55 protein-coding genes and 1 tRNA gene (1 of these 56 cut by a window edge) are annotated in these 57,365 nt (G+C 74.4%); 31 read left to right on the top strand and 25 right to left on the bottom strand.

Going from position 1 to position 57,365, the window contains the following annotated elements:
• Positions 1-11 carry the 3' end of a hypothetical protein gene (locus BMZ50_RS24175; RefSeq protein WP_177212741.1) on the top strand. Its footprint begins 151 nt before the window's first position, so the window shows 11 of its 162 coding nt (coding positions 152-162); its start codon lies beyond the left edge, outside the window; its stop codon occupies positions 9-11.
• 37 nt (positions 12-48) lie between these two features.
• Here BMZ50_RS24175 and BMZ50_RS10370 read toward each other — a convergent pair whose 3' ends face one another.
• Positions 49-1,200, bottom strand: coding sequence for a cation:proton antiporter (locus BMZ50_RS10370; protein WP_091323926.1), 1,152 nt, complete (start codon positions 1,198-1,200; stop codon positions 49-51).
• 9 nt (positions 1,201-1,209) lie between these two features.
• Positions 1,210-1,695, bottom strand: coding sequence for a cation:proton antiporter regulatory subunit (locus BMZ50_RS10365; RefSeq protein ID WP_091323923.1), 486 nt, complete (start codon positions 1,693-1,695; stop codon positions 1,210-1,212).
• A 400-nt stretch (positions 1,696-2,095) separates the two neighbouring features.
• Between BMZ50_RS10365 and BMZ50_RS10360 the strand changes: the two genes are divergently transcribed.
• A complete protein-coding gene (locus BMZ50_RS10360) occupies positions 2,096-2,614 on the top strand; it encodes a hypothetical protein (RefSeq protein WP_091323921.1) in 519 nt (172 codons plus the stop codon).
• A 93-nt stretch (positions 2,615-2,707) separates the two neighbouring features.
• Here BMZ50_RS10360 and helR read toward each other — a convergent pair whose 3' ends face one another.
• The 5 genes from helR to BMZ50_RS10335 all read right to left on the bottom strand — a co-directional run bounded on the left by helR (position 2,708) and on the right by BMZ50_RS10335 (position 8,437).
• Entirely contained in the window at positions 2,708-4,864 is a 2,157-nt protein-coding gene (helR, locus tag BMZ50_RS10355; RefSeq protein ID WP_091323918.1) for an RNA polymerase recycling motor ATPase HelR, read from the bottom strand.
• Position 4,865: 1 nt separating this feature from the next.
• A complete protein-coding gene (locus tag BMZ50_RS10350; RefSeq protein WP_177212730.1) occupies positions 4,866-5,033 on the bottom strand; it encodes a hypothetical protein in 168 nt (55 codons plus the stop codon).
• Positions 5,034-5,505: 472 nt separating this feature from the next.
• Positions 5,506-5,733, bottom strand: coding sequence for a toxin-antitoxin system YwqK family antitoxin (locus tag BMZ50_RS10345; protein WP_218146195.1), 228 nt, complete (start codon positions 5,731-5,733; stop codon positions 5,506-5,508).
• A gap of 17 nt (positions 5,734-5,750) precedes the next feature.
• Positions 5,751-6,725, bottom strand: coding sequence for a sigma-70 family RNA polymerase sigma factor (locus tag BMZ50_RS10340; protein WP_091323915.1), 975 nt, complete (start codon positions 6,723-6,725; stop codon positions 5,751-5,753).
• Between the two features lie 71 nt (positions 6,726-6,796).
• Positions 6,797-8,437, bottom strand: a complete 1,641-nt coding sequence (locus tag BMZ50_RS10335; RefSeq protein ID WP_091323913.1) for a hypothetical protein — start codon at positions 8,435-8,437, stop codon at positions 6,797-6,799.
• Positions 8,438-8,679: 242 nt separating this feature from the next.
• Between BMZ50_RS10335 and BMZ50_RS10330 the strand changes: the two genes are divergently transcribed.
• Positions 8,680-9,921, top strand: a complete 1,242-nt coding sequence (locus tag BMZ50_RS10330) for a GNAT family N-acetyltransferase (protein ID WP_091323911.1) — start codon at positions 8,680-8,682, stop codon at positions 9,919-9,921.
• Positions 9,922-10,007: 86 nt separating this feature from the next.
• Here BMZ50_RS10330 and BMZ50_RS10325 read toward each other — a convergent pair whose 3' ends face one another.
• Complete coding sequence (locus tag BMZ50_RS10325) at positions 10,008-10,499, bottom strand: ribose-5-phosphate isomerase (RefSeq protein WP_091323909.1); 492 nt, start codon at positions 10,497-10,499, stop codon at positions 10,008-10,010.
• Between the two features lie 26 nt (positions 10,500-10,525).
• Between BMZ50_RS10325 and BMZ50_RS10320 the strand changes: the two genes are divergently transcribed.
• Positions 10,526-11,203 carry a DUF429 domain-containing protein gene (locus tag BMZ50_RS10320; RefSeq protein WP_091323908.1) on the top strand — a complete coding sequence of 226 codons (678 nt, stop codon included), beginning with the start codon at positions 10,526-10,528 and terminating at the stop codon, positions 11,201-11,203.
• Entirely contained in the window at positions 11,200-11,964 is a 765-nt protein-coding gene (locus BMZ50_RS10315; protein WP_245753537.1) for an MBL fold metallo-hydrolase, read from the top strand. The genes BMZ50_RS10320 and BMZ50_RS10315 overlap by 4 nt, the downstream gene beginning before the upstream one ends.
• An 89-nt stretch (positions 11,965-12,053) precedes the next feature.
• Here the strand turns inward: BMZ50_RS10315 and BMZ50_RS10310 are convergent, their stop codons facing one another.
• Together BMZ50_RS10310 and BMZ50_RS10305 are read right to left on the bottom strand one after the other, a co-directional pair.
• The gene (locus BMZ50_RS10310) at positions 12,054-12,809 is read right to left on the bottom strand and encodes an SDR family oxidoreductase (protein ID WP_091323907.1); all 756 of its coding nucleotides are present in this window, start codon (positions 12,807-12,809) and stop codon (positions 12,054-12,056) included.
• A 99-nt stretch (positions 12,810-12,908) separates the two neighbouring features.
• Positions 12,909-13,574 carry a mycothiol-dependent nitroreductase Rv2466c family protein gene (locus BMZ50_RS10305; RefSeq protein ID WP_091323905.1) on the bottom strand — a complete coding sequence of 222 codons (666 nt, stop codon included), beginning with the start codon at positions 13,572-13,574 and terminating at the stop codon, positions 12,909-12,911.
• 145 nt (positions 13,575-13,719) lie between these two features.
• Between BMZ50_RS10305 and pepN the strand changes: the two genes are divergently transcribed.
• On the top strand, positions 13,720-16,272 hold the full coding sequence (pepN, locus tag BMZ50_RS10300) for an aminopeptidase N (RefSeq protein WP_091323903.1): 2,553 nt from the start codon (positions 13,720-13,722) through the stop codon (positions 16,270-16,272).
• A gap of 78 nt (positions 16,273-16,350) precedes the next feature.
• On the opposite strand, the gene BMZ50_RS10295 is transcribed toward pepN, so the two are convergent.
• The 3 genes from BMZ50_RS10295 to BMZ50_RS10285 are packed head-to-tail and all read right to left on the bottom strand — an operon-like array spanning position 16,351 to position 18,587.
• Complete coding sequence (locus tag BMZ50_RS10295; RefSeq protein ID WP_091323901.1) at positions 16,351-16,809, bottom strand: DUF5130 family protein; 459 nt, start codon at positions 16,807-16,809, stop codon at positions 16,351-16,353.
• A gap of 45 nt (positions 16,810-16,854) precedes the next feature.
• Positions 16,855-17,115, bottom strand: coding sequence for an aa3-type cytochrome oxidase subunit CtaJ (gene ctaJ / locus BMZ50_RS10290; RefSeq protein ID WP_091323899.1), 261 nt, complete (start codon positions 17,113-17,115; stop codon positions 16,855-16,857).
• A gap of 38 nt (positions 17,116-17,153) precedes the next feature.
• On the bottom strand, positions 17,154-18,587 hold the full coding sequence (locus BMZ50_RS10285) for an amidase (RefSeq protein WP_091323897.1): 1,434 nt from the start codon (positions 18,585-18,587) through the stop codon (positions 17,154-17,156).
• Between the two features lie 44 nt (positions 18,588-18,631).
• Here BMZ50_RS10285 and kynU point away from each other — a divergent pair, with 44 nt between their 5' ends.
• On the top strand, positions 18,632-19,888 hold the full coding sequence (gene kynU / locus BMZ50_RS10280) for a kynureninase (protein WP_091323895.1): 1,257 nt from the start codon (positions 18,632-18,634) through the stop codon (positions 19,886-19,888).
• Here kynU and BMZ50_RS10275 read toward each other — a convergent pair.
• Positions 19,881-20,066: a helix-turn-helix domain-containing protein gene (locus BMZ50_RS10275; protein ID WP_091323893.1), complete on the bottom strand. Its 186-nt coding sequence runs from the start codon at positions 20,064-20,066 to the stop codon at positions 19,881-19,883. The two genes, kynU and BMZ50_RS10275, sit on opposite strands and share 8 nt — an antisense overlap.
• The gene (locus BMZ50_RS10270; RefSeq protein WP_091323891.1) at positions 20,063-20,599 is read right to left on the bottom strand and encodes an HNH endonuclease; all 537 of its coding nucleotides are present in this window, start codon (positions 20,597-20,599) and stop codon (positions 20,063-20,065) included. Before BMZ50_RS10270 ends, BMZ50_RS10275 begins: the two co-directional genes overlap by 4 nt.
• A gap of 217 nt (positions 20,600-20,816) precedes the next feature.
• Between BMZ50_RS10270 and BMZ50_RS10265 the strand changes: the two genes are divergently transcribed.
• Entirely contained in the window at positions 20,817-22,898 is a 2,082-nt protein-coding gene (locus tag BMZ50_RS10265) for a prolyl oligopeptidase family serine peptidase (RefSeq protein WP_091323889.1), read from the top strand.
• A 108-nt stretch (positions 22,899-23,006) separates the two neighbouring features.
• Here the strand turns inward: BMZ50_RS10265 and BMZ50_RS10260 are convergent, their stop codons facing one another.
• On the bottom strand, positions 23,007-23,948 hold the full coding sequence (locus BMZ50_RS10260) for an ABC transporter substrate-binding protein (protein WP_218146194.1): 942 nt from the start codon (positions 23,946-23,948) through the stop codon (positions 23,007-23,009).
• Positions 23,949-24,188: 240 nt separating this feature from the next.
• Between BMZ50_RS10260 and BMZ50_RS10255 the strand changes: the two genes are divergently transcribed.
• From BMZ50_RS10255 to BMZ50_RS10225, 7 genes are all read left to right on the top strand, one after another.
• Complete coding sequence (locus tag BMZ50_RS10255) at positions 24,189-25,199, top strand: mechanosensitive ion channel family protein (RefSeq protein WP_091324194.1); 1,011 nt, start codon at positions 24,189-24,191, stop codon at positions 25,197-25,199.
• 110 nt (positions 25,200-25,309) lie between these two features.
• Complete coding sequence (locus BMZ50_RS10250; RefSeq protein ID WP_245753535.1) at positions 25,310-26,512, top strand: MFS transporter; 1,203 nt, start codon at positions 25,310-25,312, stop codon at positions 26,510-26,512.
• Positions 26,513-26,576: 64 nt separating this feature from the next.
• Positions 26,577-27,011: a globin gene (locus BMZ50_RS10245; protein ID WP_091323885.1), complete on the top strand. Its 435-nt coding sequence runs from the start codon at positions 26,577-26,579 to the stop codon at positions 27,009-27,011.
• Between the two features lie 88 nt (positions 27,012-27,099).
• Positions 27,100-28,692 (top strand): glycoside hydrolase family 13 protein, encoded by a 1,593-nt coding sequence (locus tag BMZ50_RS10240; RefSeq protein ID WP_091323883.1) that lies wholly within the window; start codon positions 27,100-27,102, stop codon positions 28,690-28,692.
• A gap of 105 nt (positions 28,693-28,797) precedes the next feature.
• Entirely contained in the window at positions 28,798-29,394 is a 597-nt protein-coding gene (locus tag BMZ50_RS10235; protein WP_091323881.1) for a biotin transporter BioY, read from the top strand.
• A gap of 76 nt (positions 29,395-29,470) precedes the next feature.
• Positions 29,471-30,019, top strand: coding sequence for an MOSC domain-containing protein (locus BMZ50_RS10230; protein WP_091323880.1), 549 nt, complete (start codon positions 29,471-29,473; stop codon positions 30,017-30,019).
• Positions 30,020-30,086: 67 nt separating this feature from the next.
• A complete protein-coding gene (locus tag BMZ50_RS10225; protein ID WP_245753533.1) occupies positions 30,087-30,527 on the top strand; it encodes a YccF domain-containing protein in 441 nt (146 codons plus the stop codon).
• Positions 30,528-30,532: 5 nt separating this feature from the next.
• Here BMZ50_RS10225 and BMZ50_RS10220 read toward each other — a convergent pair whose 3' ends face one another.
• The gene (locus tag BMZ50_RS10220) at positions 30,533-30,949 is read right to left on the bottom strand and encodes an acyl-CoA thioesterase (protein WP_177212739.1); all 417 of its coding nucleotides are present in this window, start codon (positions 30,947-30,949) and stop codon (positions 30,533-30,535) included.
• Positions 30,950-31,131: 182 nt separating this feature from the next.
• Here BMZ50_RS10220 and BMZ50_RS10215 point away from each other — a divergent pair, with 182 nt between their 5' ends.
• Positions 31,132-31,890, top strand: a complete 759-nt coding sequence (locus tag BMZ50_RS10215) for an oxygen-binding di-iron domain-containing protein (RefSeq protein WP_091323878.1) — start codon at positions 31,132-31,134, stop codon at positions 31,888-31,890.
• A 73-nt stretch (positions 31,891-31,963) separates the two neighbouring features.
• Here the strand turns inward: BMZ50_RS10215 and ettA are convergent, their stop codons facing one another.
• Complete coding sequence (gene ettA, locus BMZ50_RS10210) at positions 31,964-33,634, bottom strand: energy-dependent translational throttle protein EttA (RefSeq protein ID WP_091323876.1); 1,671 nt, start codon at positions 33,632-33,634, stop codon at positions 31,964-31,966.
• Between the two features lie 102 nt (positions 33,635-33,736).
• Entirely contained in the window at positions 33,737-34,264 is a 528-nt protein-coding gene (locus tag BMZ50_RS10205) for a single-stranded DNA-binding protein (RefSeq protein WP_091323874.1), read from the bottom strand.
• 190 nt (positions 34,265-34,454) lie between these two features.
• Between BMZ50_RS10205 and BMZ50_RS10200 the strand changes: the two genes are divergently transcribed.
• Positions 34,455-34,527, top strand: a tRNA-Arg gene (locus tag BMZ50_RS10200).
• A gap of 27 nt (positions 34,528-34,554) precedes the next feature.
• Here the strand turns inward: BMZ50_RS10200 and BMZ50_RS10195 are convergent.
• On the bottom strand, positions 34,555-35,598 hold the full coding sequence (locus BMZ50_RS10195; RefSeq protein ID WP_091323872.1) for an LLM class flavin-dependent oxidoreductase: 1,044 nt from the start codon (positions 35,596-35,598) through the stop codon (positions 34,555-34,557).
• A gap of 179 nt (positions 35,599-35,777) precedes the next feature.
• Between BMZ50_RS10195 and BMZ50_RS10190 the strand changes: the two genes are divergently transcribed.
• On the top strand, positions 35,778-37,745 hold the full coding sequence (locus tag BMZ50_RS10190) for a putative bifunctional diguanylate cyclase/phosphodiesterase (RefSeq protein ID WP_245753531.1): 1,968 nt from the start codon (positions 35,778-35,780) through the stop codon (positions 37,743-37,745).
• A 7-nt stretch (positions 37,746-37,752) separates the two neighbouring features.
• Here the strand turns inward: BMZ50_RS10190 and BMZ50_RS10185 are convergent, their stop codons facing one another.
• Positions 37,753-38,547 (bottom strand): SGNH/GDSL hydrolase family protein, encoded by a 795-nt coding sequence (locus tag BMZ50_RS10185; protein ID WP_091323869.1) that lies wholly within the window; start codon positions 38,545-38,547, stop codon positions 37,753-37,755.
• A gap of 112 nt (positions 38,548-38,659) precedes the next feature.
• Between BMZ50_RS10185 and BMZ50_RS10180 the strand changes: the two genes are divergently transcribed.
• Entirely contained in the window at positions 38,660-39,205 is a 546-nt protein-coding gene (locus BMZ50_RS10180) for an NUDIX domain-containing protein (RefSeq protein WP_091323866.1), read from the top strand.
• Here BMZ50_RS10180 and BMZ50_RS10175 read toward each other — a convergent pair.
• A complete protein-coding gene (locus tag BMZ50_RS10175) occupies positions 39,157-39,312 on the bottom strand; it encodes a hypothetical protein (RefSeq protein WP_177212729.1) in 156 nt (51 codons plus the stop codon). The genes BMZ50_RS10180 and BMZ50_RS10175 overlap by 49 nt on opposite strands.
• 34 nt (positions 39,313-39,346) lie before the next feature.
• On the opposite strand from BMZ50_RS10175, the gene BMZ50_RS10170 reads away from it, so the two are divergent.
• From BMZ50_RS10170 to BMZ50_RS10125, 10 genes are all read left to right on the top strand, one after another.
• Positions 39,347-39,859, top strand: a complete 513-nt coding sequence (locus tag BMZ50_RS10170) for a flavin reductase family protein (RefSeq protein ID WP_091323861.1) — start codon at positions 39,347-39,349, stop codon at positions 39,857-39,859.
• A 183-nt stretch (positions 39,860-40,042) separates the two neighbouring features.
• Positions 40,043-40,564, top strand: coding sequence for a sigma-70 family RNA polymerase sigma factor (locus BMZ50_RS10165; protein WP_245753529.1), 522 nt, complete (start codon positions 40,043-40,045; stop codon positions 40,562-40,564).
• Positions 40,548-41,627, top strand: a complete 1,080-nt coding sequence (locus BMZ50_RS10160; protein WP_091323856.1) for a hypothetical protein — start codon at positions 40,548-40,550, stop codon at positions 41,625-41,627. The genes BMZ50_RS10165 and BMZ50_RS10160 overlap by 17 nt, the downstream gene beginning before the upstream one ends.
• Before the next feature lie 2 nt (positions 41,628-41,629).
• The gene (locus BMZ50_RS10155) at positions 41,630-42,625 is read left to right on the top strand and encodes an ABC transporter ATP-binding protein (RefSeq protein ID WP_218146193.1); all 996 of its coding nucleotides are present in this window, start codon (positions 41,630-41,632) and stop codon (positions 42,623-42,625) included.
• Positions 42,622-43,479, top strand: a complete 858-nt coding sequence (locus BMZ50_RS10150) for an ABC transporter permease subunit (RefSeq protein ID WP_091323853.1) — start codon at positions 42,622-42,624, stop codon at positions 43,477-43,479. The genes BMZ50_RS10155 and BMZ50_RS10150 overlap by 4 nt, the downstream gene beginning before the upstream one ends.
• Positions 43,480-43,564: 85 nt before the next feature.
• Positions 43,565-46,168: a bifunctional FO biosynthesis protein CofGH gene (locus BMZ50_RS10145; RefSeq protein ID WP_091323852.1), complete on the top strand. Its 2,604-nt coding sequence runs from the start codon at positions 43,565-43,567 to the stop codon at positions 46,166-46,168.
• A 151-nt stretch (positions 46,169-46,319) separates the two neighbouring features.
• Complete coding sequence (locus BMZ50_RS10140; protein ID WP_091323849.1) at positions 46,320-48,308, top strand: primary-amine oxidase; 1,989 nt, start codon at positions 46,320-46,322, stop codon at positions 48,306-48,308.
• Positions 48,305-49,849 (top strand): APC family permease, encoded by a 1,545-nt coding sequence (locus BMZ50_RS10135; RefSeq protein WP_245753528.1) that lies wholly within the window; start codon positions 48,305-48,307, stop codon positions 49,847-49,849. The genes BMZ50_RS10140 and BMZ50_RS10135 overlap by 4 nt, the downstream gene beginning before the upstream one ends.
• Entirely contained in the window at positions 49,846-50,307 is a 462-nt protein-coding gene (locus BMZ50_RS10130) for a hypothetical protein (RefSeq protein WP_091323846.1), read from the top strand. The genes BMZ50_RS10135 and BMZ50_RS10130 overlap by 4 nt, the downstream gene beginning before the upstream one ends.
• Before the next feature lie 170 nt (positions 50,308-50,477).
• Positions 50,478-51,419 (top strand): helix-turn-helix domain-containing protein, encoded by a 942-nt coding sequence (locus tag BMZ50_RS10125; protein WP_143087145.1) that lies wholly within the window; start codon positions 50,478-50,480, stop codon positions 51,417-51,419.
• Positions 51,420-51,467: 48 nt separating this feature from the next.
• Here BMZ50_RS10125 and BMZ50_RS10120 read toward each other — a convergent pair whose 3' ends face one another.
• Together BMZ50_RS10120 and BMZ50_RS10115 are read right to left on the bottom strand one after the other, a co-directional pair.
• Positions 51,468-52,523 carry a carbon-nitrogen hydrolase family protein gene (locus tag BMZ50_RS10120; protein ID WP_091323840.1) on the bottom strand — a complete coding sequence of 352 codons (1,056 nt, stop codon included), beginning with the start codon at positions 52,521-52,523 and terminating at the stop codon, positions 51,468-51,470.
• 9 nt (positions 52,524-52,532) lie between these two features.
• Positions 52,533-54,431: a putative bifunctional diguanylate cyclase/phosphodiesterase gene (locus BMZ50_RS10115; RefSeq protein WP_091323838.1), complete on the bottom strand. Its 1,899-nt coding sequence runs from the start codon at positions 54,429-54,431 to the stop codon at positions 52,533-52,535.
• 225 nt (positions 54,432-54,656) lie between these two features.
• Between BMZ50_RS10115 and BMZ50_RS10110 the strand changes: the two genes are divergently transcribed.
• Together BMZ50_RS10110 and BMZ50_RS25250 are read left to right on the top strand one after the other, a co-directional pair.
• Positions 54,657-55,670: an NADPH:quinone reductase gene (locus BMZ50_RS10110; RefSeq protein ID WP_091323835.1), complete on the top strand. Its 1,014-nt coding sequence runs from the start codon at positions 54,657-54,659 to the stop codon at positions 55,668-55,670.
• A 202-nt stretch (positions 55,671-55,872) separates the two neighbouring features.
• Positions 55,873-56,232 carry a transposase gene (locus BMZ50_RS25250; protein ID WP_143087153.1) on the top strand — a complete coding sequence of 120 codons (360 nt, stop codon included), beginning with the start codon at positions 55,873-55,875 and terminating at the stop codon, positions 56,230-56,232.
• 20 nt (positions 56,233-56,252) lie between these two features.
• On the opposite strand, the gene BMZ50_RS10100 is transcribed toward BMZ50_RS25250, so the two are convergent.
• Positions 56,253-56,831 carry an Lrp/AsnC family transcriptional regulator gene (locus BMZ50_RS10100; RefSeq protein ID WP_177212738.1) on the bottom strand — a complete coding sequence of 193 codons (579 nt, stop codon included), beginning with the start codon at positions 56,829-56,831 and terminating at the stop codon, positions 56,253-56,255.
• Between the last annotated feature and the right edge of the window lie 534 nt (positions 56,832-57,365).

The raw sequence follows: 57,365 nt of genomic DNA, 5'->3' as shown, positions 1-57,365 counted from the left end.
GCCGCCGGTAGGCGTGTGGCTTCGAGCGGGCCGGCTCCCGGCGCCTGGTCACGCGGCTGCCCGGAGCGCGCGCGGCTCGGCGAAGCGGGTGATCACCGGGCCGGCTACGGCCAGAACGAGGACGTACCCGGCCGCCAGCGGGCCGAGGGACGTGATTCCGGCCGCGACGGCGAGACCGGCGATGACGATGGAGAACTCACCGCGGGCGATCAGCGCCGTCCCGGCGCGTAGCCGGCCGGGGACGGCGATCCCGTCCCGTCGCGCGGCGTACCAGCCGGTCGCCACCTTGGTAGCAGCGGTGGCCAACGCCAGGAGCAGCACCGCGGGCAGCACCGGCAGCACCGCGGCCGGGTCGATGGAGAGGCCGAAGGCGACGAAGAACGTGGCGGCGAACAGGTCGCGCAGCGGGGCGAGGATGGCGCGCGCCCGGTCGGCGAACGACGCCGGCAGCGCCAGCCCGACGAGGAACGCTCCCACCGCCGCGGAGGCGCCGAGCGCCTGGGCCAGGCCGGCCACGAGCAGGGTGAAGCCGACCAGCCGGAGCAGCACCTGCTCGTCGTCGGGGTGGGCCATCAGCCGGCCGAGCCGGTGGCCGTGCCGCTGAGCGGCCAGCAGCACCAGCACGACCGCGCCCACGGCGAGCCCGATGCCGGCGGCCGCCGACGCCGGGCCGCCACCGGCGATCGCCACCACCAGCAGTGGCAGGAACAGTGCCATCGCGAGGTCCTCGAGCACCAGCACGGAGAGCACCGCCGGGGTCTCCCGGTTGGCCAGTCGCCCGAGGTCACCCAGCAACCGCGCGACGATGCCGGACGACGAGACGTAGGTGACCCCGGCCAGGGCGAGGGCGCCCTGCCACGGGAGGCCGAACAGCAGGCCGGCGACGAACCCCGGTGGCGCGTTGAGCAGCAGGTCCACCATCCCGGAGGGGCCGTGCCGGCGCAGCGAGCCGAAGAGTTCGTCGGGGGAGAACTCCAGCCCGAGGGTGAGCAGCAGCAGCACGACGCCGATCTCCGCGGCCGCCTCGAGGAATGGCTGGGCGGTGGCCAGCGGGACCACGCCGCCTTCCCCGAGGGCCAGCGCGGCCAGAAGCACGAACGGGATCGGGGAGAGGCCCATCCGCCGGGCCAGCAGGCCGAGCAGGGACAGACCGAGGAACAGTACGCCCAGCTCGATCAGGAGTGCCGCGACGTGCTCCACGGAGGCGCCCTACGCCGCCCCGGCCAGGTGCCGCTCCAACTGCTCCAGCCCGGCCGCCGACCCGATCGCGACGAGCACATCATCGGCGTGCAGCAGGTCCGCCGGGCCGGGGGAGGTCACGACGTCGGTGTTGCGCACGATGGCGACGATCGAGCAGCCGGTGAGCGTGCGGGCCCGGGTGTCGCCGAGGGGCCGTCCCGCGAACGGTGAGTCTTTCGCGACGGGGATCCGCGCCGACTCCAGCCCGGGCACCTCGCGGGAGAGGTCAGCGAAGCGCTGGGTCAACCGGGGTGCGCCGAGGACCTCAGCCACGGCGTCGACCTCCTCGGGGTCGAGCCGGACGACGCCGAGCGCCCGGTCGGGGTCGCGCGGGTCGTAGACCGCTCCTTCGGCTCCGCCGTCCCGCTGGACGACGATCGCCAGCACCTGGCCCGCCCGGGTGCGCATCTCGTATCGGACACCGACGCCCGGCAGCATGGTCTCCTCGAGGTCCACGGCCGCATGGTGACAGACCGGTGCTCCCACCGACCGCCGGAGGAGGTGTGGCCGTGGCTGGTCCAGGTCGGCTGCCGGCGCGCCGGCTGGCATGCCGACGACCTGCCGGAAACCTCGCCCATCCCAGCGTCCGCACCGTCGTCCCGGAGCTGCAGGACCGCGAGGTCGGCCGGTGGCTGCCGATGGCCCCGCCCCGCGGTGGACGGCGCTGGTCCTCGCGCTCGGCTGCGCGGGCGTTCCGGTGATCGGCCTGGCGCGGAGCAACCTCACGAGCCGGCTGCGGCGACCGCCCAGTGACCGCTGGCCGGGCTGGCAACTGACAGTTCGCGGACCGGTGCCGCGGCCCGCCTGGGGTGTGCCACGCTGGCCGCGACCGCCCCGGACGACGCTGGAGGCACCCGTGGATGCTGCTCGCTCTGCCGACGCTCCGGACGGGCACCGATTCCAGGGGGCGGTCGCGTTCGCGCCCCCCTACGAGCGGGACGGCGCCAGCGTGATCACCGCGACCGCGGTCCGCACGCACACCGCCACCCGGGGCGACGGTGCGGCAGCGAAGCGGTCCGGGTTCGACGCCGGGATGTCCGGCAGCCGCCCGATGGGCGCGTTCGTCGTCCGGGACGGGCGTGTGCGCTGGCACCCGGCGGTCGACTGGACCCGGGTGATCACCACCGCGGAAGTCATGGTCGGTGGGGTGCTGATCGCCCGCCGCCTGGCCGCCCGTCCGAGCGCGACGAAGGCCAAGGTCACGATGGGCCCCGGCGGGTGGGTGAGCGTGAGGGGCGGATTGATGGCCGTGCGCCCGGCCGAGCGCGGCTGGCGCCGGCGGCGCGCTCCCGCACCGGCCACCGTGCCACGGACCCGCCGGCCGTGGTGGGCCCGTCTGCTGGCCGCGACCGCCCTGGAGTCCCTGCTCGGGTAGGCGTGGACCGACGACACCGCCCGGCCGGCCCTTGAACAGGTCACGTCGGGGAGACCCGTACGGCTGGTCACGGCCCTGTCCGGCGACGCTCGGTCAGGAGCTCGTGAGGATGACGAGTTGCTGGGTCGCTCGGGTCATCGCGACATAGCGGTCGACCGCTCCTTCGATGCCGGTGCCGAACACCTCGGGGTCGACGAGGACGACCAGGTCGAACTCGAGCCCCTTCGCAAGCTCCGGGGTCAGCGACCGGACGCGGGACGTCGCCCGGAACGTGGGATCGCCGATGACGCAGGCGATCCCCTCCCCCTCGGCGTGCTCGACGAGCCAGGTGTCGAGGATCGAGCCCAGCTCCGACGCAGGACCGTGGACCACGGGGACACCGCTGCTGCGGATGGAGGTCGGCACGTTGGCGTCCGGGAGCACGGCCCGAATGACCGGCTCGGCTTCGGCCATGACCTCTTCCGGCGTCCGGTAGTTGATGGTCAGGGACGCCAGGGTGATCCCGTCGAGGCCGATCCGCTGGAGCCGTTCCTGCCACGTCTCGGTGAACCCGTGCCTGGCCTGGGCGCGGTCCCCGACGATGGTGAAGCTCCGGGACGGGCAGCGGAGCAGCAGCATCTGCCACTCCGCGTCGGTCAGCTCCTGGGCCTCGTCCACGACGATGTGCGCGAACGGGCCGGCGAGCAGGTCCGGGTCTGCGGTGGGCAGCGCGGCCTCGTCGACCAGGGCGTCCCGGAGGTCCTGGTGGCGCAGGGTCGTCATCAGCAGCAGCTCGGAGTCGTCGGCCTCGATCAGCCGGTCGATCACGTCGGCCATCCGCTCGCGTTCGAGGGCGGCAGCGGCCTCCTGGCGGCGCCGGCGCCGGGACGTCTCGGGGTCGCCGAGTCGCTGCCGTGCGGCGTCCAGGAGTGGCAGGTCGGACACCGTCCAGGCCTGGGCGTGCTCGCGCTGCAGCTTCCGGACGTCGTCGGCGCCGAGCCAGGGTGCGCACTTCCGCAGGTACGCCGGCACCGACCACAGGTCTCCGACGAGGTCCGTCGCCTCGAGCAGCGGCCACGCCCGGTTGAAGGTCGCCAGCAGGTCGCGGTTCTGCTGCAGCGACTTCCGGAGCAGGTCGTCGTCCTCGCCGCCGTCGCACTTGTCCATCAGGATCGCGAGCAGCTCGTCCCAGATCTGGTCCCGGGCCTCGTTGTGCGGGGTACCGGGGTCCGGCGCCTCGAACGCCTCGGCCCAGTCGTCGGCGCTCAGCCGGATGTCGGCCGTGTCGGTCTCGACCGTCATGCCCGTGGTGGGCGGCTCCTCGTAGAACCGGACGGCCGCCTCGATCGCGGCCACCAGGTCCGCGGACGCCTTCAGGCGGGCCACGTCCGGGTCCGCCTCGATCCCTGCCGCGGCTCCCTGGGGGACCAGGTCCCGCAGGGTGCAGGTCTGCACGCCCTCCTCGCCGAGGCTGGGGAGGACGTCGGCGACGTAGGCCAGGTAGGGCTGGTGCGGGCCGACGAACAGGACCCCACCCCGATGGTGACCGATGCGCGAGTCGGCGTAGAGCAGGTACGCGGTGCGGTGCAGGGCGACGACCGTCTTCCCCGTACCCGGACCGCCGTCGACGACGAGAGGGCCGCCGGATCCCGCCCGGATGATGGCGTCCTGGTCGGCCTGGATCGTGCCCAGCACGTCCCGCATCCGGGCCGACCGGTTGCTGCCCAGGCTCGCGATGAAGGCCGACTGGTCGTCGAGCGCGGCAGCGTGCCCGTCGAACCCGTCCGAGGTGAACACCTCGTCCCAGTAGTCGCTGATCCGGCCGCGGGTCCAGCGATACCTGCGGCGGCTCGCCAGGCCCATCGGGTTGGCGTGGGTCGCTCCGAAGAACGGCTCGGCCGTGGGAGAGCGCCAGTCGAGCAGCAGCCGGCGCCCCGCGCTGTCGGTGAGGCCGAGCCGTCCGACGTACACCGGCTCGGGGTCGTCCGCCCTGACGATGTGCCCCAGGCACAGGTCCAGACCGAAGCGACGCAGGGTGCGCAGCCGAGCGGTCAGCCGGTGGATCTCCAGGTCCCGGTCCAGCGCCTCCTGGCCGATGCCGCCGGGCGCCCTGCGCTCGGCATCGAGACGGTCGGACAGGTCGGCGATCGACTGCTCGAGGCTCTCCGCAATGGCCGCGAAGTGCCGCTCGTCGCCGGCGATCAGCATCGGGGCGGCCTTGGGGGCGAGGTGGTCGGGAAGGTCGAACGCGCTGGTGGTCAGGGGGTTCATGTCACGGCCTTTCTCGGCTGACCGCGCCGATGCCCGGGTCGGCCACCCGCCCGAAGAGTGCCTGCTGGTCGACCTCGGCGACGGCGAGGCAGTCGGCCCGGTCGTCGGTCAGGGCCAGGTCGGCCCAGCCGGAGGAGACGAGTGCGCGCAGCCGCACCGCGAGTCCCACCAGCGGTTCGACGCATCCGCGCGAGTCGTAGGCCGGCAACACCACGCGCACTTCGCGACCCCCGATTCCGCAGATTTCGGCCTCGGCCGGCGATTCTGCGGCCCGCCCCGGGTCTTGCCGCAAGCCCCCCGGTGCGCTATACGTTGGAAGTGGAAGGGAGTGGGCTCCCTTCCCTTTTTTCGTCCGCGTAGACGGACAAGCCGTGGACGAAGCGGCGGCGCGCACGGCGGTACCGCCGGCCCACGAGGCATCTCCCGTGGGCCCATGGATGCACCCGCGGAACGAGAAGCTCTTCACCCTTCATCAGTAGGGGCCGGCTCGATGTCGTCGAGCGCACCGCCATCTCATGGAGTTCGTCGCCGAGCCGCACGAGCGCTGGGCGGAACTCGCCGCGGATCAGCCGGCGGGCGCGCCTGCCGGTGCGCCGGGACCGGGCACGGCCGTCACGTCACGCGGCCCGAGCGGCGCGCCCTCACCCTCGGTTGGTGACCTTGTAGGGCGTTCCCGACCTGTCGTAGGTCGTCCACTCCCCGACGTCGTGCCCCTGGTCGAACCGGCCCGACCGCAGCTTCGTGCCGTCGAGGCGGAACCACTCCCAGTAGCCGTGGGGCTTTCCGTCGACGACGGGGCCGCGGGCGCGCAGCGAGCCGTCGCGGTGCAGCTCCTCGTGGATGCCTTCGGAGAAGTCGGTGTTCGGCACCGACCTTCCTCGGGCTCTCAGGCCGGCTGGACGGGCAGGCCGAGCCGGCGGAACAGGCTCGTACCGAGGTCGAGGAAGCTCGAGATGTGGGCGATCCGCCCGGCCTCCACCTCGAGCACGTGCAGAGCCCACGGCTCGTGACCACCCCCGGCGCGGGGCCGGTACTGCGCGAACGCCGGTGACCCGTTGGCCCGCGTCGGCACCACCCGGGAGCCCCGGCAGCCGGCCCCGGGCCCGCGCATCCAGGCGCCGATGTCGGCCGGGCCGCGCAGCCACATCTCGAACGGCGGCATGTGCTGGGTGGCGTCCTCGTGCAGGAGCGCGACGAAGGCGTCGATGTCGTAGCGCTCGAACGCGTCGACGTAGCGGCGCAGCAGGTCGGCCTCGCCGGGCTCCAGCGGCCGCGGATCGATCTCGGCGCCCACGCCGGCCAGCGTGGCGCGGGCGCGCTGCAGCGCGCTGTTCACCGAGGCCACCGTGGTGTCGAGCAGCTGCGCCACCTCGTCGGCCTTCCAGCGCAGCACCTCGCGCAGCAGCAGCACGGCGCGCTGCCGCGGGGGCAGGTGCTGGAGCGCGGCCACGAACGCCAGCCGGATCGACTCGCGGGCCACCGCCTGCTCCGCGGGGTCGCCGTCCTCAGGGACGACCTGGCGGTCGAGCACCGGCTCCACCCACGCGGTGGCCGGCCGCTGCGCCGCCAGCGACGCCTCGACCGGTTGCCAGGGCGATCCGGAGAGGTCCATCGGCAGCGCGCGGCGCTTGCGGCCCGACAGCTGGTCGAGGCAGACGTTGGTCGCGATCCGGTACAGCCACGAGCGCAGCGCCGAGCGGCCCTCGAAGTCGGCCAGCCCCCGCCAGGCGCGCACCATCGTCTCCTGCACCGCGTCGTCGGCGTCGAAGGACGACCCCAGCATGCGGTAGCAGTAGCCGGTCAGCTCCCGCCGGTGCTCGAGCAGCCGAGGGTCCAGCTCTCGGCTCACCACGCTGGTCACGGGTCCTCCTGGGGGTTGCGGGCCGCGCCAGCTCACCACAGGGCACCGACACAACGGGAGGGGTCGGGGTGCTACTGGTAGCTGATCAGATCCGGTCGGGGGACGACCTGCGCCACCGTCTGCTCGGGGGTGAGCATCGGGGCGTCCTCGTCGTAGAAGTTCTTCCAGCCCCAGTGCACGGCGTCCGGATCGGTCTGCCGCAGCGCCTGCCAGGTGGCCTGCTTGTCCCCCTGGGCGCCCTGCCCGTCCGCGTGCACCATGATCGCCAGCTCGTCGCGGGAGGTGTCCAGCCGCTCCCGCTCGGGGATCATCCGCACCTGGAACTGGTGCAGCACCAGCAGCTTCTGCGGCAGCGCGCGGCTGCGGGTGAGGTCGGCCAGCCACGCGACCACCCGGTTGACCTCGTCGATGCCCACCGAGCCGATCTGGGTCAGGTGCACCTGCTCCGGCGCGAGCCGCCACTCCGGGTCCAGCGCGAGCCCGACGTGCGGCAGCGCGAGCAGGGACTCGTACCGCTGCGCCTGGGTGAGGAAGTCGGTGCGGCCGGGCTGCAGGTCCAGGACGACGTACATGCCCGCCTCCCCCGCCGCCTCGACCCACGGCCGCAGCGCCTCCGGATCGGCCTCCGCCGAGTAGTTGCCGTCGTCCCCGGGGCCGGCCGAGGCGATCGTGGCGATGATCTCGAAGGTCGGGACGACGGTGGCCCCGGGCACCAGCGGCTCGTACGGGGCGGCGTGCGCCCGGGCCCGCTCGATCGCGGCCGGCAGCCCCTGCTCCCCCAGCACCCCGAGCGCGCCGGTGCCCGGATGCCCGTACAGGGCGACGAGGAAGGACGCCGGGAACAGCAGCTGCCCGCCCGCCGGCAGCTCGACACCGGTGGCCGCCGTCTCCAGCTTCCAGTCCAGCCCGTCCTCGGCGGCGAACCCGGGGCCCAGCGCCACCACCGCGTCGACGTGCTGCCCGGCCAGCAGCCGCACGGTCTCCGCCGAGCTGCGCGGATCGGTCGCACCGCCGGTGAGGTGCACCCGGGCACCGGCGGCCCGTGCGGTGGCGAGGCCGGCCACCGCGGTCGGATCGCCGGTGGCCAGCACGAGGGTGCCGGTCAGCGGATCGGCGCGGTCGACGACGGGCAGCGCGCCGACGTCCCCCGCCGGGTCCCCGTCGGTGCCCGGCGGCTGCAACGCGACCGGCCACTCCGGGCCGAGGGCGGCCACCGCGGCGGAGGCGCCGTCGAGGTCCACCCGGCGCACGTCGGAGAGCTCCAGCCCGGTCGCCGCGGCGACCGCCTCCGGGACGGCCGGTACCGCCAGCACCTCCTCCGCGGCGCTTCCCTCGGCCGCGCCGACGGCGAGCACCGTCGTCGTCCCCAGCCGGTCCAGCTCGGCGCCGAGCGGCTCGGCGGTGCCCCCGCCGGCCGGCTCGAGCAGCAGAGGGACACCGAGCCCGACCGCGGCCGAGGCACCCAGCAGCGTGCCCGCGGCGTCCCCGTCCCGCGCCACCACCACGACCTCGGCGCTGTCGAACAGCGCCCGGCTGGTGGCGGCGGCAGACGCGACCGGGTCCTCGTCGGCGACCAGGGTGAGCGCGGCATCGGGCACCGAGGTGCCGACGACGGCCGGCTCGCCGGCCTCGGCCGTCTTCTCGGCCACCGGTGTGCAGGCCCCGAGCAGCACGACGACGGTCAGGGCGATCGGGACCGCCGTAGGACGCACGGGCTTCCTCCCCCGCCGGGCACCCGGGCCACGCGGGGTCGCGACGCCGCCGGCGCTCGGCTCGGCCGACCCTATCGGGGGGTCCGGGCCAGCCCGACGACCGATCGACCGGCTGGTGGGATGGGGCACGCCTCGCCGCGTGAGCCTCGAGAAGCAGCCGCGTCGCCCACGTCGCGACGCCCTCCCCGCCATCCTCCGGAATGCGGTCGCGGACCCCCGGAGGGGGCGGGTAGACAGCTCCGGTGACCGATCTCGCCGGCTCCCTCCGCCCCGCCACGCCCGAGGACTGGCCCACGTTCAGCCGCGCGCTGTTCGACGTCTTCGCCGAGGAGCCGCCGCGCTCGTTCGTCGACGCGGTGCCCGCGCACGCCGAGCTGGACCGGTCGCTGGGGCTGTGGGAGGACGACCGGGTGGTCGCGACGGCGGGCATCTACAGCCGGCAGCTGACCGTGCCCGGCGCCGTCGTCGCCTGCGCCGGGATCACCTGGGTGACCGTCTCCCCCACCCACCGCCGGCAGGGCGTGCTGACCGCGATCATGCGACGCCAGCTGACCGAGCTGCACGAGCAGCAGCGCGAGCCGGTGGCTGCGCTGTGGGCGTCGGAGTCGTCGATCTACGGCCGCTTCGGGTACGCGCCGGCCACCTGGCGGGGCAACCTCTCCGGGAGCGTGGCGCGGCTGCGGCTGCGGCCGGGGGTGGACGCGGGTGCCGGCCGGGTCGACCTGGTCGGGGTCGAGCGGTACCGCGCCGCCGCCGTGGGGCTGCACGACCGGGTGCGCCGGTTCGTCCCAGGCAACCTCGACCGCGACGACCGCTGGTGGGACCGCGCCCTGCGCGACGAGCCCGACCAGCGGCACGGCGCCACCACCCGGCGGTACCTGCTGCACACCGAGCCCGACGGCACGGTCACCGGGTACGCCGCCTACCGGGTGAAGGCCGGCTGGACCGACGCCGGCGAGCCCGACGGCACGGTGACGGTGGAGGAGATCCGGAGCACGAGCACCCCGGCGTACGCGGCGCTGTGGCGGTTCCTGCTCTCCCTGGACCTGGTCCGCACGGTGAAGGCGCCGCTCCTCCCGTCCGACGACCCGCTGCGGTACCTGCTGGCCGATCCCCGCGCGCTGCACAGCCGGCCGGTCGACGCCCTCTGGGTGCGGCTGGTCGACGTCGACCGCGCCCTGGCCGCCCGCCGCTACCCGGCGCCGATCGACCTGGTGCTCGAGGTGCGCGACCCGTTCTGCCCGTGGAACGCCGGCCGCTGGCGGCTGACCGGGCACCCGGCCGGCGGGCACTGCGCCCGCACGGACCGCGACCCCGACCTCGTGGTCGACGTCGAGGCGCTGGGGGCCGCCTACCTCGGCGGCGAGTCCCTGGCCACGCTGCAGGCGGCCGGCCGGGTCGAGGAGGTGAGCCCCGGGGCGGTCACGCTCGCCGCGACCGCCTTCCGCTGGCCGCTCGGCCCGTGGTGCCCCGACGAGTTCTGAAAGGACCCCGTCCTCCTCACCGCTCGCACGCTCGCGGCGAGCCTCTGGACGGGGCCGACCGGGATCGGAACGACTCCCTCGAGTCTCTAGACCGGCTCGTCGCGGGTGGGCAGCCCGCCGGCGGGGCGGTGCCGGTTCTGCTCGTACTCGGCGATCAGCCGGATCCGGCGAACGTGCCGCTCGTCCCCGCTGAACGGCGAGGCGAGGAAGTGCAGCACCAGCTCGGTGGCCTCCTCCAGGCTGTGCTGCCGGGCGCCGATCGCGACCACGTTGGCGTCGTTGTGCCCGCGGGCCAGCTCGGCGGTGGACCGGTTCCACACCAGCGCGGCCCGCACGCCGGGCACCTTGTTCGCGGCGATCTGCTCGCCGTTGCCCGAGCCGCCGATGACCACGCCGAAGCTGCCCGGCTCGGTGACCGTGCGCTCGCCCACCGCGAAGCAGAACGGTGGGTAGTCGTCCTGGGCGTCGTACTCGTACGCCCCGCAGTCGACCGGCTCGTAGCCGTTGTCGGCGAGCACTTTCTTCAGGTGCTCCTTGAACTCCAGGCCAGCGTGGTCGGTGCCGACGAAGACGCGCATGGTCGCGAGTCTGTCAGGCTGCGGACGTGGCGGTGCTGGGGGTCGACGGCTGGCGCGGTGCCTGGGTCGGCGCCGTCCTGGAGGGCCGGTCGGTGACCCTGTCGGTCCTGGCCGACGCCGCCGCCGTCCGCGCCGTCCCGGGGATCGAGGTGGTCGGGATCGACATGCCGATCGGCCTGTCCGACGACGGCGTCCGCGCCTGCGACGTGGCCGCCCGGGGCGCCCTGCGCGGGCGCGGTGCGGCCGGCTCGGTGTTCCCCGCGCCCGTGCGGGCGGTGCTGGCCGCCCGCGACTACGCGCACGCCCGGGAGCTCAGCCGCGCGGCGACGGCCGGGGCGCGGGCGCCGTCGGCGCAGACCTGGCAGCTGGTGGCCGCGGTCCGCGACCTGGACGACGCCCTCGGGGACCCGCCGGACCCGCGGGTCGTGGAGGTCCACCCCGAGCTGGCCTTCCGCGCCCTGGACGACGGCGTCCGCGACCCCAAGGGCACCGCGCGCGGCACCGTCCAGCGGCTGCGGGCGCTGCGCGCCGTCATGGACGTCGAGGACGCGCTGGCCGCCGCCCCGTCGGGGGTGCCCGTCGTCGACGCCCTCGACGCCTGCGCCGCCGCCTGGTCGGCCCGGCGGGTCGCGGACGGCGCCGCCGAGTGCGTCGGGGACGGCGCGACCGACGTCCGCGGCCGGCCGATGCGGATCTGCTGGTGAACTTCGCGGAGATCGCCGACGGGGTGTTCGTCCGCCGGCACGAGTCCCTCGACCTCAACTGCGGGCTGGTCGTCGGCGACGGCGCCTGCCTGGTCGTCGACACCCGCTCCGACCTGGGCGAGGCCGCCGACCTGGCCGCCGCCGTCCGACGGGTCACGCCGCACCCGTGGACGGTGGTCAACACCCACGCGCACTACGACCACTGCTTCGGCAACGCGGCCTTCCGGCCCGGGGTGATCTGGGCGGCCCGGGGCTGCGCGGAGGAGCTGCGCGCCACCGGGGAGGCCCAGCGCGCCGCGCGGGTGGCCGAGCTGCTCGCCGGCGGGCACGCGGCCGCCGCGGAGCGGGTGCGGCGGGCTCCGCTGGACCCGCCCGACGCCCTGGTCGACGACCGCGCGGTGCTCGACATCGGCGGGCGGGAGGTGACGCTGCGGTTCCTCGGCCGGGGGCACACCGGGCACGACCTGGTGGTGCAGGTCGAGGCCGGCGTCGTCTTCGCCGGCGACCTCGTCGAGGAGGGCGCTCCCCCGGCGTTCGAGGACGCCTTCCCCGCCGAGTGGCCGGACACCCTGGGCCGGCTGCAGGCGCTGGCCCGCGGCCCGGTCGTGCCCGGGCACGGTGCGGTCGTCGATGCGGCGTTCGTCGGCGCGCAGCGGGCGGAACTGCGTGCGGTGCTGGCCGCCGTCCGGTCCGGCCGGCCGGAGCAGGGCCCCTACGACGCGGCGACCATGCGCGTGGCCGCGTCCCGGGTCCCGCCCTGAGCTCGCGCAGGGTCGGGCGGCCCCGTCCAGGGCGCCGCCACGAGCCTGCGACCGGTGGGGAGGACGGGGTCCTTCTCGAGGTCCTTCCTTCAGGTGAGCCGGCGGACGACGGGCAGCGGGAGCACGCGCAGCAGCGCCGCGACCGGCCGCCAGGGCCACTCGGGGACGTAGGCCCGCACCGGCTCCCGCTCGATGGCGGCGGTGAGGGCGGCGACGCCGGTGTCGAGGTCGACGGTGAACGGGCCGCGGCGGCCCACGTTGATATCGGTGGCGATGTAGCCGGGCAGGACCGTGGTGACCCGGATGCCGGTGCCCAGGAGGTCGGACCGGATGCCCTCGGCCAGCGCGTTGAGGGCGGCCTTTCCGGCGCCGTACGCCGTCCGCGTGCCGCGCATGCCGCGGAGGGAGGCGACGGAGGAGATGACCACCAGGTGGCCGTGGCCCTGGGCCCGGAAGAGCTCCGTGGCCGCCTCGCACTGGGCGTGCGCGCCGAGGACGTTGGTGACCAGCGTCGCCCGGTTCGCCCACGCCTTGCCGGTGCCGATCGAGGCGCCCTTGCCGATGCCGGCGTTGACGATGAACCGGTCGATCCCGCCGAGCTCGCCGGCGAGCTTCGGGACGACGTCCTCGACCGCTGCGGCGTCGTCGACGTCGAGGGCGGAGACGACGACGCGGATGCCGGGATGGGCGGCGAGCAGCTCGTCGCGGAGGGCCTCGAGCCGGTCGGCGCGGCGGGCGGCGAGCGCCAGGTCGCGGCCCTTGGCGGCGAACCGGCGGGCCATGCCCTCGCCGAGGCCGGAGCTCGCGCCGGTGATCAGGATGCGCTGGCGGACGGGGTGCGGCACCCGGTCAGCATGCCGCACCCCGCCCTGGAGCGGCCGGAACGGCCCTGGTGCAGGGGCCCGCCACGAGCCTGCGAGCGGCGGGGGCACCAGGGCCCTCTTTCAGCGGCGGCCGGTGAGCCGCAGGGTGTCGGCGGGGACCGAGTCCATGTCGGGCCCGGCGGTGCGGGTCCGCTTGAGCTCCCAGAAGTCGGGCAGGTTGGCCAGCAGGACGGCACCGTCGAAGGCCCGGCCGGCGTCCTCACCGGTCGGGACCCTGCTGATGACCGGGCCGAAGAACGCGACGCCGTCGATGTGCATGACCGGCGTGCCGACGTCCTCGCCGACCGGGTCCATGCCCTCGTGGTGGCTCTTCTCCAGCGCGACGTCGTACTCGGTGGAGGTGGCCGCCTCGGCCAGGGAGGCCGGCAGCCCGACCCGCTCGAGCGCCGGGGCGATCAGCTCGTCGAGCTCGACGCCCTCGTGGTGCCGCAGCGTGCCCATGGCGGTGTAGAGGTCGCCGAGGACCTCCTCGCCGTGCTGCTGGGCGGCGGCGATCGCGACCCGCACCGGGCCGATCGCCTGCTTCATCATCTCCTGGTACTCCTCGGGCAGGTCCCGCCCGCGGTTGAGCACGGCGAGGGACATGACGTGCCAGTGCAGGTCGATGTCGCGCACCTTCGCCGCCTCGAGGATCCAGCGGCTGGTCAGCCAGGCCCACGGGCACAGCGGGTCGAACCAGAAGTCCACGCGCGCCTTCACGGGGGCGCTCTGCACAGCCTCGGTCATGTCTGACTCCTCGCGTCGGTGTGCCGGCGTCGCACGCCGGGGTTCCTGCTGGTCCCAAGCCAACCGGTGAGGTGGTTGTTCCCTCAACCGGAAGCATCCGCCGCGGACCGGAATGGGCGCGGCGCGCCGTGGGAAGCTCCCTGGTGTGGCCGTACCCAACCTCACCCGCGATGACGCCGCCGCCCGCGCCCGACTGCTGGCGGTGCACAGCTACGACGTCCAGTTCGACCTGACCGACGGCGCCGGGCACCCCGGCGAGCGGACCTTCGGGTCGACCACGACGGTGCAGTTCAGCTGCCGGGAGCCCGGCGCCGACACCTTCATCGACCTGGTGGCCGAGACGGTGCACTCGGCGACCCTCAACGGGGTCGAGCTGGACGTGGCCGGCTACACCGAGGAGGGCGGCCTGCCGCTGCCCGGGCTGGCCGCGGAGAACACCCTCGTCGTCGTCGCCGACTGCCGCTACTCCAACTCCGGCGAGGGGCTGCACCGCTTCGTCGACCCCGAGGACGGGCAGGTCTACCTCTACACGCACTTCGAGCCGGCCGAGGCCAAGCGGGTGTTCACCTGCTTCGACCAGCCCGACCTCAAGGCCACCTACACCGTGCACGTGACCGCGCCCTTCGACTGGCAGGTCGTCTCCAACAGCGGCGGCCGCACCATCGAGGCCGGCCCCGGTGGCTCCCAGCTGGTGCACTTCGAGCCCACCAAGCGGCTGTCGACCTACCTGCTGGCGCTGATCGCGGGCCCGTACGCGAAGGTCACCGACTCCCACGACGGCATCCCGCTGGGCCTGTACTGCCGGGCCTCCCTGGCGCAGTACCTCGACCCCGACGAGCTGTTCCGGGTCACCAAGCAGGGCTTCGACTTCTACCACCGGGTCTTCGACTACCCGTACCCGTTCGACAAGTACGACCAGCTGTTCGTCCCCGAGTTCAACGCCGGGGCGATGGAGAACGCCGGTGCGGTGACCTTCCTGGAGGACTACGTCTTCCGCTCCCGGGTCAGCCGCGCCCGGTACGAGCGGCGGGCCGAGACGGTGCTGCACGAGCTGGCCCACATGTGGTTCGGCGACCTGGTCACCATGCGCTGGTGGGACGACCTGTGGCTCAACGAGTCCTTCGCCACCTACATCTCGACGCTCTGCCAGGCCGAGGCGACCGAGTACACGACCGCCTGGACGACGTTCGCCAACACCGAGAAGGCGTGGGCGTACGCGCAGGACCAGCTGCCCTCCACGCACCCGGTCGCCGCCGACATCCCCGACGTGGCCGCGGTCGAGGTCAACTTCGACGGGATCACCTACGCGAAGGGCGCCTCGGTACTCAAGCAGCTGGTCGCCTACGTCGGGCGCGAGCCCTTCCTTGCCGGCGTGCGGCGGTACTTCCGCAAGTACGAGTACGGCAACACCACGCTGGGCGACCTGCTGGCGCTGCTGTCGGAGAGCTCGGGCCGCGACCTGTCGTGGTGGTCGGAGCAATGGCTGGAGACCAGCGGGGTGAACACGCTGCGCCCGGTGTACGAGCTCGACGACGACGGCCGGTACCGCCGCTTCGCCATCGAGCAGACCGCGCCCGCCGAGCACCCGGTTCTGCGCCGGCACCGGCTGGCCGTCGGCCTCTACACCGACGGCCCCACCGGGCTGACCCGCACGCACCGGGTCGAGCTGGACGTCGACGGTGCGCTCACCGAGGTCGCCGAGCTGGCCGGCTACCCGGCGGCCGACCTGGTCCTGGTCAACGACGATGACCTGACCTACGCCAAGCTGCGGCTCGACGACCGGTCGCTGGTCACCCTGCGCACCCGCATCGGCGACCTCCCCGACTCCCTGCCCCGCGCGCTGTGCTGGTCGGCGGCCTGGGACATGACCCGCGACGCCGAGCTGCCGGCCCGCGAGTGGGTGCAGCTGGTGCTGTCCGGGGTGGACGCGGAGAGCGAGACCAGCGTCGTCCAGGCGCTGCTGGCCCGGGTGCAGACGGCGCTCGCGAACTACGCCGCGCCGGACTGGGCGCGCACCGGCTGGTCGATGCTGGCCGACCGGGCGCTGGCCGGCCTGGAGAGCGCCGAACCGGGCAGCGACCGGCAGCTGCAGTGGTCGCGGACCTTCGCCGCCGCGGCCCGCACCGACGAGCACGCCGCCGTGCTGCGCGGCCTGCTCGACGGGTCCCGGGAGGTTCCAGGGCTGGTCGTCGACGCCGACGCCCGCTGGGCGTTCCTGCACGGGCTGGTGGCGATCGGCGCGGCCGGGGACGCCGAGATCGACGCCGAACTGGAGCGGGACGCCACCGCCACCGGGCTGCGTCGGGCGGCCACCGCCCGGGCGCTGCGGCCGACGCCGGAGTCGAAGGCCGAGACGTGGCAGCGGATCTTCACCGACGACACCATCCCGAACGCGGTGCACGAGGCGATGCTGCAGGGCTTCTGGCACCCTGCCCAGCTCGAGCTGACCGCCGGGTACGTGGACCGGTACTTCGCCGACATCGGGCCGCTGTGGGACCGCCGGCCCGGCGAGATCGCCAAGAACACGGCGCAGTACCTGTTCCCGCCGGTCGTCGAGCAGCGCACGATCCAGGCCGCGGACGCCTGGCTGGCCGACCCCGGCCACCCGGCCCCGCTGCGGCGCCTGATCAGCGAGGGCCGGGACGGGATCGCCCGCGCGCTGCGCGCCCGGGAACGGGACACCGCGGCGGGCAGCTGACCGCTGCGACCGCGACGGGCCCGGCCGGAACAGGTGTTCCGGCCGGGCCCGTCGCGGTTCCGGCAGTGGCGCCGCGGCTCAGTGCGTGCGCAGGCCCCGCGGGTGGCCGGCCTGGTCGGAGAGCTGGCGCAGGCCGTTGACCAGACCGCCGATCAAGTCGCCGGAGGCGAAGGCGTTGGTCATCGACAGCACGGCCAGCGCGCAGGCGCGGTCGGGCAGCCGCCGGGACGCCGCGGCGCCGACGACGACCTCCACGACCCGCTGGCCGGGCGAGACGGCGATCAGGACGGACTCGGCGAGCGGGCCGCCCGAGCTCTCGAACAGCTCCTCCGCGCGCACCCGGGTGCGCGGGCCGAGGTCACCGATGTAGAGGGTGAAGCGCAGCCCGGTCTCCCGGGAGGACATCGTCAGCGCCTCGTCGAGGCGGAGCAGCTCCTGGTAGCTGAAGATCGCGTCCGGCTCGGCCTCGTCGGTGCGGGCCGGGGCGGTCTCCCTGGTCGCCGTGTCGTGGGACCTGGCTTCCACCGCGCGGGTCATCTCCGGCCTCCGGGGGTGTTCTCGTGCGTGTCGACGGTCATGACCTCACCACGTCCCGCGCGCGCCGCCGAGCGGGCGGCCGGAGGCCGACGCGCCGGCGGGCAGCGCCGCGTGGCCGTGCCCGCCGCCGTGGCCGGCGGAGTCGGGGTGCGGCTCGTACCAGACCGGCTCGTGCTCCCACGGCTGGCCGGCCTTGTAGCGCGGCCTGCGCTGCCGTCCCCCGGGGAGGTAGATCAGCGCGGCCAGGAGCGCGAAGATCGCCAGCGGGGCCACGACGAAGACGAGCAGGGTCTCGACGACGGTCACGGCGACAAACCTACCGCCCGCGACCCGCCGGGCCGTGATCAGTCCCACCCCGGCGGGTGACGGTGCGCCCAGGGCCGCGCCGCCTCCAGCTGCGCGGACAGCGCGATCAGCGTCGCCTCGTCGGCGGGCCGGCCGACGAGCATCGTACCGACGGGCAGCCCGCCGGCGGTCCAGTGCAGCGGCACGCTCACCGCCGGCTGCCCGGTGACGTTGAAGACCGCGGTGAACGCCGCGTAGCGCTTCTGCCGTTCGAAGTCCGCCGCGCCGTCGCCGTCGGCGTCGAACCAGCCCAGCGGGCGCGGCGTCATCGTGGTGACCGGCGCCAGCAGCACGTCGTAGGCCTGCGTGGCCTGGATGAACCGGCGGGAGAACAGCCGCAGCGCGGTGAGCGCCTCCATCGCCGCCTGCGCCGACAGCGCCAGGCCCCGGGCACGCAGCTCCCGGGTGAGCGGCCGCAGCTCCCCCACCCGCTCCGGCGGCACCGGCAGCAGCGTCCCCGACAGCGACCACACCCGCTCGAAGGCGGCCAGCACGTCGGGGCCCAGCAGCCCCGGGGGAACGTCCTCGACCTCGTGGCCGAGGCCCTCCAGCAGCCGGGCGGCGTCGTCGAGGGCAGCCGCGATCTCCGGTTCCAGCGTTGCCCCGGGCATCGGCGACTCGAGGTGGCGTCCGATCCGCAGCCGGCCGACCGGCCGCTCGGCGGCGCCGAGGAAGGTCTCCCCCGGCGGGAGCGGCGGCGCCCAGCTCGCGTCGCCGGGCACGGAGCCGGCCATCGCGTCCAGCATCGCCGCGGCGTCCCGGACGGTGCGGGCGATCGGCCCGCTGATTCCCAGCCCGGTGACGTCGGCGCCCAGCGGGGCGCTGCTCACCCGGCCGCGGCTGGGTTTGATCCCGACCAGCCCGTTGATGCTGGCGGGGATGCGGATCGACCCCCCGCCGTCGCTGCCCTGCGCGAAGGGCAGCATCCCCGCGGCGACGGCCACGGCCGCGCCCCCGCTGGAGCCGCCGGCCAGCCGGCTGCGGTCCCACGGGCTGCGGGCCGGGCCGACCAGGGGGTTGTCGGTGTAGCAGGGGAAGCCGAACTCGGGCGTGTTGGTCTTGCCCACGCTGATCGTCCCGGCTGCGGCCAGCTTCTCGACCACGGCGTCGTCGACGGTGGGGACGTTGTCGGCGAAGACGGTGCTGCCGAACGTCGTCCGGACGCCGGCGGTGTTGTTGAGGTCCTTGATCGCGGTGGGCACGCCGAGCAGCGGGGGCAGCTCGCCGCCGCGGGCCACCCGGTGCTCGGCCCGCCGCGCCGCCGCCAGCGCCCGGTCGGGAGTGACGGTGAGGAAGGCCCCGAGCCCGCGGTCGAGGGCCTCGATCCGGTGCAGGGCGTGCTCGACCAGTTCGGTGGGGCTGACCTCCCGCGCCCGCACGGCGGCGGCCTGCTCCAACGCGGTCAGGTCGTGCAGCTGCGTTCCCGAGGTCACGAGGGGGGACGCTAGCCCGGGAGGCGCACGGTAGACACCTCGCCGTGGACCTCTGCCGCACGCACGCCGAGACCCTCGACGCCGAGGACCCGCTGGCCGCCTTCCGCGCGCGCTTCGCCGGCGCCGGGGAGGACGGGCTGCTCTACCTCGACGGGAACTCGCTGGGCCGGATGCCCCGGGAGACGCCGGCCGCGCTGGCACGGGTCGTGGAGGACGAGTGGGCCCGGGGGCTGGTCGGCTCGTGGGCGTCGTGGATCGGCGCGGCGACCCGGCTCGGGGACCGGCTGGCCGCGGGCGTGCTCGGCGCCGGGCCCGGGGAGGTGCTGGTCGGCGACTCCACGTCGGTGAACCTCTACAAGCTGCTGGTCGCCGGGGTCGACGCCCGGCCCGGCCGCGACGTCCTGGTCTGCTGCGCCGATGACTTCCCCACCGACCGCTACATCGTGGCCGGGGTCGCCGCGGCCCGCGGGATGACCGTGCGCGAGGTCCCCGCCGACATCGACGAGGGCCTGGACGCCGACGTGCTGGCGGCGGCGCTGGACGAGCGGGTCGCCGTCGTCGTCCTCTCCGCCGTCGCCTACCGCTCCGGGGCGCTGGCCGACATCGCCGCGCTCACCCGGGCGGCGCGGGACGTCGGGGCGCTGGTGCTGTGGGACCTCTCCCACGCCGCCGGGGCGGTGCCGGTGGACCTCGCCGCGGCCGGCGCCGACCTCGCCGTCGGCTGCACGTACAAGTACCTGGGTGGCGGCCCCGGCGCCCCGGCGTTCCTGTACGTGCGCCGGGAGCTGCAGGAGCGGCTGCGCCAGCCGATCTGGGGCTGGTTCGGCCAGCGGGACCAGTTCGCCATGGGGCCGGAGTACGACCCGGTGCCGGGGGTGGAGCGGTTCGGGGTCGGGACCCCGCCGGTGCTGGCGATGGCCGCGGTCGAGGTGGGCGCCGGGCTGGTCGCCGAGGCGGGGATCGGCCGGCTGGCGGCCAAGGGCCGGGCGCTCGGCCAGCTGACCGTCGCCCTCGCCGACGCCTGGCTGGCCCCGCACGGGGTCGCGCTGGCCTCCCCGCGCGACCCGGCGCGACGTGGCTCGCACGTCACCCTGGCCCACCCGCAGGCGTGGCAGCTCACCCAGGCGCTGGTCGACCGCGGCGTGGTCCCCGACTTCCGGACGCCGGACCGGGTGCGGCTCGGGCCCGCGCCGCTCTACACCCGGTTCGTCGACGTGTGGGACGCGATGGACCGCTTCCGCGCGGTGCTGGCCGAGGGCGCCCACGAGCGCTACCCGACCGAGCGCGCCCGGGTCACCTGACGAACGGCCCTCGTGCAGGGCCCCACCGCGAGCCCGCCCGCAGGGCGAAGTAGGACTGCCAGAACCCGCGCAGCCCGGCGGCCTCGGCCGCCGCCCGGCTCTCCTCGGCGAAGCAGGTGAGCGCGTGGAGGGGTTCACCCAGCGCCCACAGCCGCCGCGCCGAGGCCGGCGACGTCACGCGCTCACGGTCTCGGGCATGCCCAGCCACTCCCGCCAGCGCGGGTCGACCGTCCGCGCACCCAGGAGCCGCCAGGCCGCGCCGCTGGGCGTCCGGGGCGGGTGCGGCAGCTTCCAGCCCAGCTCGGCCAGCGACCGGTCGGCCTTGGTGTGGTTGCACCGCCGGCAGGCCGCGACCACGTTGTCCCAGGTGTGCGTGCCCCCGCGGCTGCGCGGGACCACGTGGTCGATGCTGGTCGCCGAGCTCCCGCAGTAGACGCACGCCGAGCCGTCACGGGTGAACACAGCCCGCCGCGACAGCGGCACCTGCGCCGGGTAGGGCACCCGCACGTAGCGGGTCAGCCGCACCACGACCGGCACCGGCAGGCTGACGCTCTCGGAATGGACCACCTCCGCAGCGGTGTCGACCGACTCGGCCTTCTCGGCCAGCACGAGCACGATCGCGCGGCGGCTGGAGACCACGCACAGCGGCTCGTAGGTGGCGTTGAGCAGCAGGGTGGCGGCCGTCGTGACGCGCGCAGGGGCGGGCGTCACCGGATGGGAGTGGGGGTCGCGCCGCGGACCTGGCTGGCCGGCGGGCGCCCTGGATGCGGATCGCGGCACAGAGCACCTCCGAGCGCCCGGGGCCGCGCGCCGGGTGCAGTGCGACCCGTGGGCCTCCCCATTCTGACCTGCGAGGGCGTTTCGGCGCTGCCCGGAACCACCGGGCCGGCCCCGCGGGCCCGGCATGCCGCGCCTCTACCGTGGACGCGTGCGCTATCCCGAGGCCCCGCGGCTCGACCTCGTCGAGCACCTGCACGGGCATCCCGTCGCCGATCCCTACCGCTGGCTCGAGGACCCCGTCGACCCGCGGACGGTCGCGTGGACCGCGGCCCAGGACGCCCTGACCGCCGGGCAGATGGCCCAGCTCCCCCTGCGCCGGCGGTTCGCCGCCCGCCTGGAGGAGCTGGTGCACGCCGGCGCGGTCGGCGTGCCGGTCTGGCGGGCCGGCCGCGCGTTCTCCACCCGCCGGGACCCCGGCCAGGAGCACGCGGTGCTGCGGGTCCGCGAGCCCGACGGCAGGGAGCGGGTGCTCCTCGACCCGATGGCGCTGGACCCGTCCGGCACCACCACCCTCGACGCGTGGTCCCCGTCGTGGGAGGGCGACCGGCTGGCCTACCAGCTGTCCACCGGCGGTGACGAGGAGTCCCGGCTGTTCGTGCTGGACGTCGCCACCGGCAAGCAGCTCGACGGGCCGATCGACCGCTGCCGCTACTCCCCCGTCGCCTGGCTGCCCGGCGGCGAGGAGCTGTTCTACGTCCGCCGGCTGGCCCCCGAACTGGTCCCGGACGGTGAGGAGCAGTTCCACCGGCGGGTCTGGCGCCACCGCGTCGGCACCGACCCCGCCGGCGACGTGCTCGTGCACGGCGAGGACAGCGACCCGGCCACCTACTTCGGCGTGCGCACCAGCGCCGACGGGCGCTGGCTGGTGGTCTCCGCGTCGGTCGGCACCGCCCCGCGCGACGACGTCTGGCTGGCCGACCTCGCCGGGGACGGCATCCTGCGGGAGCTGCAGGTCGGCGTGGACGCCCAGACCGCGGCCTGGGTGGCCCGCGACGGCCGGCTGTGGCTGCTGACCGACCGCGGCACCCCGCGCGGGCGGCTCGCGGTGGCCGATCCGGCCGATCCCGCCAGCTGGGCGCCGGACCGCTGGCGCGACGTCGTCCCCCAGCAGGCCGACGGCGTGCTCACCGACGTCGCCCTGGTCGACGGCGCCGACGGCGGTCTGCGGGTGCTCGCCGTCCACTCGGTGGACGCCACCGACCGGCTGTCGCTGTGGGCCGCCGACGGTGCTTCCTTCCCGCCCACCCCGCTCGGGGACGTCCCCGGCCTCGGCCTCGGCAGCGTCTCCGGCGTCAGCTCGCCCCCGGAGGGCGGGACGTCCGCGTGGGTGGGCTACACCGACTTCGCGACGCCGCCGTCGGTGCTGCGCTGGGACGCCGCCCAGCCCGCCGCCCTGACCGGCTGGGAGGAGGCACCGGTGGCCGGGGAGGTGCCGGAGGTGCACGTCGTGGAGACCCACGCGACCTCGGCCGACGGGACGCCGGTGCACCTGTTCGTGCTCTCCCCCACCGGGACCCCGGACCGGCCGCGGCCGGCGGTGCTCTACGGCTACGGGGGCTTCAACGTCGCCCTCACCCCGGCCTACTCGGCGCAGGCCCTGGCCTGGGTGGCCGCGGGCGGGGTGTGGGCGGTGGCCAACCTGCGCGGCGGCTCCGAGCACGGCGAGGAGTGGCACCGCGCGGGCATGCGCGAGCGCAAGCAGAACGTGTTCGACGACTTCGCCGCGGCCGGCGAGCACCTGGTCGCCCGGGGCTGGACGACGCCCGACCGGCTGGCGGTGATGGGTGGCTCCAACGGCGGCCTGCTGGTCGGCGCCACCCTCACCCAGCGGCCCGACCTCGCCGCCGCCGTGGTCTGCAGCGCGCCGCTGCTGGACATGGTCCGGTACGAGCGCTTCGGCCTCGGCCGGACCTGGAACGACGAGTACGGCACCGCCGAGGACCCGACCGAGCTCGGCTGGCTGCTGGGCTACTCGCCCTACCACCGGGTGGTCGAGGGCACGGCCTACCCGGCGGTGCTGTTCACGACCTTCGAGTCCGACACCCGGGTCGACCCGCTGCACGCCCGCAAGCTCGCCGCGGCGCTGCAGCACGCCACCGGCTCGGCGGCGCCGGTGCTGCTGCGCCGGGAGACCGAGGTCGGCCACGGCGCCCGGGCGGTCAGCCGCACCGTCGGCCTGGCGGCCGACCAGCTGGCCTTCCTCGCCGCGCACACCGGCCTGGACGGCTGAACGCGACGGGCCCCGTCCCCTCCGCAGCGGAGGGGACGGGGCCCGTGCTCGGCCCCCTGCAGGGTCCCGCCGCGAGCTCGCGAGTGGCGGGGGGCAGGGGGTCCTTCGTCAGTCCAGCTGGACGAAGATGTTGTCGAGCTCGACGTCGCCCTCGATGATTCCGTCCTGCTCGCCCAGCTCCAGCAGCCGCTCCACCGACTCGCGGTTGATCTCGGTCTGGAAGGTCGGCAGGGTCAGCTGCTGGGCGATCTCGGGGGAGATCTGGGTGTAGCTGCCCAGCACCTCGCGCACCTGGTCGGGGTTGGCCTGGGCGTACTCCTGGGCCTTCACCATCGCCTCGGCGAACTTCCGCACGACGTCCGGGTTCTCCGCCGCGTACTGGTCGGAGGTGAAGTACCCGGCCACCGTCAGGTCGTCGTCGGTCTCGGTGTACGGGGAGGCCACCGCGCGCAGCCCCAGGCTCTCGCCGACGGTGGCCGAGGGCTCGACGGCGAAGGCCGCGTCGACCTGGCCCTCGCTCACCGCCGCCGCCATGTCGGGGAACGGGATCTCGACGAACTCGATGCCCGACGGGTCGCCGCCGGCCTGGCGCACGCTCTCGCGGACGACGGTGTCGCTGATGTTGTTGATCGAGTTGATGGCGACCCGCGTGCCGGCGAGGTCGGCCGCCCCCTGGATCGGGCTGTCGGCCGGGACGATCACGGCGGCGAAGTCGTCCTCCCGGTTGCCGGTCGCGCCCGGCCCGGCGGCGACCAGGCCCAGCGGGACGCCGCGGGACTCGGCCTGCAGCAGGCTGGTGATGTTGGAGAAGCCGAACTGGGCCTCCCCGTTCACCACCGCCGGGACGATCGCGGCGCCGCCCTGGGCGAGGAACGGCTCGACGTCCAGGCCGGCGTCCTCGAAGATGCCCTGCTCGATACCGAGGTAGAGCGGCGCGACGTCCACGATCGGGATCGCGCCGACGCGGATGGGGGTGAGGCCGCCCGAGGCCTCCTCCCCACCGCCGGATTCCGCGTCGCCACCGCAGGCGGCCAGCGCCAGGGTGCTCACGGCGGCAAGGGTCATCAACGTTCGACGCACAGGGTCCTCCACGGTTCCGGGATCGCCGCGGCGGCGCGCTCACGCGCCTCGGGCCGACGGCTGCTCGGCAGCGGACGCTAGATACCCCTCGGGGTCGCGTCAACCGAGCGACCGGAGGCTGTTACCGGTTTGTGGCCCGGAGGTTCCGGAACGAGCGCGCCCGCTGCGATGGCCCGCTCCCGGCCGCCGGACCTGAGAGACTCGACGGTGATGACTGCTTCACCCACCGTGTTCGCGGCGGCCGAGGAAGGCTTCGCCGACAGCGTGCCCGACTGCGCCGACGACTGGCTGTGCCAGAGGGTCTACGACTGGTTCGGGATGGACTGGCTGGCCGAGAACGCCCAGGCCCTGATCGCCAAGCCCACGAAGATCCTGCTCATCGTGGTGGTCGCGGCGCTGATCCGCTTCGTGGCCCACCGGGCGATCCGCCGGCTCACCGACCGCACCGCCAGCGGCGCCATGCCGACGATCCTGCGGCCCCGGCGCACCCGCGCCTCCAGCGACGCGGCCCAGCAGATCGCCGCGCGTCGCACCCAGCGGGCCGAGGCCATCGGCTCGGTGCTGCGCAGCTTCGCCTCGATCGTCGTCCTCGGGATGGCCGTCGTGCTGGTGCTCGGCGAGCTGGGGATCAACCTGGCCCCGATCCTGGCCAGCGCGGGTGTGGTGGGCGTGGCGCTCGGCTTCGGTGCGCAGAACCTGGTCCGGGACTTCATCGCCGGGATCGGGATCATCCTGGAGGACCAGTACGGCGTCGGCGACGTCGTCGACCTCGGCGAGGCCAGCGGCACCGTCGAGGCCGTGGGCCTGCGGATCACCCGGCTGCGCGACGTCAACGGGGTGGTCTGGTACGTCCGCAACGGCGAGGTGCTGCGGGTGGGCAACATGAGCCAGGGCTACGCCCAGGTGGTCATCGACATGCCCGTCGCGCACGACACCGACCTCGAGCGTTGCCGCACGGTGATGCAGGAGGTCGCCGACGCGATGTACGCCGAGGAGGAGTGGGCGGCAGTGCTGCTCGCCCCGCCGGAGTCCCTGGGGGTCGAGCAGATCACCTCCGAGGGCGTGTTCATGCGGCTGCAGGTGCGCACCACCAACGCCGATCAGTGGCGGGTCGGGCGCGAGCTGCGGATGCGGCTCAAGGAGCGCTTCGCCACCGAGGGCATGCGCACCCCGCTCCCGCTGCTGGGCGCGGTGACGGGCAACGGGGCGGGGGTCCCCTGACGGGAGCCGCGCCGGCCCGGTCGAACCGAGGCGGCGCTGCAGGAGCCCGCCCGGCGACCTTCCGCGAGGTCTTCGCCGCGCGGGAGTTCCGGCCGCTCCTCGGCAGCTACGTGCTCTCGACCATCGGCGACGAGCTGGCCCGCGTCGCCCTGACCGTCCTGGTGTACCAGCGCACCTCCTCCCCGCTGCTGTCGGCGATCACCTTCGGCATCAGCTACCTGCCCTGGCTGCTGGGCGGGCCGCTGCTGTCGACGCTGGCCGACCGGTTCCCGCGGCACCGCGTGCTGATCACCACCGACGTCGCCCGGGCGCTGCTGGTGGCGGGCATGGCCGTCCCGGGCACGCCGCTGCCGGTGCTGCTCGGCCTGCTGCTGCTGGTCGCGCTGTGCGCGCCGCCGTTCGAGGCGGCCCGGTCCGCGCTCATGGCCGACGTGCTCGACGGCGACCGGTACGCCGTGGGGACGTCGCTGACCAACGTCGGCGCCCAGGTGGCGCAGGTGACCGGCTTCGCGCTCGCGGGGTTGCTGGTGGCGCTGTTCTCCCCCTCGGCGGTCCTGCTGCTGGACGCCGCGACCTTCGCGGTCTCGGCGGTGTGGCTGTCGGCCCGGCTGCAGCGCCGGCCGGCGCCGGGCGCCGAGGACCCCGGCGCCGCGCGCTCGGTGTGGCGGGACGCCGGCGCTGCGCTGCGGCTCATCGGCCGCACCCCGCGGCTGCGCGCGATCATCTCGGTCACCTGGGTGGGCACCCTGTTCGTCAACGCCTCCGAGGGCATCGCCGCGCCCCTGGTGGACACCCTCGGCGGCCACGCCACGCAGATCGGCGTGCTGCTGGCCGCCAACCCGCTCGGCGTCACCCTCGGCGGCCTGGTGCTCGCCCGGCTGGTCGGGCCGCAGCAGCGGGAACGACTGGTGCCGGTCCTCGTGGTGCTCTCGCTGCTGCCGATCCTGCTGGCCGGGCTGCTCGCCCTCTGGGCGGTCCCGGGGCAGGCCACCTTCGCCCTCGTGGTCCTGCTGCTGTTCATCTCCGGGCTGGGGGCGGCCTGGACGATCCCGCTCAACGTCGCCTTCGTGCAGGCGGTGCCGGCGGCCTACCGCGGGCGCGCCTTCGGCGTGGCGGTCAGCGGCATCTACGGCGTCCAGGGCCTCGGCGTGCTCGCCGCCGGCCTGGCCGCCGAGGGGCTGCCGGCCGGGGGTGTGGTGGCCCTCATCGGCGGGGTGGGACTAGTGGCGGTCGTCGGGCCGTTGCTCTCCTTCGTACGGACCCAGGGAACCGTCCCCGCCAGCCGCCCCGGCGCGGGACGATCGAGCACGTGAGCGCGCAGGCGCACGCACAGGACGGGGCCGCGGGCGCGGCCGCGAGGGGCAGCAAGGAGGACGCGTGACGGAGTCGAGCCGGTCCCTGCCCTCGGCACGGACCTTCTACGACGAGGTGGGGGGCGCCCCGGTCTTCGAGCGGCTGGTGGCCCGCTTCTACGCCGGCGTCCGCAGCGACCCGGTGCTCGCTCCGCTCTACCCGCAGGATGACTGGGAGGGCGCCGAGTGGCGGCTGCGCGCCTTCCTCACCCAGTACTGGGGCGGGCCGACCACCTACTCCGAGCAGCGCGGGCACCCGCGACTGCGCATGCGGCACGCGCCCTTCGCGATCGGCGCGGCCCAGCGGGATGCCTGGCTGTCCCACATGCGCGCCGCCGTCGACTCCCTGGAGCTGTCCCCCGAGCAGGACGCGACGCTGTGGGGTTACATGGAGATGGCCGCCCGCAGCATGCAGAACCGCTGGCCCGACGACGCGCCCGGCGGCCTCTCCCCCGCCTGAAGAAGAAGGACCCCGTCCTCCTCGCGCCTCGCACGCTCGGCGCGAGCCTCGGGACGGGCCACCTGCCCGCTCGACCCCGAGGAGCCCGGTGAGCCCGGACCCGTCCCTGCCCGCTGCCCGCACCTCCGGATCCGACTGGTGGCGGGACGCCGTCTTCTACCAGGTCTACATCCGCAGCTTCGCCGACGGGAACGGCGACGGCGTGGGCGACCTGGCGGGCATCCGCGCCCGGCTGCCCTACCTGGCCGAGCTCGGCGTCGACGCCCTGTGGATCACGCCGTTCTACCCCTCGCCCATGGCCGACCACGGCTACGACGTGGCCGACCCCCGCGACGTGGAGCCGGCCTTCGGCGACCTCGCCGAGTTCGACGCGCTGCTGGCCGAGGCCCACGCCCTCGGGCTGCGGGTCACCATCGACCTGGTGCCCAACCACACCTCCGACCGGCACGAGTGGTTCGCCGCGGCGCTCGCCGCCGGCCCCGGCTCCCCGGAGCGGGCCCGCTATGTCTTCCGCGACGGCCGCGGCCCCGATGGCGCCGAGCCGCCGAACAACTGGCCCTCGGTGTTCGGCGGCCCCGCCTGGACCCGCGTGCCCGACGGCCAGTGGTACCTGCACCTCTTCGCCCCCGAGCAGCCGGACCTGAACTTCGCCGACGCCGAGGTGGTCGCCGTCCTCGAGACGACGATGCGGTTCTGGCTCGACCGCGGCGTCGACGGCTTCCGGATCGACGTCGCGCACGGCATGGCCAAGCCCGCGGGGCTGCCGGACATGGTGCCGATGGAGGACACCGGGCTGCTCGACGACCACGGCCCCGGTGATCTCCGGTTCGACCAAGACGGCGTGCACGCGGTGCACCGGCGGATCCGGGCGGTCCTCGATGAGTACACCGACCGCATGGCGGTGGGCGAGGTGTGGGTCTCCGACGACGCGCGCCTGGCCCGCTACCTGCGCCCCGACGAGCTGCAGCTGGCGTTCAACTTCAAGCTGCTGACCGCCGACTGGGCCCCCGACGAGCTGCGCGACGCCGTCGTCCACTCGCTGGCCACCGTGGCCGGCACGCCCGCGCCGGCCTGCTGGGTGCTCTCCAACCACGACCGCCCGCGGCACGTGACCCGGTACGGGGACGGCGAGCTGGGCACCCGGCGCGCCCGCGCCGCCGCGCTGCTGCAGCTGGCGCTGCCCGGGGCCGCCTACGTCTACAACGGCGACGAGCTCGGCATGCCCGACGTCGAGGTGCCCGACGAGGCGCTGCAGGACCCCATCTGGGAGCGGTCCGGCCGGACCGAGCGGGGCCGCGACGCCTGCCGCATCCCGGTGCCGTGGTCGGGCGGCGAGCCGGCGTACGGCTTCTCCTCCCGGCGGGCGACCTGGTTGCCCATGCCGGAGGGCTGGGCGCCGCTCACCGCCGAGGCGCAGGCCGCCGACGCCGGCTCGATGCTGTCGCTGTACCGATCGGCGCTGGCGCTGCGGCGGACCTCGCCCGCCTTCGCCGGGGAATCGCTGGCGTGGCTGCCGGCGCCGGAGGGGTGCCTGGCGTTCCGCCGTCCCGGCGGCCTGGTGTGCCTGGCCAACCTCTCCGGGGCCGACGTGCCGCTGCCCGAGGGGCGGGTGCTGCTGGCCAGCGCCGACGTCGGCGGGGGTGTGCTGCCCGCGGACGCGTCGGTGTGGCTGCAGGCCTGAGCCTGCAGCGGGGGCACCGGCGCGCACAGCGATCCGACGCGGTAGTGCAGACTGCAGGACGATCACCCGGCGCAGAGAGCGCCGACCTGCGCACCAGGAGGATCCTTGGCCACCGCTTCGTTGCCGGCGCTCCCGGCCCGCCCGCTCGTCCTCGCCGACCTGGTCCCGGCCGTCCGGGCCCGCAACGTCGTGCTCGTCGCCCTCGGCGTGCTCTTCACCGCCCTGCTGGCCCAGGTGTCGGTGCCGGTTCCGGGTTCGCCCGTGCCGATCACCGGCCAGACGCTCGCCGTGGTGCTCACCGCCGCGAGCCTCGGCCCGATGCGGGGTGTCGCCGTCCAGGTGTTCTACATCCTGAGCGCGCTGGTGGGCCTGCCGTTCTACTCCGAGGCCAGCGGTGGCGTCGACGTCGTCTTCGGGGCCACCGGCGGCTACGTCGTCGGCTTCATCCCGGCTGCCTACCTGATCGGGCTGGCCGCCCGCCGCGGCGCCGACCGCAACCCCCTCAAGGCCGCGCCGCTGTTCGTCGCCGGCCAGGCGGTGATCTTCGCGGTGGGCGTGCCGTGGCTGGCGGTGAGCACCGGGATGTCGGCGAGCCAGGCGCTGGAGGCCGGGTTCTACCCGTTCATCGTCGGGGGCATCGTGAAGGCCGCCGTCGCCGCCGCCGTGCTGGGGACCGCGTGGAAGCTGGTCCGGCGCAGCTGACGGCAGCGTCCGCCCGTTCCACGACGTGCCCTGCCCCCGCCCGGAGCAGGGCACGTCGTCGTCGTGGGCCCGGACGATGACCGATCCGCCGCGGGCCGGTGCGCTGAGCGAGATCTGGCTGACCGGGACGGCGGCCGGCCCGATGCGCCGCGTGCCGTCGGGGCGGCTGGTCGCGGGTCGCGGGTTGGACGGCGACCGCTACGCGCTCGGCGGCGGCACCTGGGCGCGGTACCCGGACCTGGAGAAGCAGCTCACGCTCGTCGACGCCGGCGACGTGGCGGCCGTCGCCGCGGAGACGGGGACGGCCCTGACGCCGGGCGACACCCGGCGCAACCTGGTCACCACCGGGGTCGACCTGCCCGCGCTGGTCGGCCGCTGGTTCGCCGTGGGGGACGCGCTGCTGTTCGGGATGAAGTGCTGCCCGCCGTGCACCCATCTGGAGCGGCTGACCGGCATCCGGCTGGTGCGGGCGATGGCCCACCGCGGTGGGATCAACGCGGCGGTCGTCGCCGGGGCAGCGATCGCCGAGGGGGCGCCGGTGCGCCCGGTCTCCGAGGAGGAGGCCGCGCGGCGGGGTGCGCCGACCGGCGCCGACCGGCCCGTGCCACGGGTCCCCGGCAGCTGACCGCCGCCCGCCGTCGAGCCCGCGGTACCTGGAGGAACCCAGCGGCGGCGCGGCGCGTGGACATGGCGTGGACACGATCCGGCTGCTGCTGAACCTGCTGTGGCTGCTCTTCCAGGGGTGGCTGCTGGCCCTCGCCTACCTGCTGGCAGGCGTGGTCGCCTGCCTGCTCATCGTGACGATCCCCTTCGGCATCGCCTCGTTCCGGCTGGCCGCGTTCGTGGTCTGGCCGTTCGGCCGGACCACGGTGCGCGCTCCGGGCGCCGGGGTCGCCTCGGCCCTGGGCAACCTGCTGTGGTTCCTCGTGGCCGGCTGGTGGCTGGCGTTGCTGCACATCCTCAGCGGGATCGCCTTCTGCCTGACGATCATCGGCATCCCGTTCGGGATCGCCTCGTTCAAGCTCGCCGCCGTCGGGCTGTTCCCCCTGGGCAAGCGGGTGGTGGAGACCGCGCCGCCGCGCCAGTGGATGCGCGCCGGCAGCGGCGTGGTGGACGGCGCACCCGCCCGCTGAGGTCCTCAGGCGGCCGGCCCCTCCTCGGTCCAGCGGGCCAGGAACTCCTTCTCGTCAGGGGTCAGCCGCCGGGGGCGGTTGATCGAGAAGTCGAAGGGCACCAGCAGCGTGCTGCCGGTGACGGCCAGGTGGTCGTGGTCGAAGGCCTCGTAGTGGCAGGTGAACGCGGCCGCCCGGATCGCGGAGACCCAGATCTGCACGTCCAGCGGGCGGGGCGAGTAGACCACCGGCCGCTTGTACTGGATGTCGTGGGCCGCGACGACGGTGCCGCGGCGCAGGCCGGTCCGCTCCTCGAGCGAGGCGCGCTCGAAGAACAGGTCGACGCGGGCCATCTCGAAGTACTGCAGGAACACCACGTTGTTGACGTGGCCGTAGGCATCCATGTCCGACCAGCGCATCGGGACCTGCACCGTGTACCGCACGGCCGACACCCTGCCGTACGGCGACCACGTCCCGCTCGACGCCCCCCGTCGGCCGGCGCTGACGGCCCGGCGCGGCTCGCCGGAGCGGGGCACTGCGGCCGGCCGGGGATCGCGTCGGCGCCCGGATCCGGAGGACACTGCCCGCCACGGGGCCCGGCCGGCCTGCGGGAGGAGGAGGCGCCGTGGACACGCACGTCACCGAGATCGCGCCGGACGTCTACCGGTTCTCGACCTACGTCAGCGACGCGGACATCGTGTTCAACCAGTTCCTCGTGAACGCCGAGGAACCGCTGCTCTTCCACACCGGGCTGCGCCTGCTGTTCCCGCTGGTCTCTGCCGCCGTCGAGCAGGTGGCGCCGGTCGAGCGGCTGCGCTGGATCACCTTCGGCCACCTGGAAGCCGACGAGTGCGGCGCCATGAACGCCTGGTTGGCCGCCGCCCCGCGGGCGGAGGTGGCGCACGGGGCACTCGGCTGCATGGTGTCGGTGAACGACCTCGCCGACCGGCCGCCCCGCCCGCTGCAGGACGGCGAGGTGCTCGACCTGGGCGGCCGGCGGGTACGGCGGATCGAGACACCGCACGTGCCGCACGGGTGGGACGCCGGTCTGCTGTTCGAGGAGACCACCGGCACGCTGCTGTGCGGGGACCTGTTCACCGCCGTCGGCGCCGGCCCGGCGTCGACGGAGCAGGAGATCACCGGCCCGGCGCTGCGGGCCGAGGACGTCTTCGGGGCCACCTGCCTCACCCCGGCGACCGGTCCGACGATCCGGGCGCTGGCCGGGCTGCGGCCCACCACGCTCGCCCTGATGCACGGCCCCGCGTTCACCGGGGACTGCGTGCAGTCGCTGCACGATCTTGCCGACGCCTACGACGAGCGGCTGGCCGCCGAGGGTGTGCGGTTGCACGGCCCGGTGCCGCCGGTGCCGGCCGCGCGGGGCTGACCGCCGGCCCGAAGACGACGGCGGCCGGCCGGAGCGAGTGCTCCGGCCGGCCGCCGTCGTGCTGTGGGCCTGCTCAGTCGCGCGCGAGCTTGCGGTAGGTGGCCCGGTGCGGCCGCGCCGCCTCGGCGCCGAGCCGCTCGACCTTGTTCTTCTCGTAGTCGGCGAAGTTGCCCTCGAACCAGAACCACTTCGAGTCGCCCTCGTAGGCGAGGATGTGCGTCGCCACCCGGTCGAGGAACCAGCGGTCGTGGCTGACCACGACGGCGCAGCCGGGGAACTCCAGCAGCGCGTTCTCCAGGCTGGTCAGCGTCTCGGTGTCCAGGTCGTTGGTCGGCTCGTCGAGCAGCAGCAGGTTCCCGCCCTGCTTGAGGGTCAGGGCGAGGTTGAGCCGGTTGCGCTCACCCCCGGAGAGCACCCCGGCCGGCTTCTGCTGGTCCGGGCCCTTGAAGCCGAACGCCGCGACGTAGGCCCGCGAGGGCATCTCCACGTTGCCGACCTGGATGTGGTCCAGGCCGTCGGAGACGACCTCCCACAGCGTCTTCTTCGGGTCGATACCGGCGCGGGTCTGCTCGACGTAGGACAGCTTGACCGTCTCGCCGACCCTGATCTCGCCGCTCTCCGGCTTCTCCTCGCCGACGAGCATCTTGAACAGCGTGGTCTTGCCGACGCCGTTGGGGCCGATCACCCCGACGATGCCGTTGCGCGGCAGGTTGAACGACAGGTCGTCGATCAGCACCCGGTCGCCGAAGCCCTTGGTGAGGTCCTTGGTCTCGACGACGACGTTGCCCAGCCGGGGGCCCGGCGGGATCTGGATCTCCTCGAAGTCGAGCTTGCGGTACTTCTCGGCCTCGGCGGCCATCTCCTCGTAGCGCTGCAGGCGGGCCTTGCTCTTGGCCTGCCGGGCCTTGGCGCCCGACCGCACCCACTCCAGCTCCTCGGCCAGCCGCTTCTGCCGCTTGGCATCCTTGGCGCCCTCGACCTTGAGCCGGGCGGCCTTGGTCTCCAGGTAGGTGGAGTAGTTGCCCTCGTAGGGGTAGGCGCGGCCGCGGTCGAGCTCGAGGATCCACTCGGCGACGTTGTCGAGGAAGTACCGGTCGTGGGTGACCGCGACGACGGTGCCGGCGTACTTCTCCAGGTGCTGCTCCAGCCAGGCCACGCTCTCGGCGTCGAGGTGGTTGGTGGGCTCGTCGAGCAGCAGCAGGTCGGGCGCCTCGAGCAGCAGCTTGCACAGCGCGACCCGGCGGCGCTCACCACCGGAGAGCACGGTGACGTCGGCGTCGCCGGGCGGGCAGCGCAGCGCGTCCATCGCCTGCTCGATGCGGGCGTCGAGCTCCCAGCCGTCGGCGTTCTCGATGATCTCCATGAGCTCGCCCTGCTCGGCCAGCAGCGTGTCGAAGTCGGCGTCGGGCTCGCCCATCGCCGCGCTGACCTCCTCGAAGCGGGTCAGCGCGTCGCGCAGCGGCTTGACCGCCTCCTCCACGTTGCCGCGGACGTCGAGCTCCTCGTTGAGCGGCGGCTCCTGCAGCAGGATGCCGACCGAGGCGCCCGGGGCCAGGCTCGCGTCCCCGTTCGAGGGCTGCTCGAGACCGGCCATGATCTTGAGGACCGTGGACTTCCCGGCACCGTTCGGCCCGAGCACGCCGATCTTGGCGCCGGGCAGGAACGACAGGGTGACGTCGTCCAGGATCACCTTGTCGCCGTGCGCCTTGCGCGCACGGACCATGGTGTAGATGTACTGAGCCACTGGGCTTCGAGGCCTTCCGTCGATTCGCGAGTGGAGGGCGGGCCGGCCGTCGACCGACCCGCCCCCGTGCGTTCTCCCGTCCGATCCTCCCAGCCCTGGCGTCTAGACGTGCGCGGGCTCTGCGGCGTGATCGGCGGTGTTCGTCTCGTACAACGCCTCGGGGGCGTCCACATAGTCCCGCCCGGGCCCGAGAGCATCCGAGTCGCCGGGGAACCGGTCGTCCCCGGTGTCGGAGGGGCCCGACGGCGCTCCCTCGTCGGCAGCGCGCGCCGGACGGCTGCGCTTGAAGAGGGCGGTGCCGCGGGCCAGGTTGGGGCCCACGGCGAGCGCGCGGATCCGCGGCGTGCTGCGCCGCCCGTTCTCGCCCTCCCAGCTGTGCGTCGTCAAGGTGCCCTGGACGATGACCGGGTCGCCCTTGCTGACGCTGCCGGAGACGTTGCCGGACAGCTCGTTCCAGCACTCGACGTCGACCCAGAACGTCCCGCCGTCGACGAACTCCTGGGTCCGGTTGTCGAAGCGGCGGGCGGTCGACGCCATGCGGAAGTTGGTCACGGGGTTGCCGCCGTCGGGGCTGTAGCGGCGGGGCGAGTCGACGACGTTGCCGACGACGGTGACGTGGGTGTCGTTCACGGTGCTCCTCGGATCTGCTCGCGCCGGGTCGGCGCGGCCGGCGCGGTGCCGGCCTGGACCGACCCTCGGCCGCCGGGAGCGCGGCGGACAGCCCCGCCCGGCTTCTGTGGACAGACCCGTGCCCTGTGGAGTGCCGCGGACCCGGGAGCCTGCGCCGGCCGCCCGCCGCGCGGTGCGATGATCGGCGCGAGCGCCCGTAGCTCAGCGGATAGAGCAGGTGCCTTCTAAGCACTTGGTCGCAGGTTCGAGTCCTGCCGGGCGCGCTCCGCCTCGAGGGCAGGTCGGAGCCGTCACGCGCGCGGAGACCACCCGATCGCCGGGGCGACGTGCGCGACGATCGTCTCCAGCAGGCGGGCGTTGTAGTCCACGCCGAGCATGTTGGGCACGGTGAGCAGCAGGGTGTCCGCCTCCCGGACGGCGGCGTCCTTGGCCAGCTCCTCGGCCAGCTGGTCCGGCTCCCCGACGTAGCTCTTGCCGAACCGGGCGCGCACGCCCTCGAGCAGGCCCACCTGGTCCTCGCCGGAGCGCTCGCCGAAGTACTGCCGGTCGAGGTCGGTGACGATCGGCATGACGCTGCGGCTCACCGACACCCGCGGGTCGCGCTCCCAGCCGGCGTCGGCCCAGGCGGCCCGGTAGCGGGCGATCTGGTCGGCCTGCAGCTCGTCGAAGGGCACGCCGGTGTCCTCGCTGAGCAGGGTGGAGCTCATCAGGTTCATCCCCTGCCGGGCGGCCCACTCCGCGGTGGCCCGGGTCCCCGAGCCCCACCAGATCCGCTCGGCCAGGCCGGGCGACTGCGGCTGCACCGCCAGGCGGCCGGCCGCCCCGCCGGTCATCCGCGGGTCGGCATCCACGACCGGCTGCCCGGAGATCGCGGCCAGGAACAGGTCCGTCTTCTGCCGCGCGAGGTCGCCGTCCGAGCTGCCCTCCGGCGGCACGTAACCGAACGCCTCGGACCCGCGCAGCGCCGTCTCGGGTGACCCGCGGCTGACCCCGAGCTGCAGCCGGCCGTCGCTGAGCAGGTCGGCCGCCGCGGCCTCCTCGGCCATGTACAGCGGGTTCTCGTACCGCATGTCGATGACGCCGGTGCCGATCTCGATCCGGCGGGTGCGCGCCGCGATCGCCGCCAGCAGCGGGAAGGGCGAGGCCAGCTGCCGGGCGAAGTGGTGGACCCGCACATAGGCGCCGTCCACCCCGAGCTCCTCGGCGGCCACGGCCAGCTCCACGCTCTGCACCAGCGCGTCCCGGCCGGTCCGCACCTGCGATCCGGGAACGGGCTGCCAGTGGCCGAAGGACAGGAACCCGATGCGCTTCTCCGGTGCCGCAGCGTTCGCCATGGCCGGAGCAGCAGCCGGCGAAGCTCGGCGATTCCCGGCGTGATCCGGCTCGCACCCGCTCCCCACGCTCCCCGGGCGTCCCACCACACCCAACCGGTCACGGAGAGTGTTCGGTTGACCACGACTCTCCGTGGACGAGGTTCCGTCACTTGACGGCGCCGGTCCCGCACCCTGTCGGGGTGAACCTGCGCGCCCCCGACGTACCGAGGTCCCGGACCGGCAGGCCCGGCTCCGCCGCCGGCTCGAGGCTCCGGGCCATCGACACGCTGCTGGCCGACCGCGGGCAGCTCTTCCGCGCCCTGTTCCTCACCGCGCCCATCTCCAAGGCCCTCGTCGACCTCGACGGCCACTTCCTCGTCGTGAACGAGGCGCTCTGCGCGCTCACCGGCCGCGCCCCCGACGACCTCGTCGGCCGGCACGTGGACCTGCTGGCCCACCCCGACGAGGCGCCCCTGCCGGACCTGCCCCCGGGCGCCGAGGAGCCGCTGGACCCGTGGCTGCGCATGGACGGCGAGCGGCGGCTGCGCCGCGCCGACGGGACCGAGCTGTGGGCGCTGCAGTCGCACGAGGTCGTCCACCACACGACCGGCGAGCCGCAGTTCGTCGTCCTCTCGCTGGTCGACGTCACCGACCGCCGGCGCGCCGAGGAGGACCTCGTCCGCCGCGCGTTCACCGACCCGCTGACCGGGCTGCCCAACCGGCGGGCGCTGGGCGACCGGCTGCACCACGCCCTCGCCCTCTCCCGGCGGCGCGGGCTGCAGGTCGGCCTGGTGCACCTGGACCTCGACCGCTTCCAGGCGGTCAACGACGTCCTCGGGCACGAGGCCGGCGACCAGCTGCTCACCCAGGTCGCCGACCGGCTGCGGTGGAGCACCCGGGTCGAGGACACCGCCGTCCGGCTCGGCGCCGACGAGTTCCTCATCCTGGCCGAGGACGTCGAGGACCTCGACGGCCTGCGGGCGCTGGCCGACCGGCTGCTGTCGGTGCTCGACGACCCGTTCCTCATCGGCGACCGGGAGATCGTGCTGTCGGCCAGCGTGGGGCTGACCCTCGGCAGCGACGTCGCCCCCGACGACCTGCTGCGCCAGGCACACAACGCGCTGACCCGGGCGAAGTCCGACGGCAGCCGGGCCCGCATCGAGGTGCACGACGGCGTGCTGAGCGACAGCGACGTCGACCAGCTGCAGCTGGAGGCCGACCTGCGGCACGCGCTGGAGTCCGACGAGCTGCGGCTGTTCTACCAGCCGATCGTGGCCCTCTCCGACGAGACGCTGCTCGGCTACGAGGCGCTCATCCGCTGGCAGCACCCCAGCCGCGGGCTGCTGCCCCCCGGGGCGTTCCTGGACGCCGCCGAGAACAACCGGCTCACCTCCAAGCTCGGCGAGTGGGTGCTCCGGCAGGCCTGCTTCGACGCCGCCGGCTGGCCGTCCGGGCTGCGGGTGCACGTCAACATCTCCGCCCGCCACCTGGCCGAGCCCGGCTTCGCCGAGCTGGTGGCCGCGGCCCTCGCCGACTCCGGGCTCCCCCCGGAGCGGCTGGAGCTGGAGATCACCGAGTCGACGGCGCTGTTCGCCGCCGACGCCACGCTGCAGGCGGTCTCCGAGGTCACCGACGCCGGCGTGACCCTCGCGCTGGACGACTTCGGCACCGGCTACTCCGCGATCACCGCGTTGCACCGGCTGCCCATCCACACGGTGAAGATCGACCGGTCCTTCGTCGCCGACGTGGTCACCGAGCCGTCCACCGCAGCGCTCGTGCAGGGCCTGGTGCAGCTGGGCCTGGGCATGGGCCTGCAGGTCATCGCCGAGGGCATCGAGGACCTCGACCAGGCGCAGTGGCTGCGCGACCACGGCTGCGTCATGGCCCAGGGCTATGCATTCGGCCGGCCCGCCCCGCTGCCGACCCGCGAGTGCGCCGACGAGGTGGCCGGCCGCGAGGCGCTGCCGGCCGCGGTGCTCACCGACGGCACGGTGATCGAGGAGCCCCCCGTGGTCGAGCCCCCGGAAGACGAGGCCCCGGAGGACGAGGCGGCCGTGGTCGAGGCGGCCGTGGTCGAGGCGGCCGTGATCGAGGCGGCCGAGCCCTCCGCGGAACAGGAGACCGGCCCGGCCGACCCCGACCCGGAGCCCACCGAGCGGGACGGCTGACCCGCGGTCAGCCGCGCGGCAGGGCCAGCGGCAGCGGCCGCTTGGCGGCCCGTCCGTCCCCCGAGGAGCGGCCGCGCAGCCGGCGGCCGATCCACGGCGCCACGAAGCCGCGCACCCACGCCGCCTCCTCGGCCAGCGCCGCCCGCAGCGCGCGCGGCGGCTGCGGCGGCAGCGGGTCGCGCCAGTCGTCGCCGACCGGGAGGCCGAGCGCGGTGGCGGCCGCCAGCGCCGTCCGGCGGTGCCCCTCGGCGGTGAGGTGGATGCGGTCGCCGTCCCACATGCGCCAGTCCTGGATCCAGGCAGCGCCCCACTGGTCGAGGACGACGGCGCCGTTCCGGGCGGCGATCGACCACAGCGAGGCGTTGAACACGGCGACCCGCCCGCGGGTGCGGCGGATGATCGGCGTCTGCCGCGGGTCCACGCCGGTGGCCAGCAGGACGTCGGCGCCGGCGGCCCGGAACCGCGCGACCGCGTCCTCCAGCGCCGCGGCCAGCCGGTCGGGGTCGGCGCCGGGGCGCAACAGGTCGTTGCCGCCGGCCACCAGGCTCACCAGGTCCGGCTCGGCGGACAACGCGACCGGCATCTGCTCGTCGAGCACCTGCCCGAGCAGCCGGCCCCGGACGGCGAGGTTGGCGTACTCGACGTCGCCGTCGGCCGCGGCGGCCAGATGCTCGGCCAGCCGGTCGGCCCAGCCGCGGTACTCCCCCGGCCGCGCCGGGTCGGGGTCGCTGAGCCCCTCGGTGAACGAGTCGCCCAGGGCGATGTAGCGGCGCCAGGCGCGGCGGGAGGGTTCGAGCTGCACCCCCCCACTCCAGCACGCGGCGCCGGCGCCGCTGCCGGCGGCCGCCACCGTGGCCGGGGAACTCCCGGCGCACAGCACGGCGCCGCACCCGCCGGCCTGACAAGCTGTCCCGATGCGGACGACGGGCAGCAGGGAGGTCTACCGCAACCCGTGGATCCGGGTGCGGGAGGACCAGGTCGAGCTCGCCGACGGGTCGACCGGCGTGTACGGCGTGGTCGAGAAGCCGCCCTTCGCGCTGGTGCTGCCCTACGAGGACGGCGGGTTCTGGCTGGTCGAGCAGTACCGGCTTCCGGTGGGCCGGCGGACGTGGGAGTTCCCGCAGGGCAGCTGGACGCGCGGCTCCACGGGCACTCCCGAGGAGCTGGCCCGCACGGAGCTGGCCGAGGAGACCGGCCTGCGCGCCGGGCAGCTGCGCCACCTGGGCCACCTCGACCTCGCCCCGGGGCAGAGCACCCAGGAGTTCGACGTCTGGCTGGCCACCGGCCTCACCCCGGGCCCGACCGCCCGCGAGATCACCGAGGCCGGCATGCGGCACGAGTTCGCGTCCGAGACGCAGCTGCGGGCGATGATCCGGGACGGGCGGTTCACCGATGGCCCGAGCCTGGCCGGCTACAGCCTGCTGCTGCTCGACCGGGGCTGGGCCGCCCCGTCCCGGTAGGCCTCCAGGGCGGCGGTCAGCCCGCCCCGGACGACCGCGGCGGCGAGGTTCTCACCGGTCGACCCGGCGCCGAGGACGACGACGTCGTAGGTCTGCTCCCGGTCCACCCGGCCCATCCTCGCGGTGTGGTCGACTGGCCGCATGCCCGTGGACCCGTCCGACTTCACCGCCGCGCTGCGCCAGTACGCCGCCGGGGTGTGCCTGCTCACCGTGCAGGACGACATCGACGACGTCGGCACGACGGTCTCCTCGGTGATGAGCGTGTCGGCCCGCCCGCCGCTGGTCGCCGTCGGGCTGGCCGCCGAGGGCTACCCGGCCGAGGTGCTGGCCGGCGTCGGCCGGTGCGCGCTCACCGTGCTGGCGGCGCAGCACGCGATCGTCGCCAGCCGGTTCTCCTCCGCCGGGCGCCCCAGCGCCCGCCACCTGCTGGAGTCGGTGCCGTGGCGCCGGGCGGCCGGCAGCGGCGCGATCGTGCTGGAGGACGGGCTGGCCGTCCTCGACTGCCGGCTCGAGCGGATGGTCGAGGCCGGTGACCACGTCCTCGCGCTGCTGGAGGTCGAGGACGTACCGGTACTCGATCCCGCCGCTCCCCCGCTCGTGCGGCTGCGCGGCCGCTACGTGGACGCGACCGGCGCGCCGCTGCCCCGCCGGTAGCCCCGCGGACCCCGGCACGGCCGGGTTCCGGGCAGACTGCGTCGCCGGATGTCACATCCGGGGCCCCGGCGGTGCTGTACCGGTATGGACCTCGTCCGGCTCGGCCGCTCCCCGGCTGCCGTCCTCCCCGCCGGAGGTCGTGGAGCCGCGCCCGCGCGAGCGGGGTGGAGGGAGGACGGCGCCGTGACCAGTCCGCCGTCCCGCCCGGGCGTCCGCCCCGACCTGGCCGAGGTGTTCCGCCGGAACTACCCGCGGGTGGTGGGCGTGGCCGCGCGGGTGCTGGGCTCGCCGGACTCTGCGGAGGACGTCGCCCAGGAGGTGTTCCTCGCCTTCGGGCGGTCGTCGGTTCCCACCGGGGAGGCCGGCGGGTGGCTGTCGGTCGCCGCCGCCCACACCGCGCTCAACCTGCTCCGCGACGGACGGCGCCGCGCCGTCCGGGAGGAGAACGCGGCCACCGGCACCGACGCGGTGGCCGGCGACGTGGCCGACGACGTCGTCGTCCGCGAGGAACGGACCCGGGTGCGGGCCGCGCTCGCCCGGCTCCCCCGGAGGCAGGCCGTGGTCCTCGTGCTGCGGCACAGCGGGCTGAGCTACGCCGAGGTCGCGACGGCCCTGGACATGTCACCCGGCAGCATCGGCACGACGGTGCGTCGTGCCGAGGCCGCCCTGCGCAAGGAGTTGAACGGTCATGCGTCATCCGGATGAGGGCGTGCTGCGCCGGCTCCTCGACGAGCCGGCCGGAGTCGCCGACGCCGATCGCCGGCACGTCGCCGATTGCCAGGTCTGCCTCACCGGCCTGGCCGCCGCGCACGCGGACGCGGCGGCCGCCGGCACGGCGCTGCGGGCCGTCCCCGCAGGGGACGTCGACCTCGCGGCGGCGTGGCGGCGACTGTCCGCCACCCTGCCGGCCGCCGACCGGGAGCGGGCCCCGGCAGCCGCTCGGAGGCGCGGTGCCCGGCTGCGCCGGCCGGCGATCGCGACGCTCGCGTTCCTCGTCGTCCTCACCGGCGCAGGGGTCGCGGCGGCCAACGACTGGCTGCCGATCTTCCGCACCGAGCGGATCGCCCCGGTGAGCGTGACCACCAGCGACCTCGTCGCGCTGCCGGACCTCACCGGCTACGGCGACGTCGAGCTGACCGGCGCGGGCGAGCCGCAGCAGGTCGCGGACGCCGCGGCCGCGCGCGAGGCCACCGGCCTGGACGTGCCGCAGGTCGGCCCACTGCCCCGGGGAGTCAGCGGTGACCCCACCTACCAGGTGGTCGGCGAGCTCAGCGGCGTCTTCACGTTCTCGGCGGACAAGGCCGCGCAGGCCGCCGCGGCCGCCGGTGAGGCCCTGCCCCCGGTGCCGGCCGGCCTGGACGGCAGCCAGGTGCGCCTCGTCGCCGGCCCCGGCCTGGCCGCGGTCTGGTCGCAGGAGGGCGGCATGCCGACCCTCGTCGTCGGCCGCGCCGTCGCGCCCCGGGCGTTCTCCTCCGGGGTCCCGTTCGAGACGCTGCGCGACTACCTGCTCGCGCTGCCGGGCCTGCCCCCGAACGTCGCGGACCAGCTGCGCTCCTTCACCGGCGACGGGACGACGCTGCCGCTGCCGGTGCCCGCCGACCAGGTGCGCACCTCCTCCGCGGACGTGGGTGGCCGCCCGGCCACCGTGCTGGAGGCCCGCGACCGGTCGTTCGCCGGGGTCGTGTGGGTGGACGACGGCGTGGTGACCGCCGTGGCCGGGGCGCTGGGCGCGGACGAGGTGCTGTCCGTGGCCCGCGAGCTGCGCTGACCGTGGGCGAGCCTTCGGTCGCGGCGCCGGACCAGGCCGCCGTCCGGGCGGCGGCCGAGCTGGTCGCCGGGCTTCCCCCGGCGCCGGCGCTGTGGTGCACCGGGCTGCGCAAGCGGTACGGCCGGCGGTCCGCGGTGGACGGGGTCGCGCTGTCGGTGGGCCGCGGCGAGGTGGTCGGCCTGCTCGGGCCGAACGGCGCCGGGAAGACGACGGTCATCAAGATGCTGCTGGGCCTGGTCCGGCCGGACGCGGGCGAGGTCATGGTGCTCGGGCGGCCCGGCGGCGACCCGGCCGCCCGCGCCCGCGTCGGTTACCTGCCCGAGCTGTTCCGGTACCAGCCGTGGCTGACCGCGGCCGAGGTGCTGCGGCTGCACGTCCGGCTCGCGGGCGCCGCCGTCCCGCCGGACGAGCAGCGTGAGTGCCTGGCCCTGGTCGGGCTGGCCGGGCGCGCCGGGGACCGGGTCGGCGGGTTCTCCAAGGGAATGCAGCAGCGGCTGGGGCTCGCGGTGGCGCTGGTCGCCCGGCCCGAGGTGGTGGTGCTCGACGAGCCGACCAGCGCGCTGGATCCGCTGGGCCGGGTCGACGTCCGGGACCTGGTGCTCTCGCTCAAGGAGCGCGGCGTCGCCGTGCTGCTCAACTCCCACCTCATCGGTGAGGTGGAGCGGGTGTGCGACCGGGTGGTCATCCTCGACTCCGGCCGGGTCGCCGCCGCCGGGACCCTCGCCGAGCTGCTCGGCCGGCGCGAGGTGCGGCTGCACCTCACCGGCGTCACGACGGCGGTCGAGGCCCGGCTGGCCGCCGCCGGACCCGTTGCCCGTGAGGCCGACCGGTTCATCGTCGCGCTGCCGGCCGACGACGACGGGACGGCGGTGCCCGACCTGGTGCGCGACCTGGCCGCCCTCGGGGCGCGGATCCACGCGGTCGAGCCCGGGCGGATCAGCCTGGAGGAGCGGCTGCTGGGCATCCTGCGGTCCGGCGCCGGGGAGGAGCGGCGGTGACGGCGCGCACCGTGCTCACGGTCGCGGCCCTCACCCTGCGCGAGGCGTCCCGGCGGAAGGTGCTGCGGGCGCTGGCGGTGCTCACCCTCGCGCTGCTCGCGCTGTCCGCCTGGGGCTTCTCGCGGCTGGCCGTCGCCGAGACCCAGTTCGGCGCCCTGACCAGCGGCCAGGCCCGGCTGGTCGCCTCCCAGCTGCTCAACCTGGTCATGTTCGGCCTGAGCCTGATCGCGGCGCTGGGCACCGCGTTCCTCGCCGGCCCCACCCTGGCCGGCGAGGCCGAGTCCGGGATCTCCCTCGCCGTCCTGGCCCGCCCGGTCCGCCGCTCGACGGTGCTGCTGGGCAAGTGGCTGGGGCTGGCGGTCTTCGGCGGCGGGTTCGTCGTCGTCGCGGGCCTCGCGCAGTGCCTCGTCGTCCTCGTGACCGTCGACTACTGGCCGCCGAACATCGTGGGGGCGCTCGCGCTGCTGGCCGCGCAGACGGTCGTGCTGCTCACCCTCGGGTTGGTGCTGTCCACCGTCGTGTCCCCGATGGCCTCCGGCGTGGTCGCCGTCGGGCTGTTCGGGGCGGCGTGGATCGCCGGCGTGGTCGGGGGCGTGGGGGAGGTACTGGGCAACGACGGCGTGGCCCGCGTCGGGACCGTGTCCCGGATGCTGCTGCCCACCGACGGGCTGTGGCGCGGCGCCATGCACGCCCTCCAGGACCCGACGGCCCTGGCCGTGTTCGGCCCGGAGGGCGCGGCCTTCCCCTTCCTCAGCGAGGCCCCGCTCACCGCCGCCTACCTGGCGTGGGCCGTGCTCTGGGTCGCGATGGTGTGGGGGCTGGCCGCCGTGGCATTCGCCCGGAAGGACCTGTGAGCAAGGACCCCCGAGCTCCGCGCCCCGGAGCGGGTCGGGGCGCGGGGCTCGGTTCCCGGGACCGATACGACTAGCGTCGGGGGCGATGGCCGAGCCGCTGATCCCCTCCGACTCCGCCCTGCGGCGTGCGCTCACCCGCGCCGAGCGCGGGGTGACCCTCGACGCCACCGAGGCCGAGACCCTGCTGCACGCCCGCGGCCTCGGCGACGGCGAGCCGCTGGACCGGCTACTCACCGCGGCCGGCCGGGTGCGCGACGCCGGGCTGGCCTCGGCCGGCCGCCCCGAGGTGGTCACCTACAGCCGCAAGGTGTTCATCCCGCTCACCCACCTGTGCCGCGACCGCTGCCACTACTGCACGTTCGTGACCACGCCCGGCCAGCTCCGGAAGGACGGGAAGGCGCCGTTCCTCTCCCCCGATGAGGTGCTCGACGTGGCCCGCGCCGGCGCGGCGCTGGGCTGCAAGGAGGCGCTGTTCACCCTCGGCGACCGGCCGGAGGACCGCTGGCCGGTGGCCGCCGAGTGGCTGCACGCGCACGGCTTCGACTCCACGCTGGGCTACCTGCGGGCGATGGCGATCCGGGTGCTGGAGGAGACCGGGCTGTTGCCCCACCTCAACCCCGGGGTGCTGACGTGGGAGGAGATCCAGCGGCTCAAGCCGGTGTCGGCGTCGATGGGGATGATGCTGGAGACGACGGCGACCCGGCTGTGGTCGCAGCCCGGCGGCCCGCACTTCGGGTCACCGGACAAGGAGCCGCGGGTGCGGCTGCGGGTGCTGGAGGACGCCGGGCGCTCCGCCGTCCCCTTCACCACCGGCGTGCTGCTGGGCATCGGCGAGGACTACGCCGAGCGGGTCGACGCCGTGCTGCAGATCAGGGCCTCGGCGCACCGGCACGGGCACGTGCAGGAGGTCATCGTCCAGAACTTCCGGGCCAAGCCGCGGACCGCGATGGCCGCGCACGACGACCTGGAGCTGCAGGAGTACGTCGCCGCGGTCGCGGTCACCCGGCTGCTGCTGGGCCCGAAGGCGCGCGTGCAGGCCCCGCCGAACCTGTCGGACTCCACCGAGCTCGGCCTGCTGCTGCGCGCCGGCGTCGACGACTGGGGCGGGGTCAGCCCGCTGACCCCCGACCACGTCAACCCCGAGCGGCCGTGGCCCAACATCGACAAGCTCGCCGCGCTGAGCGCCGAGGCCGGGTTCTCCCTGCGCGAGCGGCTGGCCGCCCAGCCGCCCTACGTGCTGGCCCCGGAGCCGTGGCTGGACCCGCGGGTGCGCCCGCACGTGGCCGCCCTGGCCGGGCCGGACGGGCTGGCCGTCGAGGGCCGGGTGCCGGCCGGGCTGCCCTGGCAGGAACCGGACGAGGCGTGGACCTCCACCGGCCGGGTCGACCTGCACGTCGAGGTGGACACCGTGGGGCGGACGGCGGACCGCCGCAGCGACTTCGACGCCGTCTACGGCGACTGGTCGGAGCTGCGGGAGCGGACCGTCTCCGCCCGGGACGGGCACTCCACCGCGCTGACCGTCGGTGACCCGGAGGTGGCCGCCGCGCTGCGGCACGCCGAGGCCGACCCGGCCGGGCTGTCGGACGCGGAGTACCTGGCGCTGCTGGGCGCCGACGGGCCCGATCTCGACGCTCTGACGGCGCTCGCGGACGCCGTCCGCCGGGACGTCACCGGCGACGACGTCACCTACGTGGTGAACCGGAACATCAACTTCACCAACGTCTGCTACACCGGCTGCCGGTTCTGTGCCTTCGCGCAGCGGCGCACCGACGCCGACGCCTACACGCTGTCCATGTCCCAGGTCGGCGACCGGGTGGACGAGGCGTGGGCCGGCGGGGCGACCGAGATCTGCATGCAGGGCGGCATCCACCCCGACCTGCCCGGCACCGCCTATTTCGACCTGGCCCGCGAGGTGAAGAAGCGGCAGCCGGGCATCCACCTGCACGCCTTCTCCCCCATGGAGATCGTCAACGGCGCCGCCCGCACCGGCCTGTCCTTCGAGGACTTCCTGCTCGCCGCCAAGGAGGCCGGGCTGGACTCGGTGCCGGGCACGGCGGCGGAGATCCTCGACGACGACGTCCGCTGGGTGCTGACCAAGGGCAAGCTGCCCACGGCGACCTGGATCGAGATCATCACCACCGCGCACCGGGTGGGCATCCCGACCACCTCGACGATGATGTACGGCCACGTCGACACCCCCGCCCACTGGGTGGCCCATCTGCGCACCCTGGCCGCGCTGCAGGACCAGACCGGCGGCTTCACCGAGTTCGTGCTGCTGCCCTTCGTCCACCACAGCTCGCCGATCTACCTCGCCGGCGTCGCCCGGCCCGGCCCGACGGTGCGGGAGAACCGGGCGGTGCACGCGGTGGCCCGGCTGCTCCTGCACGGGCGGATTCCCAACATCCAGACCTCCTGGGTGAAACTCGGTGAGGCCGGTACCCGGGCGGTGCTGCAGGGCGGCGCGAACGACCTGGGCGGCACGCTGATGGAGGAGACGATCAGCCGGATGGCCGGCAGCGAGAACGGCTCGCTGAAGACCATCGCCGAGCTGGAGGCGATCGCGGCCGCCATCGGCCGGCCGGCCCGCCAGCGCACCACCGACTACGGCAGCCCCTCGGCCGAGCGGATGGCGACCGCGCGGTCGGAGGAGGGCCGCCGCGCCCTGACCCTGTCGATCACCCCGGTCTGAGCAGACAGGTCCCCCACGCCGACCAGGCATGGAAAAGTGACCCAGGTCACGGGAACTCCTTGTCGACCCCGGCGGACCTCGTTACGGTCCGCCGCACCTGGCCGCGCCTCTCGGTGCGCCGGCCCCGGTCGACACTCCCTGAGGAGACCCCGTGGCGCTCCATGCCCCCGACGTGCGCACCACCACCAGCAACCCGCTCGAACCCCTGGACGCCGACGAACTGCGGCGGGTGTCGGAGATCATCCGCGAGCACCGCGACCTCGACGCCCAGGTCCGCTTCGTGAGCGTCTCCCTGCACGAGCCGCCCAAGCAGGAGGTGCTCGAGCACGACCGGAACGGCGGCCCGCCGCCGGAGCGCGCGGCGTTCGTCGTCCTCTACGACCGCGGCCGGCAGCAGACCATCGAGGCGGTCGTCTCGCTGTCCGGTGGCGTGGTCAGTTCCTGGGAGGTCGTGGAGGGCGTCCAGCCCAGCGTGATGCTGGAGGAGTTCTTCAGCACCGAGGAGATCACCCGGGCCGACCCCCGCTGGCAGGAGGCGATGCGCAAGCGCGGAGTCACCGACTTCTCGCTGGCGATGATCGACCCCTGGGCGGCCGGTTACGACCTGGAGGACCCGCAGGGCCGGCGCCTGATCCGGCCGCTCACCTTCGTCCGGTCCGGCGAGGACGACAACGGCTACGCGCGCCCGGTGGAGAACCTCATCGTGCTGGTCGACCTCGACCGGATGGAGGTCATCGACGTCCGTGACCACGGCGTCGTGCCGCTGCCGGAGAAGGCCGGCAACTACGTTCCGGAGCTGATGGTCGCCGGTGAGAACCGGCCGGCGTTCACCTCCCTGCGCCAGGACGTGCGCCCGATCGAGATCACCCAGCCGGAGGGCCCCAGCTTCACCGTCGACGGCCACGCGGTCAGCTGGCAGAAGTGGCGGCTGCGGGTCGGCTACAGCCCGCGCGAGGGCCTGGTGCTGCACCAGATCGGCTACGAGGACCGCGGCCGTCTCCGGCCGATCATCTACCGGGCCTCGCTGTCGGAGATGTACATCCCCTACGCCGACCCCGCCCCGACCCACCGGATCAAGAACGTCTTCGACGAGGGCGAGTACGGGATCGGGCTGCTGCTCAACCCGCTGCAGCTGGGCTGCGACTGCCTCGGCGAGATCCACTACTTCGACGCCGTCGCCAACGACCAGGACGGCCGGCCGCTGACCATCCCCAACGCCATCTGCATGCACGAGGAAGACTTCGGCGTCAGCTGGAAGCACACCGACTTCCGCACGGAGAAGATGGAGGTCCGCCGCTCCCGGCGGCTGGTCATCTCCTGCTTCGCCACCGTCGGCAACTACGAGTACGGCTTCTTCTGGTACCTCTACACCGACGGCACCATCCAGTTCGAGGTCAAGCTCACCGGCGTCATCTCCACCGGTGCCGTCCCTCCCGGCGAGCAGCCGCGGTTCGGCAACCTCGTGGCGCCCGGCCTCTACGGGCCGCACCACCAGCACTTCTTCAACGTCCGCCTGGACATGCAGGTCGACGGCGAGCGCAACTCCGTCTACGAGGTCGACGCCGCCGCCCTGCCGCCGGGGCCGGACAACCCCTACGGCAACGCGTGGGTGGCGCAGAAGACCCTGCTGGCCCGGGAGAGCGAGGCCCAGCGGCTGATCGACCCGTTCGTCGCCCGGACCTGGTACGTCGTCAACCCGTCGTCGGTGAACGAGCTCGGCCAGCCGGTCGGCTACAAGCTCATGCCCGGTGAGAACGTGCTGCCCCTGCAGCAGGAGGGTTCGCAGGCGTACTCACGGGCGCAGTTCGCGTACAAGCACCTGTGGGTGACCGCGTACGACGCCGACGAGATGTACGCGGCCGGCAAGTACCCCAACCAGAGCCAGAACGCCGGCGGCCTGCCCGAGTTCGTCCGGGCCGACCGGTTCCTCGAGGACCAGGACGTGGTGCTCTGGTACTCCTTCGGCGCCCACCACGTCGTCCGCCCCGAGGACTGGCCGGTCATGCCGGCCAGCTACGTCGGGTTCCACCTCAAGCCGGTCGGCTTCTTCGACGGCAACCCTGCCCTGGACATGCCGCCGTCCGCGCCGGCCTGCCACGGCGACGGCGCGCCGGCCGGGAACGGGCAGGCCGGCTCGTGACCGCGCCGGAGGCCGACCCGGAGACGACCCGCTCCGACACCGGGCTCGCGCACGAGTCGATGAGCCAGGCGGAGGTGATGGCCCAGTCCGTGGCCGGCATCGCACCGAGCGCGGTCATGGCCACCGGACCGGCGCTCATCGTGCTGTACGCGGGCCAGGGCGCCTGGCTGTCCTACCTGGCCGCGACGGTCGTCGTCGTGCTCGTCGGGCTGTGCGTGGCCCAGTTCGGACGGCGGTTCGCCTCGTCCGGCTCGCTGTACAGCTACGTCGCCCGCGGGCTGGGGCCCACCGGTGCCTTCGCGGCCGGATGGGGTCTGGTCATCGGGTACACGTGCATCGCGATGGTCGGGGTCGTGGGCACCGGCGTGTACCTCGGCAACTTCCTCGACACGATCGGGCTGCCGGCCACCTCCACCGCCGGGGTGATCGTCCTGTTCATCGTCGCGGTGGTGGGCGCGGCCGCCTTCGCGATCGCCGGGATCAAGATCTCGACCCGGCTCGGGCTGGTCCTGGAGGTCGTCTCGGTCACGGCCGTGCTCGTCGTCCTCGTCGTCGCGCTGGCGAACAACGGCATCACGTCCGGCTCGTCCCAGTTCCAGCTGGACGGCCTCACCTTCGACGGGGTCACCTTCGGGATCGTGCTCGCCGTGCTCGGCTTCGTCGGGTTCGAGAGCGCGGCCAGCCTCGGCGCGGAGGCCCGCAACCCGCACCGGACCATCCCCCGCGCCGTGATCGGCAGCGCGGTGCTCGTCGGCGTCCTCTACGTCTTCGCGACCTACGCCTCGGTCGTCGGCTTCGGCGGGCCCGAGACGCTCGGCGAGAGCGCCGCGCCGATCAGCGACCTGGCCGACAGCAACGGCCTGGGCGGCGTCAGGTGGATCGTCGACCTCGGCGTCACCGCGTCGTTCTTCGCGGTCATCATCGCCAGCATCAACGCCGCCTCGCGGGTGCTGTACACGATGGGCGAGGAGGACGTCCTGCCCGCGGCGCTCGGCCGGGCGCACCGCAGATACAAGACCCCGCACGTGGCGATCGCGCTGATCGCTCCGGTCGTGGGTCTGGTTCCGGTGCTCATGGTCGCCACCGGGACGACGCCGTTCAACGTCTACGCCTACACCGGCACGCTGGGCACCTTCGGCTACATGCTCGCCTACCTGCTCATGGCCGCCGCCCTGCCGTTCTTCCTCCACCGGCGCGGCGAGGGCAACGCGGGGTCGACGGTCCTGGCTGTCGTCGTCGTGGCGGCCCTGCTCTACGTCTTCTACAAGAACGTCGTCCCGGTGCCACCCGCACCCTTCAACCTCCTGCCGTGGATCTTCCTCGGGGCTCTCGTCGTCGGGCTGGCCTGGTACTTCACCGTCCGGCTGCGCCGGCCTGAGGTGGTCGGGGAGATCGGCACGGTCGAGGAGGAGCCGGTGCCTCCGGGATCTGCGCCGGTCTCCCGGAGCGGGCTCGGACACCCGCCGGGCCGCACGCCCGGGCCGGACGAGCTGCCTGGGCCGCGAGCGCGCGCCGACGACCAGGCCGACCGCCAGGCGTGAGCGACGACCGCCGGGGGGCGGGATCGGGCGCGCCGGCGCCCGGTCCCGCGCGGAGGCTGCCGGACACGGCGGGGGCAGCGCTCGGTGCGCTCTGCGTCGCGCTGCACGTGGTCGCCGCCCTGGTTCCCGGCTCCGGGAACTGGCTGGCGCGGGGTCTGCTGCTGATCATGGCCGCCGGCTGCCTGCCCTGCGTCCGGGGGCTCTGGCTCGCGCCCACGGCGCGGGTGTGGGTGATGACCGGCGTCATGTACGGGGTGATGCTCGCCGTCCACCTGCTCCTCATGACGACCGGGTCGCCGGTCACCGGGGGGCACGTGCACGCAGCCGGTCCGGGCTGGACCGAGGTCGGTGCGTGGGGCGGCGCAGCGCTTGCCCTGACCCAGCTGGTCGTGGCCGTTGGGGTGCTCGTCGCCCGCCGGTGGGCCCTGGTGGCGCCCTCGGCGACCTCGAGCGGCTGACGCCCGAGCAGCTGCGGCCCTGCCTCGCACGGTGGACCGCGAGGAGATCGGCACGGCGGGGCGGACGGGCCGGCCCAGGGTTCCCCGATCGCCGCCGGCTGCCTACCCTCTCGCTCAGCCTGGTCCGGCCCACCCCGTCCGCCGCGGCCGCCCGAGAACGAGGAGCTGCGGTGGCGACAGACAGTGGCGCCGTGCCTGCGGCCGCGTTCGACTCACGGGCCGTGGCACCCCCGGTGCGCGTGGGCCTGTGGGAGAAGGCAACCGCACGCTTCCTCGTCCCCATGCGCATCTCCGCGCCTGGACAGTCGATCGTCGGGGTCATCGGCACCCGCCGGATCGGGTCGGCCAGCTTCTGCCGCCTCAGCGCCACCCCGCACACGGCGCTCCGGAGCGGCGAGCTGGCCTCGGGTCCCGGCGCCGGGCACTACAAGGTGGCGATCGGGCTGCACGGCCGCTCGATGATCAGTCAGCACGGCCGCCGCGTGTCGCTCGGCCCGGGCGACATGACGGTCTACGACACGTCGGAGGAGTACAGCGTCCGCAGCGACGTCCCGTTCGGTCTGCTGGTGGCGCTGCTGCCGCAGGAACTCGTCGACCTGTCCCCGGAGCGCGTGGCGGCGGTGGCCGCCACCGGACTGGTCGGGGAGCACGCCGCCCCGGCACGCAGCGGTCTGCTCGCACTGGCCTCCGCCGGAGCCGACGCACCGGCCCTGGACGAGGTCGCGGCGGCGGTGCGCCGGCTGGTCCGGGGCGCACGGCCGGCCCGCGTGCAGGGCCGGCGCGACGCGGCCGCCCTCCTGGAACGGGCCGTCGCGGTCATCCACGACCGGCTCGGCGATCCGGGGCTGACTCCCGACCACGTCGCGGCCGTGGTGGGCGTCTCCCGCCGGTACCTGTACGCGCTGTTCGCCGCGGAGGTCGGGCCGATCGCGCAGTACGTGCGCACGCTCCGCCTGGAACACGCCCGGCACCTGTTGCAGGCGCGCCCCGACGTCCCGGTGTCGGAAGTGGCCCTGGAGTGCGGCTTCCCCGATCCGGCGCACTTCAGCCGGCTCTTCAGGAGCGCCTACGGGACCCCACCGCGCGCGTTCCGGCGGACCGCCCGAGGGTGAACGCCGTGGCCTCGGGGCCCGGTCCGCGCCGGGCCCCGAGGGCGGAGGTCAGTCCCTGGGCAGCGCGGAGAGGACGGCACCGCCGGCCCGGTCCTCGGGCTCGGCCGGACGGCGCTCCTCGGGGACCAGGACGCCCTCCACGGCCGACACCCGCTGCGTGGTCAGCGGCTCCTGCGGGGTCCGGTCGACGCCGAAGGTGAACACGTCCGGTCGCGCGTAGTGCCCCGCACCGTCGGCGAAGAACTTGGCGAAGGCGATCACCCCCAGGTCCAGCTCGGCGTAGACGATCGCCTCGTCGTCCCGGTGCGGCTCGGCCAGCCACTGCCCGTCCGGCCCCATGAACCCGGTGACGCCGCCGCCGACGGTCGGAGCATCGGGCCCCTCCGGGACACCCAGCCGCTCGACGATCTCCTCGCTGATGCGCCCCTGCACCACGATCACGTAGGTCTGGGCGCAGATGGCGTGGGCGCTGGAGAGCGTGCGCGAGTAGTGATCGAAGTTCGCAGCATTCGGGTCGGCGTGCGTGGCGTTGATCGCCGGCCAGGCGGCCACGTGGATCTGCTCACCGAGCGTCGACAGCGCGTACCGGTTGAGGTCCATGCTGTGCTCGAAGCAGATGAGCCCGCCGACCTTCGCGAACCCGGTGTCCACGACGAACACGTCCCGACCGTCGCCGCGGCCCCAGACCGTCCGCTCGGCATTGGTGGGGTGCAGCTTGCGGTGGCGGGCCACCAGCTCCCCGGACGGGGAGAACCAGGCCTGCGTGTTGTAGAGGGTGCCGCCCTCCTTCTCGTTGAGCCCCATCACGACCCAGGTCCCGGCCTCGCGCGCGGCCTCCCCGAGGGCCCGGGACGCGTCGCTGGGCAGCTCGACGGCGTTGGCGTAGAGCTCGGCGAAGAACGGGGCGGCGTACTTCGTCGTGTGCGACCAGATCCAGTACGGGTAGCCGGGCAGGAACGTCTCGGGGAACGCGACGAGCCGCGCTCCGGCCCGCCCGGCCTCACGGATGAACTCGCATGCCTTGCGGACGCCCGCGTCGAGGTCCAGGAACGGTGCCGCGGCGTGGACGGCCGCGACCTTGACGGTGGAGGGAGTGTTCGCCATGCGCGCACGCTAGGGCTGCGGCGCGGCACGGACTTGGACATCCGTGCACGCCGGCAGCGGGCCACGCGGGATCGGCACGGCGGCCACCGGCCCGAGGCCCGGCGGAGTCTGCGCGTCGGCCGGCTGCGGGCGGCCGAACAGGTAGCCCTGGACGTGCGAGCAGGCCAGCCGCCCCAGCACGGCCTGCTGCTCCGGCGTCTCCACGCCCTCGGCGACGACGTCCAGGTTCAGGCTGCGGGCCAGCTCGATGATCGAGGCGACCAGCGTCGTGCTGCGTCCACCGGAGCCGAGGTCCTGCACGAAGCTGCGGTCGATCTTGACGATGTCGGCCGGCAGCCGGCGCAGGTAGGACAGGCTCGAGTAGCCGGTGCCGAAGTCGTCGATGGCGATCCGCACGCCCAGTGCCCGCAGCGCCAGCAGCTGGCCCACCACCTGGTCGACGTCGTGCATGAGCACGCCCTCGGTGACCTCCAGCGTGAGCTGCCGCGCGGGCAGGCCGCTGCCGTCGAGGGCGGCGCGCACGGTGGCGACCACGTCGTCGTCGGCGAGCTGGCGGGGCGAGAGGTTGACCGCCATCCCGATCGGCCGGCCGGCCTGCGCCGACCACGCCGCGGCCTGGCGGGCCGCCTCGACCAGCACCCAGCGGCCGATCTCGACGATGTGCCCGCCCTCCTCGGCCAGCGGGATGAACTCCGCCGGCAGCACCAGGCCGCGGGTCGGGTGGTGCCAGCGCAGCAGCGCCTCGTAGCCGGTGGTCGTCCCGGAGGACAGGTCGATGGTCGGCTGGTAGTGCACCTCGAACTGGCCGGCCGACGTCGCCCCGGCGAGGTCCTCCAGCAGCACGATCTTCTCCTGCGCGGCCTGTGCCATCCCGTCGGCGTAGAGCACCAGCCGGTTCTTGCCCCGCGCCTTGGCGATGTACATGGCCAGATCCGCGTTGCGCAGCAGGGTGTCCGCGGCTCGGTCGGGAACGCTGGTCGAGTCGGCGAGGCCGATGCTGACGTGCACCACCAGCGCCCGGCCGTCGACGGCGATGGGATCGGCCAGGGTGCGCAGGATCCGCTCGCCGACCGCCCGGGCGACGTCCGGCCCGCCGTCGACCAGGAGGGCGAACTCGTCCCCGCCGAGCCGGGCCACCTCGTCGCCGGGGCGGACGCAGCCGCGCAGCCGCCGGCCGACGGCGACCAGCAGCCGGTCCCCCACCGCGTGCCCGCGGGAGTCGTTGACGTCGCGGAAGTCGTCGAGGTCGAGCAGCAGCACGCTCACCGGCCGATCGTCCCGGCGGAGCAGCCGGCCGGCCCGCTCGATCACCTGCGTGAGGTTGGCCAGCCCGGTCAGCTGGTCGCGCAGCCCCTGCTGCTCGTTCAGCCGCCAGGCGGCCAGGTGGGTCAGGCTCGCCGCGAGGACGAAGCCGCCGTGGATGACCGCCCACGTCCAGGGGCTGTGGTGGCCCGCGGCATGCCCGAAGACCGCGTGCGGGAACAGGGTGCCGGCCAGCCCGTGGTGGGTGAGGACGACGAGCAGCGCCAGCCCGAACGGCAGCCAGCTCTGGTACAGCGCCACCAGGCCGACGACGACGAAGAAGTGGAAGTGCGCCTCGGTGAGCCCGTCCAGGAGGTGGACGAGGGCGACCGACGCGGCCAGCAGGCTCGCCGACGTCGCGGCCGAGCGCACCCCGCGGCCGGCACCGGGCAGAGCCAGGAAGGCCAGCGGGTAGAGCACCGCCAGCGGGACGAACAGCGCCACGAGCGGCGACCACCCGGTGGCGAGGGCCAGCACCCCCAGAACCGGCCCCTGGACCGCGGCCACCCAGACGAGCACCCGGTGACGCCGCCGCCAGACCTCGTCGGGCAGCCGCCGCCCCTCGGGCAGGAGCGCGGCGAGCCGGTCGGGCAGTGTCAGGTGCACCCTGGTGACATCGTCCCGATCCGGGCCGGCCGCAGCGCTACGGCCCTGGGCACACCCGGATGGGTGGGGTCGGAGCGTCAGCCGGCTCCCGCTCCAGCCGGAGGGCGAGGAGCGCGGTCTCCCTGCACCGGGCCGCCCGGGGCGGTCACCTGGCGCCGGGTTCCCGGCCGGGGGACACCGGCGCGGAGGTGGACGTATCTCCTCCGGACCGGGTAAGGAGGGTGCGTGCGAGCCATCGTCTACACCCAGCCCGGTGACCCCGACGTCCTGCAGCTGGTCGAGCGCCCCGTGCCCGAGCCCGGCCCCGGTGAGGCACGCGTGCGGCTGGCCTACTCGGGGGTGAACCCCACCGACTGGAAGCGGCGCAGCACCGCCGATCCCGGCCCCGACGGCCAGACGCCGAACCAGGACGGCGCCGGCACCGTGGAGGCCGTCGGCCAGGGGGTGGACCCCGCGCTGGTCGGCGAGCGGGTCTGGGTGTGGGAGGCGGCCTGGCAGCGCCCGTATGGGACGGCGGCCGAGTACACCGTCGTCCCCGCCCGGCAGACCGTGCTGCTCGGCGCGGACCCGTCCTTCGAGCTGGGCGCGTCGCTCGGCATCCCGTTCCTGACCGCGCACCGCTGCCTGACCCTCGGGGAGACCGTGCCCGACCGGCTGGGCCCGGGGACGCTGGACGGGCGGACGGTGCTGGTGCAGGGCGGTGCCGGCGCGGTCGGCAACGCCGCGATCCAGCTGGCCCGCTGGTCGGACGCGACGGTGATCACCACGGTCAGCAGCCCGGCCAAGGCCCAGCTGGCCGCGGCGGCCGGGGCCTCGCACGTCATCGACTACCGGCGGGAGGACGTCGTCACCGAGGTCCGCAAGATCGCCCCCGACGGCGTGGACGCGATCGTCGAGGTCTCGCCGACGACCAACGCGGCGACCGACGCGCAGGTGCTCGGGATGCACGGCGCGGTCGCCATGTACGCCGATGACAGCGGCGCCGAGATCACCGTGCCGGTCCGCTCCCAGATGGTCCTCAACGCCCGCTGGCAGTTCGTCCTCGTCTACACCGAGCCGCGGCGGGCCAAGGAGATCGCCGTGGAGGACGTCAACGCTGCCGTGCTGGACGGCGCGATCCGGGTGGGCGCGGAGGCGGGGCTGCCGCTGCACATCTTCCCGCTGGCCGAGACCGCGCAGGCGCACCGCGCGGTCGAGGACGGCGCCGTCGGCAAGGTGCTCATCGACGTCACCGCGTAATGCTGAGGGCCGGCAGGATCGGCCGAGAACGGCGTCGGTGCCGACAGGGACAGACGGACGACCTCGTGTCGACAGCGATCCGGGCCCTCGACCCCAGCGTCGGCAGCGACGCGGACAACGGGTGATCGGTTCGGAAGCCGATCACCCGTTGTCCGAGCACCCGACCGCGAGCTGGTCGCGGACACGCGAGCCCTCGGGAGTGATGACCGATCGCGGCCCGTGCGCTCGTCGACTAGGCCCGGCTGCTCGATGCCGCCCACCGCCAGCTCGGCGGCCCATCGTGCTGGTCGGGGACAACCTGAACACCCACGTCAGCACCGCAATGGCCCAGTCATCGCGGGCCCGGCCCTGGCTGACGGTGTTCCGGCTGCCGCCGTACGCCCACGAGCTCAACCCCGTCGAGCCGGTCGGGCCCATCCGACGCGGTCCTGGCGCCCCTGACCAAGCACACCATCACCGAGCTGACCGCCCTGCTGAAGACCCGCCTCAGACGGATGCAGCACGACCCGGGCTCCCGACTGGCTACCTCGCCAGTACCGGGCTCGACCGCGCCCTCGCGTAACGCCCACCGCCGAAGGTCTCTCAGGCCATCTCCCACTCATAGGAGAACTTGGCGATCTTCAGAATCAGCGACGTCTCGATGTGCGTGATCCCCTGCATTGCTCCGAGTTGTTCGGTGACGAACTCGAGCACGTGCTCCTGGTCGCGGAAGAACGCCTCCAGCATGATGTCGTAACGCCCCGCCGACAAGCCGACGTATCGGACTTCAGCGCAATTCCGCACCTGCTCGCTCACACTGCGAATGGTGCGCAGGTCCACGGAGAGCCCGATGATGGCGGAGACGTTCCCTCCCACCGCCTTCGGCGTGGGCACGGCGACGATATTGATCATATCGTCGTCCATGAGCTGCGCTATCCGCTTGCGGACCGTCGTCTCGGTGACAGACAGTTCTTGCGCAATGCGGGTGTTACTCATCCGCCCGGTCTTCTGGAGGATACGGATGATTCGCCTGTCCAGCGCGTCCAGTTCCCGAGATTCGGCCACGCTGCCACCGACCAGCGGGCGGAACGGGGTCACCGCTCTGCCCAGATCAGTCCCGTTGGTCATGTCATCTCCCGATGCCCTCAAACGGGCCCATAGCTCGCAGACCTCGGCATCCATGTCGAGAGACTGGTCCTCCTGACGAGGCGCTCCACCGTGAGACTCTTGTTCAGCGGTCGCACTAGGGGCCCAACAACGACAAGCACAAGCGCCGGGTCTCGATGCTCGGCAAATTCGCCAACGCATTTGCCTGCCCCGGCGTGATCCGATGGCCGAGCAGATTGACGAGTTGCGCTCCAGAGATCCTCTCGTGATCACCCCACGGCGTCGAGGCATCCATTTCGCGGTCAGCTTCCCAGGTACCGTCGGCCACGCATTCCGCTGTAGTGATCAGGTCGCGTAAGTAGCCGCCACTGAAGCGCCTCCGAAGACCGACCAAGGTAGTGAGCTGAGCAGTCCTGTCGTGTCCTCGCCCTGTTGGTCCGACACGTGCCGCGACACCTCGGCCCGGCGGTAGAGATCGCACGTGCTGTGCAACATCCCTCGGCAAGGGACCGTCAGCCCACTCCACGACAACAGCCGCACACCGGCCCGCACTCCTTGCACCCACGCCGAACACGCGACCCCGGAAGAGGATCCGCAGCGCCGCGGACA

The sequence above is a fragment of the Geodermatophilus ruber genome, assembly GCF_900114385.1.
In the GTDB taxonomy this organism is placed as follows: domain Bacteria; phylum Actinomycetota; class Actinomycetes; order Mycobacteriales; family Geodermatophilaceae; genus Geodermatophilus; species Geodermatophilus ruber.
This window is presented reverse-complemented; position numbering and strand designations above follow the sequence as displayed.

What these genes read in the sequence shown, in the direction of transcription:
- BMZ50_RS25250 (WP_143087153.1), top strand. Translation starts at nt 55,873, where the DNA reads ATGACCGATCGCGGCCCGTGCGCTCGTCGACTAGGCCCGGCTGCTCGA.
- BMZ50_RS10255 (WP_091324194.1), top strand. Translation starts at nt 24,189, where the DNA reads ATGACTGCTTCACCCACCGTGTTCGCGGCGGCCGAGGAAGGCTTCGCC.
- BMZ50_RS10195 (WP_091323872.1), bottom strand. Translation starts at nt 35,598, where the DNA reads ATGGCGAACGCTGCGGCACCGGAGAAGCGCATCGGGTTCCTGTCCTTC.
- BMZ50_RS10160 (WP_091323856.1), top strand. Translation starts at nt 40,548, where the DNA reads ATGCGTCATCCGGATGAGGGCGTGCTGCGCCGGCTCCTCGACGAGCCG.
- BMZ50_RS10230 (WP_091323880.1), top strand. Translation starts at nt 29,471, where the DNA reads ATGACCGATCCGCCGCGGGCCGGTGCGCTGAGCGAGATCTGGCTGACC.
- BMZ50_RS10325 (WP_091323909.1), bottom strand. Translation starts at nt 10,499, where the DNA reads ATGCGCGTCTTCGTCGGCACCGACCACGCTGGCCTGGAGTTCAAGGAG.
- BMZ50_RS10100 (WP_177212738.1), bottom strand. Translation starts at nt 56,831, where the DNA reads ATGGATGCCGAGGTCTGCGAGCTATGGGCCCGTTTGAGGGCATCGGGA.
- BMZ50_RS10295 (WP_091323901.1), bottom strand. Translation starts at nt 16,809, where the DNA reads ATGACCCGCGCGGTGGAAGCCAGGTCCCACGACACGGCGACCAGGGAG.
- BMZ50_RS10120 (WP_091323840.1), bottom strand. Translation starts at nt 52,523, where the DNA reads ATGGCGAACACTCCCTCCACCGTCAAGGTCGCGGCCGTCCACGCCGCG.
- BMZ50_RS10145 (WP_091323852.1), top strand. Translation starts at nt 43,565, where the DNA reads ATGGCCGAGCCGCTGATCCCCTCCGACTCCGCCCTGCGGCGTGCGCTC.
- BMZ50_RS10170 (WP_091323861.1), top strand. Translation starts at nt 39,347, where the DNA reads ATGCCCGTGGACCCGTCCGACTTCACCGCCGCGCTGCGCCAGTACGCC.
- BMZ50_RS10305 (WP_091323905.1), bottom strand. Translation starts at nt 13,574, where the DNA reads ATGACCGAGGCTGTGCAGAGCGCCCCCGTGAAGGCGCGCGTGGACTTC.
- BMZ50_RS10180 (WP_091323866.1), top strand. Translation starts at nt 38,660, where the DNA reads ATGCGGACGACGGGCAGCAGGGAGGTCTACCGCAACCCGTGGATCCGG.
- helR (WP_091323918.1), bottom strand. Translation starts at nt 4,864, where the DNA reads ATGAACCCCCTGACCACCAGCGCGTTCGACCTTCCCGACCACCTCGCC.